Source organism: Gordonia sp. SID5947, assembly GCF_009862785.1.
Lineage (GTDB): Bacteria > Actinomycetota > Actinomycetes > Mycobacteriales > Mycobacteriaceae > Gordonia.
This window is the reverse complement of the sequence record NZ_WWHU01000001.1, coordinates 633,289-690,959: the sequence shown is the minus strand read 5'-3', so window position 1 is coordinate 690,959 and position 57,671 is coordinate 633,289. Positions and strand designations below refer to the sequence as shown.

Sequence of the window (57,671 nt, the reverse complement as noted above, 5' to 3'; positions counted from 1 at the left end):
GAGAGGACTCGTTCATGGCAGCAACCGTGGCTGACAACATCATCGAATCGCTGAAGACATCGGGGATCAGCCGCGTCTACGGCATCCCGGGAGATTCACTCAACGGCTTCACCGACGCCCTGCGTCGCGACGGCACGATCGCCTGGAAGCATGTCCGCCACGAGGAGGGTGCGGCCTTCGCGGCGGCGGCCGAGGCCGCGTTGACCGGCGAGCTGGCGGTATGTGCGGGCAGTTGCGGCCCCGGCAATCTCCATCTCATCAACGGGCTGTTCGACGCACACCGCAGCCGGGTGCCGGTGCTCGCGATCGCGGCACACATCCCCGCGCCGGAGATCGGTAGCACGTACTTTCAGGAAACCCATCCCGAGCGTCTGTTCGTCGAGTGCAGCGCGTTCTGCGAGATGGTCAGCACCCCGGAGCAGCTGCCGCGCCTGCTCGACGTCGCACTGCGGACGGCCGTCGAGACCAGCGACGTCGCCGTGCTGGTGATCCCTGGTGAGATCTTCCTGTCCAAGGGCGCGAATCGCCGGACAGGAGCACCGATCCGTCGCGCCGACCGCGTCGTGACGCCGACCGACGACGGATTATCTGCTGCCGCAGACATTCTCAACAGGGCCGAAGCCGTCACCATCCTCGCCGGAGCCGGCGTCGCCGGTGCGCACGACGAGGTGGTGGAGCTGGCAGGTGCGCTGCAGGCGCCGATTGTCCACGCGCTGCGGGGCAAGGAGTTCATCGAATACGACAATCCGTACGACGTCGGTATGACGGGCCTGCTGGGGTTCTCTTCGGGTTACCGGGCCATCGAGAAGTGCGATGCGCTGCTGATGCTGGGCACCGATTTCCCATACCAGCAGTTCTATCCGTCGAAGGCCACCGTCATCCAGGTCGACATCCGCGGTGAACAGATCGGCCGGCGTACGCCGGTCGACCTCGGGCTGGTGGGCAGCGTCGCCGACACCGTCCCCCGGCTGGCACCGTTGATCGACCGAGACCGCAGCTCGGACCACCTCCGTTCCGCGCGTCGGCATTATGTGAAAGCTCGCGAAGGACTCGACGAGCTCGCCGACAACGACCGCAATCGGCGGCCGATCCATCCGCAGTATCTGGCCCGTCTGATCAGTGACCTGGCGAGCGACGACGCAGTGTTCATCCCCGACGTCGGATCGCCGGTGGTGTGGGCGGCCAGATACCTGAGGATGAACGGTCGGCGTCGACTCATCGGCTCCTTCTCTCATGGGAGCATGGCCAACGCGGTGTCGCAGGCGGTCGGCGCGCAGTGCGCCTGTCCGGGGCGGCAGGTGATCGCGTTGGCCGGCGACGGCGGGCTCGCGATGCTGTTCGGCGAGCTGCTCACCATCACACAAAACTCGTTGCCCGTGAAGATCGTGGTCTTCGACAACTCATCGCTCAACTTCGTCGAGGTGGAGATGAAGGCCGCCGGTTTCGTGAACTACGCGACACAGCTGGACAACCCGGACTTCGCCGAAGTCGCCTCCTCGGTGGGCATCTTCGGGCGGCGGGTGGAGCAGCCGGACGACCTCACGAGCGCGATCCGCGCATTCCTCGAACACGATGGTCCGGCCCTGCTGGATGTCGTCACCGCCCGGCAGGAACTGTCGATACCGCCGACGGTCACGGCCGCGCAGGCCAAGGGGTTCACCCTCTACGCGTTGCGCACCGTGATGTCCGGTCGCGGAGATGAACTCGTCGATCTGGCGGAGACCAACGTGTTCCGACGTCTGTTCGACTGACCACCGGCGGTCACGAGTTTCAGCGGTACGTCTGCACGAGCGGGCAGGTGAACGGATCACGCTCACCGAGGCCTGCCTGATTGAGATAGCGGACCACGATCGCGTAGGAAGCCACGAGTGATGTCTCCGTGTAGGTCACTCCGAGACGTGCACAGTGGGCCCGGACCAGTGGCTGCACCTTCACCAGGTTCGGCCGGGGCATGCTGGGGAAGAGATGGTGCTCGATCTGGTAGTTGAGGCCACCCATCATGAAATCCGTGAAGCGGCCACCCCGGATGTTGCGCGACATCAGTACCTGACGACGGAGGAAGTCCACCCGCATGTCCTTGGGCACCAACGGCATTCCCTTGTGGTTGGGCGCAAACGAGCCGCCGAGCAACAGTCCGAACAACGCCAGGTGGACGACGATGAACGCTGCCGCGATCGGCAACGGCATCAGCACCAACGGCAGGATCATCCCGAACAGCAACCGGCCCACGATCAAAGCGAGTTCCAAGACCCGATGCGCCACCGGCGCGCGCCCGAGGAGACCCTGAATGCTCGAGATGTGCAGGGCGACACCCTCGAGCGTCACCAACGGAAAGAAGAGCCAGCCCTGGTGGCGGGTGAACCAGCCGTAGAAACCATTTCGCTGGTCCGCATCGGCGGGAACAAAGGCGAGCGGCCAGGGTTCTATGTCGGGGTCGACGCCGATCTGATTGGGCGCCTTGTGATGTCGGTTGTGTTTGGCTCGCCACCAGTGCAGCGACAGACCGGCGAAGGCGCCCGCGACGATCCTAGCGGTCCACTCGTTGGCAGAGGCCGACGCGAACATCTGCCGGTGGGCGCCGTCATGGCCGAGGAAGCCGAACTGCGTACTGATCACCGCCAGCGCCGCCGCCAGTGCGAGCTGCCACCACGAATCCCCTAGCATCACCACACCCACCCACACCGCGACAAACGCGGCGATGGTGGCGGCGATCCGAACCACGTAATAGGTGCGACGCCGTTCGAGGAGTCCGGTGTCGCGAACCTCGGCCACGAGGTCCGAGTAGGAACTGACGAATCGGTTGCGGGGCAGGGTGGAACTGTTCGAGTTCGACACGAATGCGCCTCGTTGCTTTCTGCTCGGAGCCTTGGCGCCACGGAGGGTCGGTCCGTGAAGGGGCGCGCTACGGGACCACGACCAGCTAGAAGCAATGCATCACGTCGGCACCCCCAAGTGTGCCAGACAATCGGACCTCACGTCGTCGGCGAACTCGACGCCACCGGCCCAGCCCACGGCGTTGCGCGGCTCAGTCCGAGCGGGAGAACTCCGACGCTCGCGCCACCTGCTCGCGGGTGAGCGTGACCCCGGTGTACCGCTCGAACTGGCGCGCGGCCTGAAGTGCGATCACCTCGGCACCGCTGATGACGCGCTTGCCCGCGTCCCGCGCCGTTCGGATCAATGGCGTGTCCGCCGGAAATGCGACCACATCGAACACCACGTCGGCGGCCGCTATCTGCTCCCGGTCGAACGACAGCGAGTGCTCATCGGCACCATGCATTCCCAGCGGCGTCACATTCACCAGCACAGACGTGCCCGAGGCGGGTTCATCCGCCGTGTATGCGTAGCCGTATCTGTTCGCGAGCGCCGCACCAGCGGTCGCATTGCGGGCGATCACCGTGAGATCGTCGAAGCCCGCCCCGCGAAACGCTGCCACCACAGCCCTGGCCATGCCGCCGGAACCGCGGACCGCGACCGTGGCGTCGGAGTCGAGAGCGTGTTCGTCGACGAGCGTCGCCACCGCCTCGTAGTCGGTGTTCGACGCCGTGAGTCTGCCGCCGTCGTTGACGATGGTGTTGACCGATTCGATGGCCGCCGCGGATTCCTCCATGACGTCGACCAGGGGGATGACAGCCTCCTTGAAGGGCATCGACACCGAGCAGCCACGGATGCCGAGCGCCCGGACGCCCCGGATGGCGCCCTCGATGTCGTCGGTGGTGAACGCCTTGTAGATGAAGTCGAGACCCAGTTCGTCATAGAGGTAGTTGTGGAATCGCGTCCCGATGTTCGACGGGCGGCCGGCAAGTGAGATGCACACCGACATGTCCTTGTTCAGGATGGGCATGAAGCCCACAGTAATCCGGCGTTATGCTCTCACCCATGCCCGAGATGCGCAGTCGGCACCTGTCGGTCGTCATGCCGGTGTCGGCGAGCGAGGTCTATGCGTTTGCCGCCGACCCGGAGAACCTTCCCCACTGGGCAGCCGGCCTGGCCTCCGGAGTCCGCCGCAACGGCGACGAACTGGTCGTCGCATCACCGATGGGTGAGGTCGTCGTGCGGTTTGCCCCGCCGAATCAGTACGGAATCCTCGACCACGAGGTCACCCTCCCGGACGGCACCGTGGTCGCCAATCCGCTGCGGATCATCGACCATCCCGACGGTTCCGAGGCGGTGTTCACGATTCGGCAGCGTGATCTCACCGATGCCCAGTTCGAGAACGACTGTGCCGCCGTCGAACGGGATCTCGCCGCCCTCCGTGCGGCCGTCACCGACAGAGTGTGATCTCCGGGTCGGTTCGCGAGGCGATATTCGATCGTGACCAGCTCGTGCCTCGCTTTTGAGTCACATACGCCACAATTGCCTCATTGGTCACAACTGTGACCCAGTGCCAGTTCTGGAGGTAAAAGTGCGGCGACGCGTCACGCAAGGCTTTCGGATTGCGCTCGTCGGCGCCCTGGCCGCCTCTGCCTCGGTGCTGGCGATGACACACGGCGCCGGTCCCGCGGACGCCGCACCGTGTGGGAACGGCGGATTCGGCTCCAGCCTCCTCGACACCGGCTCTCTCGGTTCGAGCGGTTCCCTGGGGTCGAGCGGTTCCCTGGGATCGAGTGGGTCCAGCGGGTCTTCGGGGAGTTCGGACATCCCCAACATCGGCCCGCAGGGACCGCTGGTCCCATTCGTCGGGGCCAACACCCGCACGATCGGATGGGTCACCGGCCCCCTCAGCAGCAATCGGACCTTCAGTCGCTTCGGCATCAGTGGCACCGATCTCGGCATCAGTTGGGACAACGGGCGCGGCCAGACGCTGATGGCATTCGGTGACACCTTCGGCAACTGCAACGCCTCCGGCCAGCAGTGGCGTCACAACGTGCTCCTGCGTACCGATGACAACCGCCTGACCGACGGAATCCGCGTCCCCGACGGGGTCGCGGGCGATGTGACCTCAGGATCTGTCATCGCACCCGGTCAACCGAATTTCGCGCAGCAACTCATTCCGGCGTTGGGCGTGGGCAACGTCGAGGTCACCACCATCCCCACCGCCGCGATCGCATTGCCGCGCGCAGGCGGGTTCCGCCAGTACATCAACTACATGTCGGTGCGCTCCTGGGGAACTGCGGGCAACTGGGTCACGAACTTCTCCGCGGTCGCCTACTCAGACGACAACGGGCAGACCTGGACCACCGATCAGAGCACCATCCTGGTCAATGCACCGGTCTCGCTCGCGTTACCCGGGAACCTCGCACCCGTGGAGTACAACAACGGCAAGTTCCAGCAGGGCGCCTACGTCCGAGGCAGGCCGGACTCGACCGATGAGAACGGGTACGTCTATCAGTTCGGCACGCCCAACGGCAGGTTCGGTGCCGCCTTCCTCGCCAGGTTCGCACCGGCCGACATCCTCTCCCTCGACCGCTACCAGTATTGGGCCGGTCCCGAACGCAAGTGGGTGGACGACATCGCCCAGATCCCCGACGACGGGTCGGCGATCGTGGTGCCGGCGCCTGTGACCGAACTGTCGGTGGCCTGGAGTCCCTACCTCGACAAGTACGTGATGCTCGACGGCGACAACGCGATTCGCCTCCGCACAGCCGACCACCCCGAGGGCCCGTGGAGTGCGCCGCGCACCCTCGTCCCATCAGGCGCCGTCGTTTTGTACGGCCCGATGATGCTGCCCGACTCCCCGCATTACAGGGCACTTCGCCGGATCTGTACTTCAACGCATCGCGATGGAGTGACTACAACGTGATGCTGCTGAAGACGAATCTCAGCCGGGTGTCAGGCGCGCGCCCCTGACACCCGGGCGGTTCGTCAGCGACCGAATCCTGCGTCCCGCAGCGCCTGCGCCATGGATCCGCTCGGTTGGGCTCGTTGTCCACGGCCGGAATTGTCACGGCGACCGTTCTTCTGCGCCCGGTTTCCGCGCTGACCGGCCTCTTGTCCGCGGTTCGGCTTCCGCTCGCCTCCCCCGACTTGGCCTGCTGGGCGCGACCGCTTCCTCCGCGGGGCTCATCGTCGAGCCGCAGGCTCAGGCCGATGCGCTGCCGATCCACGTCGACCTCGATGACCTTGACCCGCACCACTTGTCCGGAGCGGACCACCTCGTGCGGATCCGACACGAACCGGTCCGACATCGCCGAGACGTGGACGAGTCCGTCCTGGTGGACACCGACGTCGACGAAGGCCCCGAATGCCGCGACGTTGGTGACGACGCCTTCGAGCACCATCCCCGGTTCGAGGTGCGCGACCTTCTCCACACCTGCGGCGAAGGTCGCGGTGGCGAATGCGGGTCGCGGATCACGACCCGGCTTCTCGAGTTCCGCGAGAATGTCCGTCACGGTCGGGATGCCGAAGCGCTCGTCGGCGAAATCGTCCGGACGCAGACCCCGCAACGCACGCTCGTCGCCGATCAGTTCGGCGATCGCGAGGCCCGAGCGATCGAGGATGCGCCGGACCACGGGATACGCCTCCGGATGGACACCGGATGAATCCAACGGATCGTCACCGTCGCGGATCCGGAGGAACCCGGCACACTGTTCGAATGCCTTGGGGCCCAGGCGCGGTACATCCAGCAATCCCGCACGACTGCGGAACGGACCGATGTTGTCGCGGTGCGCCACGATGGCCGCGGCCAGCGTCGGGGTGACACCCGATACCCGGGACAGCAACGGCACCGAAGCTGTGTTCAGGTCGACGCCCACCGCATTCACCGCATCTTCCACCACGGCGTCGAGGCTGCGCGCCAGGGTGCCCGGTGTGACGTCGTGCTGATACTGGCCCACCCCGATGGACTTCGGATCGATCTTCACCAACTCGGCCAGCGGATCCTGCAGACGACGTGCGATGGACACGGCGCCACGCAGTGACACGTCGAGTTGAGGTAGCTCGTGCGACGCATACTCCGACGCCGAGTAGACCGACGCACCTGCCTCGCTGACGATCGCCTTGGCCGGGGCCCGCGCACCGGCTTTTCGGATGTCGTCGATGACTTCGATTGCCAGCGCGTCTGTTTCGCGCGACGCGGTGCCGTTGCCGATCGCCACGAGCTCGACATCGTGCCGCGCGATCAGAGCGGCGAGAGCGGCTTTGGACTGATCCCATTGTTTCTGCGGCTGATGTGGGTAGATGGCGCAGGTGTCGAGCACCTTGCCTGTGCCGTCGACCACGGCGACCTTGACCCCGGTGCGGAAGCCGGGATCAAGACCGAGTGTCGGCCGCGTGCCCGCCGGGGCGGCCAGCAGCAGATCTTTCAGGTTGGTGGCGAAGACCGTGACGGCGTCGGCCTCGGCGCGCTGCCGCAACCTGACCCGTGCCTCGATCGACGCCGACACCATCAGCTTGGTGCGCCACGCCCATCGGGCGGTGGCCACCAGCCACGGGGTCGCCGGACCGGGATCAGATGCGTCGATCCCCAGCGTGGCTGCCACCATGGCCTCGTAGGCGCCGTCCTCACCACCGTCGAGGGCCAGCGTCAACGCATCTTCTTTCTCGCCCCGCAAGACAGCCAGCACGCGGTGCGAAGGCATCGATTCCAGCGGCTCGGCGAAGTCGAAGTAGTCCCGGAACTTCTGAGCGGCAGGCGAAGTCGCAGCCGACTCGGAGCGTGCCGAAGTACGCACCGAACCGTCGGACCAGAACCGCTCACGGACCGCGCCGACGAGTTCGGCGTCTTCGGATACGCGCTCCACCAAGATCTGACGCGCGCCGTCGAGCGCAGCTGCCGGATCCGCGACACCGTCTGTCACGAACTCCGCTGCCACTTCCTCTGGGTTGATCGAAGGATCGGCCAGGAGTCGATCGGCGAGGGGTTCGAGTCCTGCCTCGCGCGCGATCTGTGCCTTCGTCCGGCGCTTCGGCTTGTAGGGCAGATAGATGTCCTCCACGCGGGCCTTGGTCTCGGCGCTGCGCAGCGCCGATCGGAGGTCGTCGGTCAGCTTGCCCTGTTCATCGATCGACGCGAGGACGGCGTCTCGTCGCTCGTCGAGTTCTCGCAGGTAGCGGAGTCGTTCGTCGAGCGTCCGCAACTGGGCGTCGTCGAGGCTACCGGTGACCTCCTTGCGATAGCGGGCGATGAACGGGACCGTCGAGCCGTCGTCGAGCAGCCGCACAGCGGCGGCGACCTGGCCCTCCCCGACCGACAATTCCTCGGCGAGGCGTGTGTTCACGGACTTCACAGCTGAGCTCGGATTCACTCGCAGGACCCTACCGAAGTCTCCGGACAAGAATCCGCGGGCGCCTCCGGCGTGGCCGCAGAATTCCGGAGATGAGCCACTACGCGCGGCCACGGGTGCCGTTCGGGCGATGATCGGATATGTCGCCGCGGGTCCGGCCTCCGACGGTGCAGCGTTGACCGATCGGCTCGGTCTGACATCCCGCCGATCCGCCGCAGGCTCAGCTGAGAGCGATCGCTCCTCCGGTCGGACGAGATGACGTCGATGAACCACCACCGATGTCGCGTCCGATCCAGACGCCCTCGGTGAGCTGCCGGTACTCGTGGATGCTGATCGGCATCCCGGCGAAGTCACGGGAGAAGTCCGCTGTCCACACCGGCTTACGGTCCAGGCGTGACAGGCCTGAGGTGAGCGGACCGCCGGCGTCTCGTCCCCAGATGTAGTCCTTGTAGGCCCAGGGGGCGCCGCCGGGCCCATCCGTGAACGTGAGCGTGTCGCCGAGTTTGTTCTGCAGGGTGGTCATCGTGCGGGCGGCGCCGTAGGGCAGGAGCCGTCCGCCGACCTGGAACGCGGGCAACAGCGCGATCGCCTTACGGCCTGACGGGGCGTCGCCGACCGGGGCCTTGGCGAACAGGTCGAGTATCTGCCGGCTTGTGCACCGATGCTGCAGAGACTCGACAGTGGCCTGCGGATCGTCGTCGTCGACAACGCACTTCCCATCGGGTGCGGACAGCCTGGGAGTCAACGGGTTCGACGGAGCAGCAGTGGCGGGAGCGGCAGCGAAGGCGGAGCCGAGCAGGCCGGCCAGCACGGCCGCGGCCACGACTCCCCGAAGTCGGGTCATGATCACCCCTGCAGTGAACCCGGGTGCGGACGGGATCGCAAACCGGCCATCGGGCCACCACGAGCCCCCAGGTGACGACACTTCTGTCACTCGGGTGACACCGGAAACCCCACACCGGATCTGTTCTCTTGCAACACTGGAGATGTCAACGAGCCGACGACCACAGGACTGCTGATGACGAATGGACGCGCGTCGACACCCACGCCGGCGGCCGGAGAGCTCGATCAACGCAAGATCTGGTCGATCTTCGGCGGGCTCATGCTCGCGATGCTGCTCGCGGCCCTGGATCAGACAATCGTCTCGACCGCACTTCCGACGATCGTCAACGATCTGGGCGGCGCCGAACACCTGACCTGGGTCGTCACGGCATACATGCTGGCGACCACCGCGACGACCCCTCTGTGGGGCAAGCTCGGCGACCTCTACGGCCGACGCTATCTCTTCATCGGGTGCGTCGTGCTCTTCCTCATCGGCTCCGCGCTGTGCGGTACCGCGACGTCCATGGGTGAACTGATCGGCTACCGCGCGCTGCAGGGCGTCGGGGCCGGCGGGCTCATGGTGTTGGCGCAGGCGATCATCGGCGACGTCGTCCCGCCCCGAGAGCGTGGGCGGTATCAAGGCTTCTTCGGCGCCGTGTTCGGCCTGGCCAGCGTCGCAGGTCCGCTGCTCGGCGGCTTCTTCGTCGACAACCTCAGCTGGCGGTGGGTGTTCTACATCAACCTTCCCATCGGCATCGTGGCGCTGATCGCGGTGATCCTCGTCCTGCCATCCACGTCGGCGAATGCGAAGGCCAAGATCGATTACCTGGGAATCTTCCTGCTCGCCCTCATCGCGACCTGCATCGTGCTCGCCACGAGCTTCGGCTCGCTCTGGGGTTGGAGCTCCCCCAAGATCCTCGGTCTCGTCGTCGTGGCGGTCGTCTCGGTCGGCGCTTTCGTCGTCGTCGAGAAGCGCGCTCCGGAACCGGTACTCCCTGTCCGGCTGCTCACCAACCGGGTGTTCGTGATCGCGTCGTCGATCGGGTTCGTGGTCGGTTTCGCGATGTTCGGTGCGATCACCTTCCTCCCGCTGTTCCTGCAGTCGGTGCAGGGCGCGACAGCCACATCGTCGGGGCTACGGATGATCCCGATGATGGCAGGCCTGTTGATCACGTCGATCGCCAGCGGGCAGCTGATCAGCCGCAACGGTCGCTACAAGATCTACCCGATCGTCGGGTGTGCGATCTTCACCGTTGCCCTCTACCTGTTGTCGACCATGGATCGGTCCACGTCCGAACTGCTCACCAGTGTCTATCTGTTCATCCTCGGGGTCGGACTCGGCCTGGTGATGCAGGTTCTGGTGTTGGCCGTGCAGAACGCGGTCGAGTACCGCGACCTCGGAACGGGCACCAGTGGTGCCACCTTCTTCCGCACCATCGGGGCCTCGGTCGGCGTCGCCGTCTTCGGGGCGGTGTTCAACAGCCAACTCGACTCACATCTGACCAGTGGTACCCCACCCGGGGCGTCGGGACGGTGTTCGGCCGAGGTGCTGGAAACATCGACGCTCACGCTGCCGTCGTGTCCGCCTGCCGTGCAGTCGTGGTTCCTGGACGGGTTCACCGATGCCTTCCAGATCGTCTTCCTCGTCGCGGTACCGATCGGCATCCTCGCCTTTGCCCTCTCGTGGTTGTTGCCCGAGGTGGAGCTGCGGACCGTCACGCGCACACCCGAACCCAGCGAGTCGTTCGGCATGCCGTCGGCGCGAACATCTCTGGAGGAACTCCGGCTGCAGGTGTGGCGCACACTGGCACGCGAGGATCGGCTCCGGATCTGGGAGCTCGTCGTGGAGACCGCCGGGAGTCCGTTGTCGCGCGGCGAAGCGTGGATGGTCAGCCGGGTTGCCGAGGAGACCTCCCGCGATTTCTCGGCGATGGTCGAGGCCTCGGACACCCCCCTTCCCCTCGTGAAGCAGACCGCCGAGGACCTGGCGAAGCGCGGCATGGTGACGATCGACCACGAGACGGTGACGATCACACCTGCCGGAACCGCCGAGGCGGATCGACTTCTCGAGGCCCAGCGGGAACGGCTACGTACCTTCGTGGCGGATTATCCGGGCAGCGACGAGGCGGACGTCAACGAGATGCTCGACGAGATCGCCACCCAGGTGCATGATGAAGCGCCGGAGAAGGGTCTGACCGCCCAGGCCGGACACTGACCAAGAAGCCGGTACACAGGCCCCCCACAGACGGCCTGACGCGGCGCAACGCTCACCAGAAACAAGAAGTCCCGGAAACCCTTTGGGTTTCCGGGACCATCAAGTCGGGCTGACAGGATTTGAACCTGCGACCACTTGACCCCCAGTCAAGTGCGCTACCAAACTGCGCCACAGCCCGTTGCCCCGCGAAACGGGGCGTTGATGAGCGTAGCCGACGAGCGTCGGTTCGATCCAATCGCCTGGTCAGGCGCGTCGGACCGATTGCCGCCGGCCGAGTGCTCAGTTCGCGGGCGACCGCTTTTTGTACCAGATCCAGCCGCCGGTCACGATGAGCGCACCGACGATGGAACCGATGATGCCGCTCGCACGGAAGTCGAGGCCGTCACCGGAGAGCAGGCTGATCAGCAGTCCACCGATGAACGAGCCGACCACACCGGCGACGATCGCGAGACCCCAGTCGATACTCCACATGTTCTTGCCGCCGATGATCAGCTGAGCAAGTGCGCCGATGACCATTCCGAACACGATGATTCCCAAGATGAGCACGAGTGGAAGTATGGCATGACTCGTCGGTGAGGCCACACATGGTCACCCGCGTGCCGCGGGACCGTCGTGGTCCCTGTCAACGCTTGCGGCGCTGCTCCCGCTTGTCGCGAACGCGAACGTTCACCCGCACCGGCGACCCGTCGAAGTTGAACTCCTCACGCAGGCGCCGCTCCAGGAACCGGCGGTATCCGGCCTCCAGGAACCCAGTCGTGAACAGGACGAATGTCGGCGGCCGCGTGGCCGCCTGGGTGGCGAACATGACGCGCGGCTGCCGGCCCCGCGCAACGGGGGCGGAGTGGCGGCGATGACCTCTTTCAGCCAGTTGTTGAGGCGGCCGGTGCCGACCCGCTTGTCCCACGACTCGAGCGCTCCCTCGATCGCGGGCACCAGCTTCTGAACCGAACGGCCGGTGCTCGCGGAGATGTTGACGCGGCGCGCCCAGGGCACCCGGGCGAGTTCGCGGTCGATCTCCTTGTCGAGCTGGTAGCGCCGGTCCTCGTCGACGAGATCCCACTTGTTGAAGGCGATGACCAGGGCACGACCACTCTCGATGATCATCGAGAGCACCCGGAGGTCCTGTTCGGTGATCGGTTCGGAGGAATCGATGAGCAGGATCGCGACCTCGGCGGCGTCGAGCGCGGCGCGCGTGCGCAACGATGCGTAGTACTCGTGGCCGCTGGCCGTCCGTACCTTGCGCCGCAGACCGGCCGTATCCACGAACTGCCACGTGGTGCCGTCGATCTCGATCAGTTCGTCGACCGGGTCGACGGTCGTCCCGGCGACGTTGTCGACCACCGACCGATGCGTGCCGGCGAGCTTGTTCAGCAGAGAGCTCTTCCCGACGTTGGGTTTGCCCACGAGTGCGACGCGACGCGGGCCGCCGAGTGCCGGCGCCTCACGAGGGGTCTCCGGGAGCACCTCGAGGATGACGTCGAGGAGATCTCCGGCGCCGCGACCGTGCGCGGCCGAGACCGGGTACGGCTCCCCGAGTCCCAGGGACCACAGCGTGGCCGTCTCGGCCTCGGCCCGCTCGCTGTCGACCTTGTTGGCGGCCAGGATGACCGGCGTCTTGGAACGACGCAGCACCCGCGCGACGGCCTCGTCGGTGGTGGTCGCCCCCACGGTCGCGTCCACCACGAGGACGATCGCGTCGGCGGTGCGCATGGCCTGTTCCGCCTGCGCGGCCACCGCCTGCTGCAAGCCTTTCGCGTCGGGTTCCCAGCCGCCGGTGTCCACCACCGTGAACCGTCGGCCCGACCAGCTCGCGCCATACGAGACGCGGTCGCGGGTGACCCCGGGGATGTCCTCGACCACTGCCTCGCGACGCCCGAGAATGCGGTTGACGAGCGTCGACTTCCCCACGTTCGGACGACCCACGATGGCCAGCACGGGCATCGGGGTGGCGTCGACGGGCTCCCCGTCGAGGTCGAAATCGGCGAGCTGCCAATCGGCTTCGTCCGACCATGTGCCGTCACCCGGCAAGGCCAGTTCATCGCCTGCGCTGATGTTCTGCTCACTCACGACTGCACTCCGATCCGGTCGCGGACCAGGGCGCCGAGTGCGTCGACGACCTGGTCGCGGGTCAGGTCACTGGTGTCGACGATCACCGCGTCGTCGGCGGGCCGCAACGGCGACACCGCGCGGGTGGAGTCGAGGTGGTCACGACGGTTGACGCCGGCCAGCACCTCGGCGAGGTCACTGGGGCGTCCGGCCGCAAGGTTCTGCTGGTGCCGCCGGGCCGCTCGCGCCTCGGGCGTGGCGGTGAGGAAGACCTTGAGGTCGGCGTCCGGGAACACGACGGTCCCGATGTCGCGTCCTTCCACGACGACGAAGGACCCCTGGGCCGCACGGCGTTGGACCGCAACGAGTTTGGTGCGTACCGCCGGTACCGCAGAGACCGCCGACACCGCATCGGTCACCACATCGGTGCGAATCGCGGCCGTCACGTCGGCGCCGTCGAGAAGAGTGGTCGAACCGTCCGCGAGGACGTCCAGACCGATGTCGGCACTGCCGACCACCTCACCGATCGCCTCCGGATCGTCAAGCGCGACACCGGCATTCAGCACAGCGAGAGTTGCAGCCCGATACATCGCACCGGTGTCGAGAAAGTGGGCGCCGACGCGGTCGGCGAGAATTCGCGACACCGTCGACTTGCCGGTGCCGGCAGGACCATCGATGGCGATCACGTGTGTGCCCACGGCATCGTCGTGACTCACAATCCCACCGCCTTGTACAACGCGCCGATCTCGTTCTTCCCGAGCACGCGTAGGCTCCCCGGCCGCTGCTCACCGAGCGCGACCGCGCCGATGTTGGTCCGAACCAGGCTGGTGACCGGGAATCCGACCTCTTCCATCATGCGACGGACGATCCGGTTCCGGCCCTCGTGCAACGTGATGCGCACCAGCGACTGACCCTCGTGTACACCCACCACGGTGAAGCCGTCGACCGCCACCGGGCCGTCCTCGAGCTCGATCCCGTCCTTGAGGGTGCGCCCGAGCGACCGGGGCACCTCCCCGCGGAGTTCGGCCATGTAGGTCTTGGGGACCTCGAACGACGGATGCATGAGCCGGTGGGCGAGCTCGCCGTCGTTGGTCAGCAGCAGCAGGCCTTCGGTGTCGGCGTCGAGCCTGCCCACATGGAAGAGTCGCTGCCCGGCCATCACGCGTTCGGCGACGATGTCGCCGATGCAGGGCCGGCCCTGGTCGTCGGCCATGGTCGACTGCCAACCCTTGGGCTTGTTGAGGGCGAGGTACTGGCGGGTCTCGTCGATGACGACTCGCGCACCATCCACCCGGATCACCGCGGTGTCCGGATTGATCCGCATCCCCTGCTCGGTGACGATCTCTCCGTCGACGTCGACGCGACCGGCAGCGATGAGTTCCTCGGCCCCACGGCGCGATGCCACCCCGGCCGAGGCGAGCACCTTCTGCAACCGCACACCGTCGGCGACGTAGGTGGCGCCCGTTTCTCCCGAATCGTGCGTCGGCGTCTGGTGGCGGGCTGGTTTCGCGTTGTTCAGACGCACCTTGCCCGACGTCACATCTGGCTTCGACGAGCCCTTGCGGTGGGTCTTCTTCGTCGACCGGCCATCGCTCACGGCACTCGCGCCACCGTGCCCTTTGCCGCCCGTCTTGGGTGAGTTCTTGCCTGTTTTCTGGGCGCGCGTGGTCTTCTTGCGCGGGCCCGGTGTGCCGTCTCGGCTAGCGGATGCCATGTCATCAGTCCTGGTCGTCGGGGTTTCGGACGGGCGTCGGAGAGTCCTCCGCGTCCGTTCCGGGTAATTCGTTCTCTATCGAGTCTGACCGGTGACCACCGAGTTTGGCGAATCGTGGGTCCGCCGAGATCTCCTCGTCGAGGTCGTCGATCACGTCGACGTCGGGCAACAGCGGCGCAAGATCGGGCAATTCGGTCAGCGATGCCAGGCCGAGCCGCTCCAGGAACAACTCGGTGGTCGCATAGGTGATGGCCGAGGTCTGGGGGTCGGTGCCGACCTCGTTGATCAGGCCGCGGGCCACCAGGGTGCGGATCACGCCGTCGACGTTGACGCCGCGGATGGCGCTCACCCGCGCGCGCGTGACCGGCTGCCGGTAAGCGATCACCGCGAGGGTTTCGAGCGCGGCACGCGTCAGCTTCGACCGCGCGCCGTCGAGCAACAGGCGCTCGACGTACGGCGCGAACTCCGCACGCGTGTATAACCGCCAACCGTCGCCCGCGTAGCGCAGATCGATACCGCTGCCGGACTCGGTGAGTTCCTCAGCCATGCGCGTGAGCATCGTCCGTACCCGCGCCCGATCCTGATCGACCGCGGTGGCCAGTTCGTCCGTGGTCGCCGGGGTGTCGACCACCAGCAGCACCGCCTCCAGAGCCGACCGTAGCCGGTCGTCGTCGAGGACGATCTCCTCCTCGACCTCGGGTGCGGTCCGCCCGGCATCGAGAGCTGTCGGGGCATCCGGGGATTCCGCGGGTTCCGCCGCGAGATCCGGCTCGTCGGTCATCCGTAGTCCTCCGCCCTGTCGATGTTGACGTCGTCGACGTCACGGTCTCCGGTCCAGTTCACCCGCAACTCCCCCAACGCCTCGGGTTGTTCGAATGTGACCGCCTGCTCGCGGAAGAGTTCCAGCAGTCCGAGGAAACGGCCGATGACTTCGAGACCGGAATCGCAGTCGGCCACCAGCTCGCCGAAGCTCAGCCAGTCGCCCGGCCGCGTGGCGAGCATCTCGGCCAGGCGTCGGGCCTGTTCGGGGACCGACACCTGCGAGGAGTGGAGGTGGTCCAAGCCGACGGTCGGGGTCGGGCGCGGTGTCATCGCCGTCGCGGCGACCTGTGCGAATCCCCGGGCGTCGACTCCGAGCGTCACTTCGGGCAGCAGATCCTCGAATTGCTGTTCCAGCGACACGGCTCGCGGATACCGCTGCAGGGCGGCCGCTTCCAGCTCACCGAACAGCGCTGCGACCTGCTTGTAGGCGCGGTACTGCAGCAGTCGCGCAAACAACAGATCTCTGGCTTCGAGCAATGCCAGGTCGTCCGGATCGTCGATCTCGCCCGACGGCAAGAGGCGCGCGGCCTTGAGGTCGAGCAGCGTCGCCGCGACGACGAGGAACTCGGTGGTCTGCTCCAAGCCCATCTCGGGACCGAGGTCACGTGTGTAGGCGATGAAGTCGTCGGTCACCTCATGCAGCGCGACCTCGGTGACGTCGAGGCGATGCTGACTGATGAGGTTCAGCAGCAGGTCGAACGGCCCCTCGAAGTTCCGCAAGCGGACCTGGAAACCGGTCGGCTTCTCCTCCGGCGCTTCCGGAACCTCCGCCACCGGGATGTCGGACGCCGGGCTGTCGGACACCGTGTCGCCGTCGGTCATGCGTGATGGGAGTTGCGCGCGATGACCTCGCGCGCCAAGGCCCGATAGGCCTTGGCCCCCGCCGACTTCGGGGCCCACGAGGTGATCGGTTCACCCGCGACACTCGTTTCGGGGAACCGCACCGTCCGGCTGATCACGGTGTCGTAGACGGCGTCGCCGAACACTTCGACCACACGCGCCATGACCTCGCGCGAATGCAGCGTCCGCGCGTCGAACATGGTGACCAGGATGCCACCGAGATTCAGACGCGGGTTCAGACGGTCTCGGACCTTGTCGATGGTGTCGGTGAGCAGCGCGAGCCCGCGCAGACTGAAGTACTCGCATTCCATCGGGATGACGACCGTGTCCGAGCAGGCCAACGCGTTGACGGTGAGCAGCCCGAGGGACGGCTGACAGTCGATCAAGACGAAGTCGTACCGATCGAGCACCGGGTGCAGCGCGCGGGCCAGTGACTGCTCGCGACCCACCTCGGTAACCAGCTGTATCTCGGCGGCAGACAGATCGATGTTGCTGGGCAGCAGATCGAGACCGTCGACACGGGTACGCATCAGGACGTCGTCGGTGGCGGCCTGCGGCGGCACCAACAGGTTGTAGACGGTCTGGTCCAGATCGTGATGGGGAACGCCCAGCCCCGCCGACAACGCGCCCTGCGGGTCCAGGTCCACGAGCAGCACCCGCCGACCGTATTCCGCCAGGGCGGCACCGAGATTGATCGTCGACGTGGTCTTGCCCACGCCGCCCTTCTGGTTGCACACGGCCACCACGGTGGCCGGCCCGTGCCGGTCGAGCGCGACCGGTTCCGGGATGTCGCGATACGGCCGACCGGTCGGACCTATCTCGGTTTCGTGTTCGGTGTCCTCGTCGGTGTCGTGTGACGGCGCGACGGAGATCCGGTATTGGTCATCGGCAGCGGACCGCGGGGCCCCCGGGGTGCTCACGTGTCCGCCGCTCCCTTCTCTCGTCTCGACCTCGAACAGGACCCAGCCTAGTGGGTCACCTGGCCGATTCGGCGGAGCATCGCCGACAACCGACCCGGGACCGTTTCCGTGGGCGCTCACCGCGCCCGTGGATGGGCCGTGGCGTAGACCTCACGCATGGTGTTCACGGTCACCAGGGTGTACACCTGCGTGGTGGTCACCGATGCGTGGCCGAGGAGTTCCTGTACCACCCGGACGTCGGCACCACCGTCGAGCAGGTGCGTGGCAAAGCTGTGTCGCAGGGTGTGCGGCGACACCGCCTTGTCCAGCCCGGCTCGTGCAGCGGCGTCGGCCAATACCTGCCACGCGCTCTGCCGCGACAGTCGCCCGCCCCGCGCGTTGAGGAACAGCGCCGGATTCGCGCGACTCACGAGAGCAGGGCGACCGCGCACCAGGTATGCCTCGAGTGCGTCCATCGCCGGACCCCCGACCGGGACGACACGTTCCTTGCCGCCCTTGCCGCACAGTCGGACCGCCCGCGTCGTCGCGTCGACGTCGTCCACGTCGAGCGCGGTCGCCTCGGAGATCCGCGCACCACAGCTGTACAGCAGCTCGAGCAGGGCGCGGTCGCGCAGTGCCCGGGGATGATCGGCCGCGCCCGCCGACTCGAGGATCGCGAGGACCTCGTCGACGGGCAATGACTTCGGGAGACGTCTCGCCGGGCGCGGCGGCCGGACCGCGTGGGCCACATCCTCCGCGACCACACCTTCGGCCGCCGCGAACTTGTGAAAGCCCCGCACCGCCACGAGGGTCCGCGCGATCGAACTGTCGGCCAGGGGTGCCGACCCGGAGTCGGGATCTCCGCGTCGGAGTTGGACGAGGAACTCCCGCACGTCGTTCTCGGTCACCTCGGGGAGTGCACCTATCCCGCGTGATTCCAGGTAGCCCGCATATCGACCGAGGTCCCGACGGTAAGAGCTGACGGTGTTGGCAGCGGCGCCACGCTCGACGGTGAGGTGATCGAGGTAGCGGGTCACCTGCTCCGCCGCACTGTCGGCCGACACCACGGGACCGGTCACCGGCGGTTCCGACGCTCGCGCAGCGCCGTGGGTTCGTCGGTCCACGGGGCAGTCACCGACCTCAGCGAGGTCCCTCGCGCGTCGGCAGCGGCCACCGCGAGGATGCCCGCCACGCTGGTCGCGTTGACGATCTCTCCGGCCAGGGTCAGCGAGACGGCGTCCTCGAGCGCCACCCACTCCACCGACATGTCGGCCTCTTCGTCGTGCCGCTCGGCCGCGTCGAGTCGGTCGAGGCCCTCCGCGAGATAGAGCCGCAGTGCCTCGTCGGTGAAACCGGGCGACAGGTCGAGATCGACCAGAACCGCCCAGTTCTCGGCGGCGAGATCGACCTCCTCGGCGAGTTCGCGCTGTGCTGCCTCGAGCGGGGTCTCGCCGGGGCCGGCGTCGAGCAGGCCCGCCGGCAGCTCGAGCAGCCTCCGGCCGATCGGATGCCGATACTGCCGCACCATGGCAATCCGGCCCTGATCGTCACGTGCAACCACGGCGACCGCACCGAAATGCTCCACGACCTCGCGTTCGGCGACACGTCCGCCAGGCATCTCGACCTCGTCGACCCGTAGCGTGAGGATCGCGCCGTCGTAGACGGTGCGGGTCCCCGTGACGCTGAACGCATGCTGCGCGTCGGCCTCGTCGTCGCTCGGCCGCACGTCAGGGTCCGGCCCGCTCAAGCGCCGCGTTCCTCGGCGCCGTCCACGGGCTCGACCTCTGCCGCAGCAGGGCGGTCATAATCCCCGATGTCCACCGGAAGTCGTTCTGCCGCTTTATATTTCAATGCAGCATCGATGAACGATCGGAACAGCGGATGCGGGCGGGTCGGCCGGCTCTTCAGCTCCGGATGTGCCTGCGTGGCGACCAGGAACGGGTGCACCGACTGCGGATACTCGACGAATTCGACCAGGTGACCGTCGGGCGACGTCCCGGAGAAGACCAGCCCGGAGGCGGCGATCTTGTCCCGGTAGCCGTTGTTGACCTCGAAGCGGTGCCGGTGCCGCTCGGAGACATCGGTCGTCCCGTAGGCCGCCGCGACGACGCTGTCGGGTTTGAGGGTGGCGGGGTATGCACCGAGGCGCATGGTTCCGCCGAGATCTGCCTCGCCGGCCACCGCGTCGGCCTGGTCGGCCATCGTCGAGATGACCGGATAGGGCGTGTCCGGATCGAACTCGGTCGAACTCGCGTCGTCGAGACCGGCGGCACGCGCCGCCTCGATCACCACGCACTGGAGCCCGAGGCACAGTCCCAGTAGAGGGATCCCCCGTTTACGGGCGTAGGCGATCGCGCCGACCTTGCCCTCGATACCGCGAATTCCGAATCCGCCGGGGATCAGCACGGCGTGGACGTCGCCGAGTGCTGCCTGCGCGCCTTCGAGAGTGCCGCAGTCGTCCGACGGCACCCATTTGATCTCGGTGCGGGCCTTCCATGCGAAGCCGCCGGCGCGGATCGCCTCGGTCACCGACAGATACGCGTCGGGGAGGTCGACGTACTTCCCGACCAGAGCGACCGTCACCGTCTCACGCGGGTCGTGGACGCGCTTGAGGAGTTCACCCCATTCCGTCCAGTCCACGTCGCGGAACGGCAGCCCCAGTTTACGGACCACGTAGGCATCGAGCTGCTCGCGGTGCAGGACCTTCGGGATGTCGTAGATCGACGGGGCGTCGGGCGTGGAAATGACGCCTTCGAGCTCGACGTCACACATGAGGGCGATCTTCTTCTTGAGGCCCTCGGGAACCTCCCGATCGCATCGGAGGATGAGGGCGTCGGGCTGGATGCCGACGTTGCGCAGCGCGGCCACCGAGTGCTGGGTCGGCTTGGTCTTCAGCTCGCCGGATGGGGCGAGATACGGAACCAGCGAGACATGCAGGAAGAACACGTTGTCTCGGCCAACGTCGTGGCGGATCTGACGGGCTGCTTCGATGAAGGGCTGCGATTCGATGTCACCGACGGTGCCGCCGATCTCGGTGATCACCACGTCGGGTACCGCGCCGTCTTCTCCTGGCTCACGCATCGCGAGGACACGTGCCTTGAGTTCGTCGGTGATGTGCGGGATCACCTGAACCGTCTCGCCCAGGTACTCACCGCGGCGTTCCTTGGCGATCACCGTCGAATAGACCTGTCCGGTGGTCACATTGGCGGACTGCGAGAGGTTGCGATCCAGGAAGCGCTCGTAATGTCCGACGTCGAGATCGGTCTCGGCGCCGTCCTCGGTGACGAACACCTCTCCGTGCTGGAAGGGGTTCATGGTGCCGGGGTCGACATTGAGATAGGGATCGAGCTTCTGCATCGTGACGCGGAGGCCACGAGAGGTCAGAAGTTGTCCCAGGCTCGATGCGGTCAGTCCCTTGCCAAGGGACGACGCAACACCGCCCGTCACAAAGATGTGTTTGGTGTCGTGCACGTGGCGAAGTGGTCGCAATGCGTCTCCCGTCGGCCGATCCAGGCCAAAAAACCCTGTTTACCTACGGGACTCCAGGGTAACACCTCTGCGCCGGTTCGACGGACGCCACTCCGTGGGGCCCGAACCGCGTCAGGCGGCCGGACCGGACTCGGCACCCACCGTGATCGCCTTGGCACCCGGCCCGGTGCCGTAGGCCCCTGTTCGCCCGTCCGCCTCGTCGGCCAGGGCCAACACGGTGGTGATCCGGCCGGTCTGCTGATCGACGTTGTCGATCGTCGAGACCGCGTTGCCGAGGCCGGGGTCAGAACGCACCACCGCGATCGGTGAGCCACCGGTTGCGGACCCGGTTCGTCCGACCAGTGCACCACCCTGACCGCGCGCCGACATCGAGCCGGCCAGTCGTGCGGTCAGCTGCCCCTGCGCGCCGGCGTCGCTACCCAGTGGATCACCGGTGACCACCACGAGAAGGTCGGCGGGTGAGACCCCGCCGTCGGCGTAGTTGATGAATCCGCCCTCGCGCAGCGCCTGCAGGCCGAGCCGGGTGTCCGCGCCCGACGCCGAGGATTGACCGTCCCGGTGCAGCGTCAGCGCACCGAGCAGGTCGCCCACTCGGCCCCCCGAGTCGGTGAGCTCGGTGCGGAGTGTGGCGCCCGGTGGGATCGTCTGATCGACGATCGTGCGTACCTGCTCCGCATTCTGGTCGCGCACCAGCGAATCGGTCAGCGCGATCTGGCCCGACACCCGGCCGCCGGCCGAAGCGATGGATTCCTTCACGGCGTCCACGTCCGTGTCCGCCGCCGTCGGGGCACTGACGACCAGCACCGATTGCCCCTTCAGGGCCCCGGCAATCAGCCGCGGTCCCATCGCGGCGTCAAAACTGTTGGCCGCGTTGACCTGTTCGTTGAGTTGGTCGCGCTCCTTCTCGAGGTCACCGATGCGATCACGCGAGGTGCCGGTGGCCGAGTTCACCCGGTCCCCGATGAAGCCGGACCCGAGGAACAGACCGACAGCGAGCGCCAGGAAGACCGCGACAAGCGAGATCGCGTGCTGCCTAAGGGAGATCATGAATCACCTGTTCCAAACGTCTCGCGCCCACTCGACAGCATTGTGGTACTGCGCGACGGCCCAATCGCTCACCTCGGGCCCCATGTTCGACAGCATGATCGCTGCGATGACCGCGATCAGCGCGGCGAGGACCACACAGGCGATCGCGGCGCCCGAGACCCGGCTCCGATACAGCGTTGCGACGGCCTTGGCGTCCACCAGTTTCGGGCCCACCTTGAGGCGGGTGAGGAAGGTCGACGGATTGCTCTCGCGACGCGAGCGATCGAAGAAATCATCGAGGGTACCGCCGTAGCCGACCGTCACGATGAGGTCCGCACCGTGGTAGTCGGCGAGCAGCAGCGCGAGGTCGGCCGCAGCTCCGGCCGCGGGGAAGGTCGTCGCGCCTACCCGAGGTCCTGGATCCGTGCGAGACCCTGGGCGTGGCCGTCCGTGTCCGCCGGAAGCACCAGCTGTGCACCGCATTTGAGAGTCGCCGCCTTCATGTCGTCGGGGTCGCCGACGATCACCGCGGGCTTGTAGCCGGCTTTCATCAACGTGTCCGCGCCGGCACCGACGCCGATGAGGACCGGCGAGTACTCCTTGATGAAGGGTTTCAGGGCTCGGAGGTCCGCGCCGCGATCCGCCCCGTCCGCGACGATCACCACGTGCCGAGCCGCCAGGTCGGCGTCGATCTCAGGCACCCCGACCCCGTCGATCAGCAGCGGGGACTCGCTCCGGATGAACTCGATCGTGTTGCCGGAGAAGGCTTCCAGATGGTCGACCAGCCCGGTCTTCGCCTCGATCATCAAGTCCGCGATATCGCGTTCCTCGAGTTGCTGCCCCAACGCGAGACGTCGTTCTCCGACATATAGACGATCGTTGTCGACGCGCAGCTTCGCGCCGTCCTTGACCCGCTTGAAGACTTCGTCGCCGACATCGTCGAGCAGGACGATGCCCGACGCGACGAGCACTTCGGGACCGAGGTTGGGGTACCGGCCGGAGATCGACCTGGACGCGTTGACCACCGCGACGACGTTGGCCTGCACCAGCGCGTCCGCGGTCATCCTGTCCAGGTCGACCTCGTCGAGGATGGCGATGTCGCCTGGGCCCACTCGATCGAGCAACCGGCGAGTGTTCTTGTCGATCCTGGCTATTCCGGAGACACCAGGGAGTTCATCGGTCGTACGGGCAAGCAGGGCAGGCATCTTCATGACGCCCATGATCACCATGACGTCGCGACGGCACGGGGAGGCGCGCCGTAACAACTGCAACTTTTGTCACACGAGTAACAGCAATCGATCGAGTTCTAGGCAGTGTCCCGAGCGGTCTTCTCGCCTTCCGCGGTGGCCAGGAGTTCCTCTGCATGCGCTCGCCCGGTATCCGAATCGCCCAGTCCGGCAAGCATCCGCGCGAGCTCCGCGACGCGTTCGTCCCGGTCGAGCGTGCGGACCGAGCTCGTGTGCTGGCGGCGGCCACGCCCGCCTCCCGAGTTCTTGCCGATCACCAGATGGTTGTCGGCAAACGCGGCCACCTGCGGCAGATGGGTCACGACGATCACCTGATGTGCCCGTGCCAGTCCGGCCAGACGCCGCCCGATCTCGACCGCGGCACGTCCGCCCACACCGGCGTCGACCTCATCGAAGACCATGATCGACCCGCTGGTCGGCTCGGCGAGGACCACCTCGAGCGCCAGCATCACCCGCGACAGTTCACCGCCCGAGGCCGACCGCGCGATCGGCAGCGGAGTCGCGCCCTTGTGCGCCAGCAACGCGAACTCCACCCGATCCGCGCCGGCGCTGCCCGCATGTGCCCGCTGTCCGTCGAGCTCGATCGCCAGCCGATCGTCGTCGGCGGCCGAGTCGACAGAGACGTCCACCGCGAGCATGGTGTCACCCATCGCCAGTCCACCGAGTTCCGCCGACACCTTCGACGACATGGACTTCGCCGCTGCCTTGCGGCGACGGTGAAGGGTTGCGGCGGCGTCGGACACCTTCTGCTCGGCTGCCGCAGCGGCGTTCTCGAGTTCGGTGATGGACTGCTGCGGGTCGTCGATCTCGGCCAGTCGACTCTCGGCCGTGGTCCGCCAGGCGATGACCCCGTCGATGTCGGGTGCGTACTTGCGCACCAGCGCCTTCAGCTCGGCCTGTCGGGTGAGTAGCTTGTCGAGTTCGTCGGCGTCCGCCGGGAGATCTGCCAAAAACGAGGTCAGCTCCTCTCCGACATCGGTGATCACGGTCAGTGCCTCGGAGACCCGCGGCAACAGATCGCGCAGCGACTCATCGGCTGCCGTCTCGAGGATGGTGCGCACCTGCCCGAGTCCCTCGATCACGGACCCGGAGTCACCGGCGACGATCTCGCGCGACTCGGCCCCGGCGGCACGGATGGTCTCCAGATCGGAGAGTCGTCGGATCGTCGCCGCCAACTCGACGTCCTCGCCGGGCTGCGGGTCGACCGCCGCGATCTCATCGACACCGAAGCGCAGACGATCGGCTTCTTGGGCCAGTTCCCGATGGTTGGTCCGACGCGCGTCGAGTTCGTCGAGCACCTCGATCCAGGACTCCCGGGCCGCACGGTAGGTGTCGGTCGCACCTGCGACCGTGGCCCCGGCAAAGGTGTCGAGTGCGGCGCGCTGGTGTTCGGGTTTCAGCAACCGGAGCTGGTCGTTCTGTCCGTGAATGGCCAACAGCTGGTTGGTCAGGCGGCCCATCACACCAACCGGTACCGATCGGCCGCCGAGATGCGCCCGGGACCGCCCGTCGGCGTTGACCGAGCGCACGGCGATCACCGTGCCGTCCTCGTCGACGTCGGCGCCGGACGCCTCCAGGATCTCCTCGACCACCGGGTCGGCGCCCGGCCCCGAGCTCGAGGAATCCCCGTCGACCAATCGGAAGCGTCCCTCGACGGTCGCCTTGCTGTCACCCGAGCGAACCCGCGTGGCATCTGCCCGGGCACCGGAGAGCAGATGCAGGCTCGTGACGATCATCGTCTTTCCCGCGCCGGTCTCACCGGTCAGCACGGTGAATCCGGGGTGAAATCGAGCAGAGGCCCGCTCGATGACCCCAAGGCTTTCGATCGACAGTTCTTCCAGCACGTCTAGGTCTGCCTCCCCCGCCAGCCCGTCACCGGTAGATCGAATTTCGTCACCAATCTGTCGGTGAAGGGATCCGAGTCGATACGTACCCACAGCACCGATCGGTCACTACGAACCACTTCCATACGCGCCCCGGCCGGGACGTCGATACGTCTTCGCCCGTCACACAATGCCACGGCCGACCGCCCACCCTTGTCGATCTCGACCGCGATCCGTGACCGCGGGCTGGTGACCAGCGGGCGCGCGAAAAGTGCATGTGCGTTGCTCGGCACCACCAGCATGGCCTCCAGATCGGGCCACATCACCGGCCCGCCGGCGGAGAACGCGTAGGCGGTGGAACCCGTCGGTGTGGAGACCAGGACGCCGTCGGCGCCGAATGCCGACACCGGACGGCCGTCGACCTCGGTGATGAGCTCGAGCACACCGTTGTTCGTCTTGTTCAGGATGGCGACCTCGTTGAGCGCCCAGCTTCGCACCGGCGGTGTCCCGGGCTGTGCCGGATCGATCACCGTGACGTCGAGGGTCATCCGCGGCTCGACGCGGTAGTCCCGATCGATCAGCTGGCGCATGACCTCGTCGATGCGGTTGGCCTCTGCTTCGGCGAGGAATCCGATACGGCCCAGGTTGATGCCGAGGACGGGGACCTGCGCCGGGTAGGCGAGTTCGGCGGCCCGCAGGAACGTGCCGTCGCCACCGAGGACGATCACCACCTCGCATCCCTCCGCCGAGGCCGGCACCGCCGACGTCACCTCGACGGCGGCCCCGATTCGACGGAGATGATCAGGGTCGACCGGGTGGCTCTCGGGCGCGCTCTGTTCGATGGCCACGTCGATCACGTCGACCGGCTGTTCACGCGCCTTGGTGTCGTGATCGACCACCCGCAGTCTCACCCCGGCCGCTGCGCAATGGCGCGCAATGGCGTCCATCGTCTGCGTGACGACTTCCCGCCCGGTGTGGGCGACCACCAAAAATTCTCGATGACCCGCCCCGTCGGCGGCCGCGTCGATGGCCACAATGGTCCCTTCGTATGTCAGCGAGGCCCGTTCTCGACGGCCCGGGTGATCATCTCGATGAGCTCCGGATCGTCGGACGTCCCCGGGACGGGAGCGGCACTCTCGGCCGCACCACCCGTCGGGTCCGTTCGGTCTCCGAGCCTATCCGGCGGCGACGGCTCCCCGCCGGGCTGGGCGCTCTCGGCACCATCGCGGTCGAGTGGTGGCGGGCCATCGACCTTGTGCAACCACAAGAAGTACTCGACGTTGCCCGAGGGCCCCGGCAACGGACTCGCCACCACGCCTCGCGTCTCGAGGCCGAACTGCCGCGCACGCCGGGCCACGGCCGTCACCGCATCGATCCGCTGAGCTGGATCACGGACCACTCCGCCCGAACCGACACGATCCTTGCCCACCTCGAACTGGGGCTTCACCATCGGCAGGAGGTCGCCGCCGATTCTGGTGCAGGCGGACAACGCCGACAGCACCAGCGACAACGATATGAAGGACAGATCCGCGACCACGAGATCGACAGGGCCGCCGATCTGCTCGGGGGTGAGGCGCCGCACATTCGTCCGATCGTGCACGGTGACCCGCGGATCGTTCTGAAGCCGCCAGACCAGCTGGCCGTAGCCGACGTCGACGGCGACCACCTGCGCCACCTCACGGCGCAGCAGCACGTCGGTGAATCCGCCCGTCGATGCGCCGGCGTCGAGGCATCGTCGCCCGCCGATCACCAGCCCCTGGGGCTCGAACTCGTCCAGAGCGCCGAGCAGCTTGTGGGCGCCGCGCGACGCCCAGTCGTCGGACACACTCTCCAGCAGGACGATCGGGGTGTCGCGGCCCACGTTGGTGGCGGGTTTCACCGCCACCACGCCATTGACCTTGACCAGGCCGTCGGCGATCAGCGACCGTGCGTGTTCGCGCGACCGGGCAAGGCCCCGACGGACCAGTTCGGCGTCGAGGCGCGCTCGAGGGGCCACCCGTCAGCAGCCCGTCATCGAGGATCGACGTCTTCCAACGCGGTGGTCAACGCCTCGTGTGCACTCTCGAGCAATTCGGTTTGCCGGGCCAAGGCATCCAGGTCGAAAGTGTCGCCGGCGGCCTGCCGCACCGAATCCACTTCGGAGAGCAGTCTCGAGACCGTGTCGGTGACCGTACCGGGATCGACGCCCTCGGCAGGTTCGGCGTCGCCGGGAACCGGCGACGCTTGCCCGCCCGACGACCGCGGCATCAGATGCGGTCCCGGCCGCGGAGGGCCGGGGACCGGCCCGGTGGACGTCGAGGCGCCGGGCCGGGAACCGTTCGGTTCGTGTTCGTCGCGTACTGGCTCGCCCGGTTCGGTCATGGTGGAACCAACGCTAGCGCACTCGACCGACGCCGACGGACTCCAGGACATCGCGAGCTTCGGTGTCGGAACTGGTCACCGACAACTCTGACGGGTCGAGGGCACCTTCGTCGATCGCGAACCAGACCGCTGCGGCGAGAGCCGGGATGAGGCTTTCGGGCTGCGCAGTGCTGACCCGACGCACCGTCGCAGTCGGGCCATCGAGTTCGACCTGCCAGCCTTCGTGGTCGCCGGCGCGTACCGCGTCCGCATCGTGGTAGAGACCGGTGAGGTCCGAGATCACGTAGGTGGGTCGTTGTTCCGGCGGGGCGACCAGCAGATCCGTCACCGAACTCACCCCTGTCAGAACGAGCACGCTGTCGACACCCACCGAATGCGCGCCCTCGATGTCGGTATCGAGGCGGTCGCCGACCACCAGCGGTCGTGAGGCACGACTACGAGCAATGGCGTCCGCCATCAGCGGCGCGGCCGGTTTGCCCGCGACCAACGGTTGCTGACCGGTGGCATGGGCCACCGCCGCCACCATCGATCCGTTTCCGACCAGTTTTCCGCGTTCCGACGGCAACGTCGCGTCAGTGTTGCAGGCGATCCACAACGCGCCGGCGTTGATCGCCAGTGCGGCCTCGGAGAGTTGAGCCCAGCCGGTGTCGGGTGAGTGTCCCTGGATGACCGCTGCAGGACGGTCATCGGCGCTGCGCGTGACGCCGATTCCCACTTCCCGAACCTCCTGCGCAAGCCCGTCCGTTCCGACCACCAACGCGCGAGAACCCGGTTCGAGATGCTCCGAGAGCAGCCGCGCGGCGGACTGCGCACTGGTGACGACTTGTTCCTCCGTGGCCACAAAGCCGAGGTCGATGAGGTGGGAAACCACCTCCGACGGTCGTCTGCTCGCGTTGTTCGTCACGAAGTACCGTGCTGTCCCGATACTTTCGAGCGTCTCCCGAGCACCGGGCAGAGCCCGCTGACCCGCGAAGACCGTCCCGTCGAGGTCGAGCAGCAACGCGTCATAGCGCGACGCAAGCGAGATGTCGTGGGTGGTGGACTCAACTGCGTCCCCATCCGCGGGAGTTGACACGACGGCCGTCTCCGGCACCTGGTCGGAGACCGGTCCCGGCACCACCGAATCACGACTCGACGGAAAGTCGTCGGGTACGACTCGCTCGGCACTCGGGGAAACCACGTGTCCGTGGTCGACGGCAGCGGACTCCGAGATGACGTCCCCCGCGTCCCGGACCGCGGAGTCAACGGGCGCGTCGACAAGTCCCTCACCGGGCAGGGCCGCGTCGTCGGCGGATACCGGATCGTCGTCGGCGACGTCGTCGGACGTCAGCTCCACGAGACGCAGCTCAGCATCCGTGACGTCGTCGACATCGGCGGACGCCGCATTCATGAACCACGTGATCGACTCGTCGGTGCGGCCGGCAGCATGCAGAGCGGACGCGTACGCGTAATAGAGCCGAGCAGGACCGGTGCCGGATCGGCCGGGCGACAGATCCTCGGATTGCAGGGTGACGACGGCCTTCCCTGCCTCACCGAGGTCGATGCGCGCGCCGGATTCGACGATCCGCATCTCGGTGGCCTCTTCGCCGGTGAGCGCGCGGCCGTCTTCGCTGCGGGCGATCTCCACCGCACGTGCGGGGCGACCGAGGCCGCGCTCGGCGTCGGCGATGAGCGGGAGCAGTGCAGTGTTGCCCGTTATCCGGCGAGCGGCACGCAGTTCGGACAGCGCTTCCTGCCACTCTCCTGCGTTGTACGCGGCGATACCCATGGTCTCTCTGACGAGTCCCACACGGCCGGCCCGTCGCCGCGCCGCCCGGGCGTGTTCGAGCGCGAGCACCGGATCCTCGTCCAGCAGCCGGGTCACCATCACCAGATGACGAGCCACATTCTCGGCGTTCGCCTTGTCGAGGGTCAGCAGATCCCGACGTACCTCGGTGTCGAGGTCAGACGCTGCCACGTCGACCGGTAGCGCCGGTTCGTCGGGCCGGCCGGCCGAACCGGTACCCCTCGTGGGCCGATGGGGGCGCCCTGGTCCCGCATCGCGTCGGCGGGGGCGGTCACGATCACTCATAGCAGCCAATCTATGCCTCGAAGCCAGAAGTTCGGAATCGAATGGTCCTCACGCGCCGATCCAGAAACAGGATAACGACGTCTTACGGTAGACATGGCAACGGCCCCGTATTCAATTCTTTCGAATGAATACGGGGCCGTTACTCGAGTTGTGTTCGGCGGTGTCCTACTCTCCCACACTGATTAGGGTGCAGTACCATTGGCGCTGGAGGGCTTAGCTTCCGGGTTCGGAATGGGACCGGGCGTTTCCCCTCCGCTATGGCCGCCGTAACTTTATGAAACCCACACACAACACTGCTCGGGTTTGTTTAACCACATTTTGTTGTGTGTTGTTTCAGAAGTGTCATAGTGGATGCGAACTCAATTCAAGATGAATGAGTGTTGTTAGTAAGTCCTCGGCCGATTAGTACCAGTCACCTGCATACATTGCTGTACTTCCAGTTCTGGCCTATCAACCCCATGGTCTGTGGGGGGCCTTACCCCTCTAAGGGGGTGAGAAACCTCATCTTGGAACAGGCTTCCCGCTTAGATGCTTTCAGCGGTTATCCCTTCCGAACGTAGCTAACCAGCGGTGCCCTTGGTAGGACAACTGGCACACCAGAGGTTCGTCCGTCCCGGTCCTCTCGTACTAGGGACAGGTTTCCTCAAGTTTCTGACGCGCGCGGCGGATAGAGACCGAACTGTCTCACGACGTTCTAAACCCAGCTCGCGTGCCGCTTTAATGGGCGAACAGCCCAACCCTTGGGACCTACTCCAGCCCCAGGATGCGACGAGCCGACATCGAGGTGCCAAACCATCCCGTCGATATGGACTCTTGGGGAAGATCAGCCTGTTATCCCCGGGGTACCTTTTATCCGTTGAGCGACACCGCTTCCACTTGCCGGTGCCGGATCACTAGTCCCGACTTTCGTCCCTGCTCGACATGTACGTCTCACAGTCAAGCTCCCTTGTGCACTTACACTCAACACCTGATTGCCAACCAGGCTGAGGGAACCTTTGGGCGCCTCCGTTACATTTTGGGAGGCAACCGCCCCAGTTAAACTACCCACCAGGCACTGTCCCTGAACCCGATCAGGGTCCGAGGTTAGAAGTCCAATACGATCAGAGTGGTATTTCAACAACGACTCCACCCACACTAGCGTGCGGGTTTCACAGTCTCCCACCTATCCTACACAAACCGAACCGAACACCAATACCAAGCTATAGTGAAGGTCCCGGGGTCTTTTCGTCCTGCCGCGCGTAACGAGCATCTTTACTCGTACTGCAATTTCGCCGAGTCTGTGGTTGAGACAGCAGAGAAGTCGTTACGCCATTCGTGCAGGTCGGAACTTACCCGACAAGGAATTTCGCTACCTTAGGATGGTTATAGTTACCACCGCCGTTTACTGGGGCTTAAATTCTCAGCTTCGCACCCCGAAGGGCACTAACCGGTCCTCTTAACCTTCCAGCACCGGGCAGGCGTCAGTCCGTATACATCGTCTTACGACTTCGCACGGACCTGTGTTTTTAGTAAACAGTCGCTTCTCTCTGGTCTCTGCGACCACACCCAGCTCACAGAGTAAATCTGATCACCAGACATGGTCCCCCTTCTCCCGAAGTTACGGGGGCATTTTGCCGAGTTCCTTAACCACAGTTCTCTCGATCGCCTTAGTATTCTCTACCTGACCACCTGTGTTGGTTTGGGGTACGGGCCGTGTACCAACTCGCTAGAGGCTTTTCTCGGCAGCATAGGATCATGGAATTCGCCTCAACGGCTACGCATCACCTCTCAGACACATGCTGTGCGGATTTACCTACACAACGTCCTACAGGCTTACACCAGTATTACCACTGACTGGCCCCACTACCTTCCTGCGTCACCCCATCGCTTGCCTACTACCAGCCAAGGTCCCATGCAGCCGGCTCACGTTTCCCGAAGGAAATCGATCACCATTTGGATGGTTAGTACAGCTGATTCAGCATGGACGCGGATACACGGGTACGGGAATATCAACCCGTTGTCCATCGACTACGCCTGTCGGCCTCGCCTTAGGTCCCGACTCACCCTGGGCGGATTAGCCTGGCCCAGGAACCCTTGGTCATCCGGCGGCAGAGTTTCTCACTCTGCTTTCGCTACTCATGCCTGCATTCTCACTCCCACACCCTCCACACCTAGCTCACGCCGGTGCTTCCAGGGATGCAGGACGCTCCCCTACCCACCCCACCCACTACACAACCCTCCGTAGAAGATTGCGGATGTCATGGTGGAGTGCCGCGGCTTCGGCGGTGTACTTGAGCCCCGCTACATTGTCGGCGCAGGATCACTTGACCAGTGAGCTATTACGCACTCTTTCAAGGGTGGCTGCTTCTAAGCCAACCTCCTGGTTGTCTCTGCGATCCCACATCCTTTTCCACTTAGTACACGCTTAGGGGCCTTAGCCGGCGATCTGGGCTGTTTCCCTCTCGACTACGAACCTTATCGCCCGCAGTCTCACTGCCACACTCTCACTTACCGGCATTCGGAGTTTGGCTGACGTCAGTAACCTGATAGGGCCCATCGGCCATCCAGTAGCTCTACCTCCGGTAAGAAACATGCAACGCTGCACCTAAATGCATTTCGGGGAGAACCAGCTATCACGGAGTTTGATTGGCCTTTCACCCCTACCCACAGCTCATCCCCTCAGTTTTCAACCTAAGTGGGTTCGGGCCTCCACGACGTCTTACCGACGCTTCACCCTGGCCATGGGTAGATCACTCCGCTTCGGGTCTAGACCCGGCGACTCCACGCCCTATTCAGACTCGCTTTCGCTACGGCTACCCCACACGGGTTAACCTTGCCACCGAGCACTAACTCGCAGGCTCATTCTTCAAAAGGCACGCCATCACCCACCCACCGAAATGGCGCAGGCTTTGACGGATTGTAAGCGTCCGGTTTCAGGTACTATTTCACTCCCCTCCCGGGGTACTTTTCACCTTTCCCTCACGGTACTTGTCCGCTATCGGTCACCAGGAAGTATTCAGGCTTACCGGGTGGTCCCGGCAGATTCACAGCAGATTCCACGAGCCCGCTGCTACTTGGGCATCCATCAAGCAAGACCACATGTTTTCAGCTACCGGACTCTCACCGTCTACGGCAGACCATTCCAGGCCACTTCACCTAACACGCAGTTTTATCACTCACCCCCAGCACGGCAGCACTGAGAAGATGAACCCCACAACCCCACACACACAACCCCTGCCAGGTATCACATGCGCATGGTTTAGCCTCCTCCGCTTTCGCTCGCCACTACTCACGGAATCACAATTGTTTTCTCTTCCTATGGGTACTGAGATGTTTCACTTCCCCACGTTCCCTCCACACCCGCTATACATTCACAGGTGGGTAACACGACATCACTCGTGCTGGGTTTCCCCATTCGGACACCCTCGGATCACAGCTCGTTTGACAACTCCCCGAGGACTATCGCGGCCTACCACGTCCTTCATCGGCTCCTGGTGCCAAGGCATCCACCGAACGCCCTTAAACACTTACAACAACACCTACAAACCACCCCCACACCACCAACCCACCCCACAAGGGCAGACCAGCCAGCGAGGATCGAATGTAGACATCACCTCAAAAATCTCACATTCAACCACAAACACCGAAGTGTTCATGACAAATAAAGATGCTCGCATCCACTATGCACTTCTCAAACAACACACACCCACACCCGGCCACCCCTCCAGCCCCCACCACAGGAACCATCAACAGAACAACCCGCAACATGAGCAGAGACAACACCATGTGTTCCCTCAGAACCCCGATAGTGTGCTGATAACACGCCGACCTCACGACCGACGACCACCCAACAACCAACCACAACGGCCGGCCACCAAGCTGTCTGATGTTTCACCCTCGAACACACACACGCCGCAGAACAGACGCCCACGAAACATGTGATGTTGTGTGCTCCTTAGAAAGGAGGTGATCCAGCCGCACCTTCCGGTACGGCTACCTTGTTACGACTTCGTCCCAATCGCCGATCCCACCTTCGACGGCTCCCTCCACAAGGGTTAGGCCACCGGCTTCGGGTGTTACCGACTTTCATGACGTGACGGGCGGTGTGTACAAGGCCCGGGAACGTATTCACCGCAGCGTTGCTGATCTGCGATTACTAGCGACTCCGACTTCATGGGGTCGAGTTGCAGACCCCAATCCGAACTGAGACTGGCTTTAAGGGATTCGCTCCACCTCACGGTCTCGCAGCCCTCTGTACCAGCCATTGTAGCATGTGTGAAGCCCTGGACATAAGGGGCATGATGACTTGACGTCATCCCCACCTTCCTCCGAGTTGACCCCGGCAGTCTCCTGCAAGTCCCCGGCATAACCCGCTGGCAATACAGGACAAGGGTTGCGCTCGTTGCGGGACTTAACCCAACATCTCACGACACGAGCTGACGACAGCCATGCACCACCTGTACACCAACCACAAGGGAACGACTATCTCTAGCCGCGTCTGGTGTATGTCAAACCCAGGTAAGGTTCTTCGCGTTGCATCGAATTAATCCACATGCTCCGCCGCTTGTGCGGGCCCCCGTCAATTCCTTTGAGTTTTAGCCTTGCGGCCGTACTCCCCAGGCGGGGTACTTAATGCGTTAGCTACGGCACGGATCCCGTGAAAAGGAACCCACACCTAGTACCCACCGTTTACGGCGTGGACTACCAGGGTATCTAATCCTGTTCGCTACCCACGCTTTCGCTCCTCAGCGTCAGTTACTACCCAGAGACCCGCCTTCGCCACCGGTGTTCCTCCTGATATCTGCGCATTTCACCGCTACACCAGGAATTCCAGTCTCCCCTGTAGTACTCAAGTCTGCCCGTATCGCCTGCACGCCTACAATTGAGTTGCAGAATTTCACAGACGACGCGACAAACCGCCTACGAGCTCTTTACGCCCAGTAATTCCGGACAACGCTCGCACCCTACGTATTACCGCGGCTGCTGGCACGTAGTTGGCCGGTGCTTCTTCTCCAGGTACCGTCACTCACGCTTCGTCCCTGGTGAAAGAGGTTTACAACCCGAAGGCCGTCATCCCTCACGCGGCGTCGCTGCATCAGGCTTCCGCCCATTGTGCAATATTCCCCACTGCTGCCTCCCGTAGGAGTCTGGGCCGTGTCTCAGTCCCAGTGTGGCCGATCACCCTCTCAGGTCGGCTACCCGTCGTCGCCTTGGTAGGCCATTACCCCACCAACAAGCTGATAGGCCGCGGGCCCATCCCCAACCGCAAAAGCTTTCCACCAGAAGTCATGCAACAACTGGTCATATCCGGTATTAGACCCAGTTTCCCAGGCTTATCCCAAAGTTGGGGGCAGATCACCCACGTGTTACTCACCCGTTCGCCACTCGAGTACCCCCGAAGGGGCCTTTCCGTTCGACTTGCATGTGTTAAGCACGCCGCCAGCGTTCGTCCTGAGCCAGGATCAAACTCTCCATGAAAACCTATCGAAAAACCGGAAACCGGCAATTCAACACAATCTCAGCCAGAGAGACAAAAACCTGACCAAACAAAAACTAGCAACACCCACCCCACAGGGCAGATGCCACAAAAAAAATACATCTCATATCCACAAACATGGACACACGATGCCAAACAAATGGCATCAGACAATTCATCAACACACTATCGAGTTCTCAAAGAACACACACCCACCAGACGCATCCGTTTCCAGATCCGGCTCCGATGAGCCTCCCCAGAGCGCAGCGAACCGCACTCTATGTCCTTGGGAGTGGCCCCGCACAGGTGGCCCGAACCAGTGGCTCGGGCACTTCAGTTTCCCCGGTCCTTGCTGGCCCCGGGGGTCTTGCTCTCTGCGGTGCATCGATTAAGTTACACAGGCGAGAACACAGCGTCAAATCGCCTGGTCAGAGCGATATTCTTGCGCCGGCAAAGCTCTTCTTCCCGCGACGGATGACCAGCCAGGCCCCGTGGAGCAGATCCGAGGGCTCCGGACGCCACTGCGGATCGGTGATCTTCTCGTTGTTCACGTAGGCACCGCCCTCTGCAATGGCACGACGCGCAGCCTTGTTGCTCTCCGACAGTGCGGTGTCGACGAGCAGTTCCACGAGGGTCGGCTGTGTGCCGGCGTAATCGGCCACCTTCGTCTCCCCGACCGCGGCGGCGAGGGTGCCTTCGTCGAGGCCGCCCAGCTCGGCGCGACCGAACAGGGCCTGACTGGCCAGTTCGGCGGCCTCGGTGTGCTGCGCACCGTGGATCAACGTGGTCATCTCGGCGGCCAGTCGCTTCTGCGCCTTCCGCAGGTGCGGGGTCTCCTCGGTGGCACGCTCGAGTTCGGCGATCTCGTCGCGTCCCAGGAAGGTGAACCACTTCAGGTACCGCACGACGTCGGCGTCCGCGGTGTTCACGAAGTACTGGTACCAGGCATAAGGGCTGGTCAGTTCAGGATCCAGCCAGAGACTGCCGCCACCGGTCGACTTGCCGAACTTCTTGCCGTCCGACGACGTGACCAGGGGAACGGTCATCGCGTGCAGACTGGTGCCGTCGACACGTCGGGCCAGGTCGACGCCGCCGACGATGTTCCCCCACTGGTCGGAACCACCGATCTGCAGAGTGCAGCCATGGCGTCGGTGCAACTCGAGGAAGTCGTTCGACTGCAGCAACAGGTAGCTGAACTCGGTGTAACTGATGCCGTCGGCCTCCAGCCGGCGGCGCACTGTCTCCCTGGCCAGCATGACGTTTACCGAAAAATGCTTGCCGACGTCGCGCAGGAACTCGATGGCCGACAGTTCGGCCGTCCAGTCCATGTTGTTGACCGTGAGTGCACCGTTCGGGGAGTCGTCGATCCGCACGAAACGGCGGAGCTGCGCATCGATCCGACCGGCCCACTCCGCGACGGTGTTCGCCGTGTTCATCGTTCGTTCGCCCACGTCACGTGGGTCGCCGATCAACCCGGTCGCACCACCCGCGAGCACGATCGGTCGATGTCCGGCCTGCTGGAATCGGCTCAACGTCAGCAGCGGTACGAGGTGTCCGGCGTGCAGACTCGACGCCGTGGGGTCGAATCCCGCATACAGCGTGAGAGGACCGCGGGCCAGTTCCGCGCGGAGCTCATCGAGGTCGGTTGACTGGGCGATCAGCCCACGCCACTCGAGTTCTTCGAGAATGTCGGTGGTCGGGCGGTCAGACGTCTCGGTGGTCACCCTTCGATCTTGTCATCCAGGGTCGAGATGGTGTCGCCCACCTGCGGGGAGAGCTACTCGGGGCGCGGCTCCGACGCGGTGAACGCGGTGTGTTCTGCTTCGTCGACTTCGCGGGCCTCGTCGGCCAGCATCACCGGGATGCCATCGGAATCGATCCGGTAGGCCACCCTCAATCGCGGGTTGTAGAGCTCGTCACCGGCATCGAGCAACGGCCCATGATCTTGCGGGCACACCAGCCGCTCACGCGTGATCGGGTCGATGGCTTCCGCACGTGAGGTCACGTCTGCTCCCACTTTCTCTGTCTCCTGCCGGACCCGAAGGGTTCGACCTGCCACTCTAGCCTCTTCACATGCTGGCTGCGGGCCGGTCCCAGAAGGTCGGGCAACGCCGCAGGATCACGCCCAATTGGCTTCTTCTGCAACGTTTCTGGTGTACCGCCGATAACGACCGTCGGTGTCGCGGTACCAGACCCGCGCACCGGGCCGGGGCAAGCCCATACTCTCCAGCCGGGCGGCGAGCGGCCGACACGAATCGGATACCGCGATCTCGTCGACCACCCAGATCAGATGGGGGCGTTGCTCGGCCGGCAGACCGCCGAGACCGATGCGCAGAGCCGAGACGGTCAGGGATTCGGGCTTGTCCCCGCGACGACGCGTGGTGACCGCAGCGACCGCGATCTCGCGACCCGGTTCGCCGATGCCGTACACGACAACCTGGTCGACACCGCGGACCTGCGACAACGCGAACTCGATGGGCGGAATGTAGATCGGTCCCGCGGCGCTCCGGATAACCGATTCGACCGATCCGAAGAACCAGAGATCGCCGTTGGCATCCCGCTGGAACAGATGACCCGACACCTCCCAGCGGTCGCGCTCGGCGAACACATCACGCAGCACCGTCGACGACGTCTCGAACCGCTGACGCGCCTTGGCCATCAACAACCCGACCTCGCCGACTGCGGCCTTCTCGACAAACCCGGACTCGTCGATCACGAGCCGTCCGCTGGTGACGTCGAACGCCGCGACCTCGACGGGATTCGTCTCCGGGAGCGCCTGCCCCATGGATCCCACCTTGTCCCCGGACACGTTTGCCAAGATGGCGGACCCGTCGGCGGTCGCGAAGAACTCGAGCACCCGCGCTCGGGGAAACATTCGAGTACCTCCGCCCAGAGACCCGACGGCATACCCGACCCCATGAACAGGCGGATCGGGTTGTACTGGTTGATCTGGAAACCCTCCGACCGGACCACCTGTCGCAGCATCGACCACGTGTACGAAACGACGGTGACACCGTAGCGATGCACTTCGGCCGCAAACGTCTCGGCGTCGACCCGGTCCGACAGCGCGATACGGGACCTGCCGACGACGGTGGCGCCCAGCGTTGTCAGCAGGCCGGATGCGTGGTGAAGCGGCGGCAGGCAGTAGACGGTGTCTCGGTCGGTCAGTCCTGCGGCCGAGGCGGCACCGAAGGCCGACATCGCGAAACGGTGATTGGTGACCGGCCACGGGGCAAGCTTGCCGCCCGCGCGGGTGAAAAGGATGAACGCGAGATCGCCGGCCAACCCGGGATCGCGTCGATACCAGGTCGGTATCGCCACGTCGTCAGGATTGATCTGCTCCATGTCGATGATTGTCCGGCCGTCGGCGGAGTTGATCGCACGCGCGTCGGCACTGCCGCCACCGAGCACCAGCACGCGATCGGTGTGCTTGGCCGCGGCGTCGAGGTGAGTCGGGTCGGTGATCACGATCGAGCATTCGCTGAGGCGGAGCATCTCGGAGATGTCGCCGTCGGCGGCCAGCAGAACCGCGACCGCGCCCAGTCGCGACAGTGCCGCGACCACGACGAGGGCACTCGGTCGAGTGTCCATGAGCACGCCGACGTGCACACCTGGCCGGACACCGCAGTCGATCAGGCCGGCGACCACGTTGTCGATGCGCGTGTTGACCTGGGCGTGAGTCAGGACGCGATTCTCGAACAGGAACAACTCGCTCGCAGCCGAACGCTTGCAGTTCTCCGACATCAACTTGCCCAGCGATATCCGCGTGCCCGACTGGATCTGTCCCAGCCGCAACAGCCGGGGAACGGTGCGGACCGATTCCTGCGCCACCGCCCGTGAGGTCCGCTGCAGGGAGTTCGCGAATGCCATCAACTCGCGGGAGACGCCCGCGCCCGCGTCGGTGACCGAACCGAGTCCATGGGTGATCCGGGACGAGATGCTGACCCCGGTGCCGTTCGGGTCGAAGTTCTCGGACATCTCCTCGACCAGCGGCGGACGATCACCCTTGCCGGACTGCCACAACACCCACTCCGATGTGGTCGGCCAGGTGTGCCCCCCGGCTTTGCTGCCGACCACCAGCCCGAAATGCCCTACCGGGACGCGAGATTCGTACACATCGGCCACCGGCGCGGCACGGGCGATCCCCCGAACGGCGAGCGGTTGGCCGATGTCGTCGGCCTCGCCGATGAAAGCCAGTATCGGACAAGTGATCTCGGTCAATGTGACGAGGTCACCGTTGATCACGAAGCCACCGGACATCATCCGGTTGTGCACCACGAACTGGCGCAGGAGCTCGGCGACGGCCGGGCCGGACCAGGCCACCCATCCCTCCGCCTCGATGAACCGCCGCTGGTCTTCGCGCGGCAGCAGCGCGTCCCTGTCATGGAGTTTGCGCAGAAAGTCCACCCGACTGCGTGCGGTCTTCACCGGGTCGACGAGTTGGAAGCCCGCACGCGCCATCCACCCCGGCACCCACAATCGGTTGAACACCTTGTCGGCGAGCAATTCCGCACCCGGAACCACGAGGTTTGCCGGGAGTCCGAGAGGAAGCGCGGCCAGCACGTCGACCGGGCTGCCGAAGGTGATCAGGCTCGCGATTCCGGCGGACCGCCGGTAGGCGGCGGTCTGATAGGCGAACATCCCGCCCTGCGAATAACCGGCGAGATGGACATCTCGTCCGGTTCCCTCGATGATCAGATCGATCGCCCTGCTGACCGCCACCACGTGATCGGCCAGGTTGCGCTCCATCCCGCCTTCTTCGGAATCGGGCGACCCGAAATCGATGACCCAGGGGGTTATCCCGTTTCGATGCAGGATGGACACCGCGCCGTTCAGGTCGGTGACGTCATAGACGTTCGCCGACACCATCATCGGCGGGACGAGAACGATCTGTGGACCATCCATGGGGGTACCCGGGAAGTAGCGGCGCAGCCGGAACATCTTCTCGGTCTCCACCACGGCATACGGCGCAGGCTCGGTACCGGTGTCGAAACCGCCGAATCGCAGCACCTCGAGGCCGTTCTGGGCGGTCGCGAGGACCCGGTCGACCGCCGCCCCGATCTCGGGCAACGCAGGCAGACCCACCATCGCGACATCCCTCCCATCCGTCGAGTGATACAAGATCAGGTGATGCGTGTCACTGTACCGACGTCCCCGCGCGCGGTGTCATGAGCGCGCCGGTGCGCCGCCGGAACTCAGTCCGACCAGCGGTCCCGCTGTCTGCGCACCTGTGCCTGTAGGTCAGAGAGCTGACGGTCGACGGCGACCGACGCGGTCCCGCCGTGCGCACTGCGCGACTCGATCGACCCTCGCACCGTCAGCACGTCGCGCACCTCGGGGCGCAGGTCCGGGCTGATCGATGCCAGCGTCTCGTCGTCGAGTTCGGCGAGCCCCACGCCGCGCTCTTCGGCCGCACGCACGCTCGCGCCTGCCACCTCATGCGCCACCCGAAATGGAACTCCTTGACGGACAAGCCATTCCGCGATATCTGTGGCAAGCGTGAACCCGGCCGGCGCCAGTTCCGCCATGCGGTCCTCATGGAACTCGAGTGTGGCGATGAGTCCGGTGATCGCGGGCAACAGCAATTCCAGTTGCGCCACCGAGTCGAAGACCGGCTCCTTGTCCTCCTGCAGATCGCGGTTGTACGCGAGCGGTTGCGCTTTGAGAGTCGCCATCAACCCCGTCAGGTTGCCGATCAGACGCCCCGACTTGCCGCGCATCAGTTCGGCGACATCGGGGTTCTTCTTCTGCGGCATGATCGAACTCCCTGTCGACCAGGCGTCGGCCAGGGTCACGTAGCCGTACTCCGGCGTGCTCCAGAGGATGATCTCCTCGGAGAGGCGCGAGAGGTCGACGCCGATCATGGCAAGGACAAATGCTCCTTCGGCCGCGAAATCGCGTGCCGACGTCGCATCTATCGAGTTCTCGGCCGGACGGTCGAATCCCAGATCGGCGGCGATCGCGGCCGGATCCAAACCCAGCGACGATCCGGCAAGCGCGCCGGAGCCGTACGGCGACACCGCCGTACGACGATCGGCGTCGGCGAGGCGGTCGACATCGCGCATCAGCGGGTGCGCATGCGCGAGGAGGTGATGGGCGAGCAGCACCGGCTGTGCGGCCTGCAGGTGCGTCTTGCCCGGCATCACCGCGTCCGGATGCGCCTGCGCCTGCCCGATGAGCGCATCGACGACATCGAGGAGTCCCGCGGCCACGCGACCCATGGCCGCGCGCAACCACATCCGGAACAGGGTGGCGACCTGATCGTTGCGCGACCGTCCGGCCCGGAGCCGCCCCCCGAGTTCCGGTCCCACGCGCTCGATCAGACCGCGTTCGAGTGCACCGTGGACATCTTCGTCGGAGTCGGCAGGACCGAACGAACCGTCCGCCACATCCGCGGACAGCTGCGACAGACCGTCGAGCATGGCCACGAGATCGTCGTCGGTGAGCAACCCCGCACGATTGAGCACCCGAGCATGCGCCTTCGACGCCTCGACGTCGAAAGGTGCCAGGGCCCAGTCAAAATGCGTCGATTTGCTCAGCGCGGCCATGGCCTCGGCCGGACCGCCGGCAAAACGTCCGCCCCAGAGCGATCCCTCGTTGGTGCCGCCGGAGGCGGGCCGATCAGCGCCGTTGCTCACAGATCGAGATCCCGCTTCGCCGCGATCTTCGACGACAGCCCGTGCAGCTCGACGAATCCGCGCGCGGCGGACTGATCGAAACTGTCGCCCTCGTCGTAGGTCGCGAGGTTGAAGTCATAGAGCGACTCCGGACTGCGGCGGCCGGTGACCGCGATGTGCCCGCCGTGCAGGACCAGGCGGATGTCGCCGGTCACGTGGTCCTGGGTCGACTCGACGAACGCCTCGAGCGAGCGCCGCAGCGGCGAGAACCACAATCCGTCGTAGACCTGCTCGGCCCACTTCTGGTCGGTGAGCCGCTTGTACCGGCCGAGTTCACGTTCGAGTGTCACGTGCTCGAGTTCCTCGTGTGCGCGGATGAGCACCATCGCGCCGGGGGCCTCGTAGACCTCGCGGCTCTTGATGCCGACCAGCCGGTCCTCGACGACGTCGAGCCGGCCGACGCCCTGCGCACCGGCGCGCCGGTTCAGTTCCACGATCGCCTCGAGGACGCTCACCGGTCGGCCGTCGATGGCGATCGGGCGTCCCTTGTCGAAGGAGATGATGACCTCGTCGGGCGACTGCCAGTTGATCGTCGGATCCTCGGTGTAGCTGTAGACGTCCTTGGTCGGCGCGTTCCACAGATCCTCGAGGAACCCCGTCTCCACGGCGCGGCCCCACACATTCTGATCGATGGAGAACGGCGACTTCTTGGTGACGTTGATCGGGATGTCGTTCTCCTCGGCGAACCTGATCGCCTTCTCTCGCGTCCACGCGTAATCGCGGACCGGCGCCAGAACCTCGAGATCTGGTGCGAGCGAGGCGAAACCGACCTCGAACCGCACCTGGTCGTTGCCCTTACCGGTGCAGCCGTGCGCGACGACGGTGCCGCCGTGGTCGCGAGCGGCGGTCACCAGATGTTTGGCGATCAACGGCCGCGAGATCGCCGACACCAGCGGATACCGGTCCATGTAGAGCGCGTTGGAGGTGATCGCGGGGAGGCAGTACTCGTCCGCGAACTCGTCGCGGGCGTCGACCACCACGGCCTCCACCGCCCCGCAGTCCAGCGCTCGCTGGCGCACCACGTCCATGTCCTCGCCGCCTTGGCCGAGGTCGAGGGCGACGGCAACCACCTCCTTGCCGGTCTCCTTGCCGATCCAGCTGATCGCAACCGAGGTGTCCAGTCCGCCCGAGTACGCGAGTACGACGCGTTCCGCCATGATTCTCTCCTGTAGTTCCTGCGCACCCGCGGCGCATTCGCGTGCCGACTGCGGTGCCTTGTGATTGATTGTGTCTGAAAGGCCGAGCTGTGGGGCCACGTGGTGTTACACGAGGCCCTCGATTCGTCGGGACAACTCGGCGCCGTCGATCGGTTCACGCGCGACCACGAAGATGGTGTCGTCGCCTGCGATGGTGCCGACCACGTCCGGGAGACTGGCCCGATCCATGGCGCTGGCCAGGTAGTGGGCCGCGCCCGGCGGCGTCCGCAGGACGGCCAGGTTGCCACTGCTGTCGGTCGAGACCAGCAGTTCCGAGAGCAGTCGCGAGAGACGGTCGGTGCCGCCGAACACACCGCGGACGGGCGAACCGTCTTCGGGCACCACGTACACACCGGCCCCGCCGTCTGCCGCTCGTAGCTTCACCGCACCGAGTTCGTCGAGGTCGCGCGACAACGTCGCCTGTGTCGCGTCGATCCCCGCGTCGGCGAGAAGGTGCTGCAACCCCGACTGGCTGCGCACCTGATGAGTCGACAGGATGTCGATGATGCGCGCGTGCCGGCCCGCCTTGGTGGCGGCGAGCCTTGTCTCGCCTTCCCCGGAGGCCGGTGGGGTGGATCTACCGGTGGCGGTCATTGCTGCTCCAACAACCAGATGAGCAGTGCCTTCTGCGCGTGCAGGCGGTTCTCGGCTTCGTCGAGAACCACACTGGCGGGGCCGTCGAGCACGTCGTCGGTGATTTCCTCGCCGCGGTGCGCGGGCAGGCAATGCAGCACGATGGCCGCCGGGTCCGCGTGCCCGAGCAACCCGTCGTTGATCTGATACGGGACGAACGGCGCGTGCCGATCCTTGCCGTCGCTCTCCTGCCCCATCGAGGTCCACGTGTCGGTGACCAGGACATCGGCGCCGGTCACCGCCTCGACCGGGTCGGTCACGATCCGCACCGATCCGCCGGTGAGTGCCGCGCGCCGTGTCGCCGCCGCGACGACGCCGGCGTCCGGTTCGAAGCCGGCGGGGGCACTGATGGTGACATGCATGCCCGCTGTGACACCGCCGAGCGCGAGTGAATGTGCCATGTTGTTCGCACCGTCGCCGAGGTAGGTCATCGACAACCCCGCCGTCGTCCCCTTGTGTTCGATGATCGTCTGCAGATCTGCGAGCACCTGGCACGGGTGGAAGGTGTCGGACAAGGCGTTCACGACCGGGATGGTTGCCGAGGACGTCATCGCCTCGAGACGATCCTGACCGAAGGTTCGCCAGACCACTGCGTCGACGAACCGCGACAGCACGCGACCGGTGTCCTCGATGGTCTCGTCGCGGCCGAGCTGTGTGGTGGTGCCGTCGACGACGACCGCGTGCCCGCCCATCTGTGCGATACCCATCTCGAAGGAGAACCTCGTGCGGGTCGAGTTCTTGTCGAAGATGACCCCGACGCCGCGCGGGCCCTCGAGCGGACGGCGTGTGAACGGCTCGGCCTTGACCTCGGCCGCGAGCGCCAACACCTGGGCCTGCTCGTCGGGCGTGAGATCGTCGTCGCGTAAGAAATGACGGGTCATGCGGTCTTCCCCTGCGAATCGTCGGACGGTTGAGACTGTTCGGCGGCCTTGTCGAGGATCGCCGGCAGCGCGGCGACGAAGGCGGCGCCCTGTTCCTCGGTGAGGATCAACGGGGGCGCCAGCCGCAGCACGTCGGGGCCCGGCGCATTGATGAGGAACCCCGCCGCTCGTGCTGCGAGTTCTGTCTTGGCCGCGATGGGACGGTTCAGCACCACGCCGAGCAAGAGGCCGGACCCACGCACGTGCGACACCTCGGGATGTCCGAGGTCCTCGATCCCGGACGCAATCGACTTGCCCAGGGACGCAACGTGGTCGACGAGTCCCTCCTCATCGATCACACGCAGCACGGCCAGAGCCGCCGCGGTGCAGGTCGGATTGCCACCGAATGTGGTGCCGTGCTGACCGGGTTCGAAGAGATCGGCCGCCGGACCCGAAGCGATGCATGCACCGATCGGCAGACCGCCGCCGAGCCCCTTCGCCAAGGTCATCACATCGGGCACGACCCCGGCTGCCTGGTGCGCGAAAAACGAGCCGGTACGGGCGATCCCGGTCTGGACCTCGTCGAAGATCAGCAATGCGCCGCGGTCGGAGGTGATCCGCCGGGCCGCCGCCAGGTATCCGTTCGGCGGCACGACGACACCGCTCTCGCCGAGGATCGGCTCCAGGATGACCGCCGCGGTGTTCTCGGTCACCGCGGCCTCGAGCTCGTCGACGTCGCCGTACGGGACGAAGCGCACACCCGGCGGCATCGGCTCGAAGGGCGCCCGTTTGGCGGGCTGGCCCGTCATCGCGAGCGCACCCATGGTCCGTCCGTGAAACGCGCGCTCGGTGGCGACGATCTCCGGACGTCCGGTACGGCGGGCGAGTTTGAAGGCGGCCTCGTTCGCCTCGGTACCCGAGTTGCAGAAGAACACCCGGCCGGGGTGACCGAACTTGTCCAGCAGTTGCTCGGCGAGTTCGACTGCGGGCGCGCTGATGTAGAGGTTGGAAACATGCCCCAGCGTCTGGAGCTGGGTGGTCACCGCGTCGACGATCGCCGGATGCGCGTGCCCCAGCGAGTTCACCGCGATGCCGCCCAGGAGGTCGAGATATTCCTTGCCGTCCGCGTCGCGGACGACGGCCCCCGACCCACTGGTCAACGCGATCGCCGGCGTGCCGTAATTGTTCATCAATGCGGCCGACCACCGCTGTTGCAATGGCTCGGTCATGATGCGTCCCCTGGGTTGTCGGAGTCGGCGACGACAGTCGTCCCGGTAGAGCTCTCGGTCAGTAGTTGGGCGAGCACCGAATGCGGCACCCGCCCGTCGATCACATGGGCTTGGCGCACACTGCCGTTCACGGCTCGCAGACACGCCTCCATCTTCGGAACCATGCCCGCGTCGAGCGATCCGAGCAGGGCATCGACCTCCGACGTGCTGATCTTCTCGACCAGCGAGGTGCGATCCGGCCAGTCGGTGTAGAGACCTTCCACGTCGGTGAGCATCACCAGGCGCGACGCACCCAGGGCATCGGCGAGTGCACCCGCGGCCGTGTCGGCGTTGATGTTGTGCACCACCCCGTCGCGGTCAGGGGCGATGGTCGAGACCACCGGGATGCGTCCGGCCGCCACCAGGTCGACCACCGCAGAGGTGTTCACCGACGTGATGTCGCCCACCAGGCCGATGTCCGTGGCCACGCCATCGACGAGAACCGTTCTGCGAGAAGCGGTGAAGAGATGTGCGTCCTCGCCGGTGATACCCACCGCGTAGGGCCCGTGGGCATTGATCAGGCCGACCAGTTCCCGCCCGACCTGCCCGAACAGCACCATTCGTGCCACGTCCATCACCTCTGGGGTGGTGACGCGGAACCCGCTCCGGAACTCGCCTTCGAGGCCGAGTCGCTTCAGCATCGCGGAGATCTGCGGACCTCCACCGTGCACGACCACCGGGTGGATCCCGCACGCGCGCAGGAACACCATGTCCGTGGCGAAGGCGCGCTTGAGTTCGTCGTCGATCATCGCGTTGCCGCCGTACTTGACCACCACCGTCGCACCGTGCAGCGACTGCAGCGCCGGAAGTGATTCGGCCAGCACCATTGCCTTGTCGATGGCACTCAGGGACCCGTCTCCCCCGCTGACCGACATCACGACGAGTACGCCGAGTTCTCTTCGACGTACCCGTGCGAGAGATCCGTCGTGCGGATACCGGCAGTGGCCTCGCCGAGCCCGAGATCGATCTGGACGGCGATGTCGGCGCCGGAGAGATCGACGTCACGCGCGCCAGGTGCGCCGCAGCCGTTGACACACACCGAGTTTCCGTTGAACGAGACGGTGATCCGGTCCGGATCGATGGTGACCGGCGCGATACCGACAGCGGCGAGTACACGGCCCCAGTTGGGATCCGAGCCGAAGAGAGCGGTCTTGACGAGCGAATCACGCGCCACGGTCCGGGCGACGGTCACGGCGTCGTCCTCGGTGACCGCGCCACTCACGGTGATCATCACCCTCTTGGTGACGCCCTCGGCGTCGGCCATCAACTGGGCGGCGAGATCGTCACACACGGCGAACACCGCTGCATCGAGGTCATCCTGGTCGACCGGTATCTGGCTGGCTCCCGAGCTCATCAGGAGGACGGTGTCGTTTGTCGAACTCGATCCGTCCACGTCGAGGCGGTCAAGGGTGCGGGCGGTGGCCTTACGCAGCGCCGCGTCGAGCTGCGCCGAGGTGGCCTTGGCGTCGGTGGTCAGGACCACGAGCATCGTCGCCAGAGATGGCGCGAGCATGCCTGCACCCTTGGCCATCGCACCGATGTTCCATCCCTGGGATGGTGTAGTGCAACCTGTTTCGGCACCGTGTCGGTGGTCATGATCGCGTGCGCGGCGTCGGTGCCCCCGGTGAGGCCACCACCCATCTCGTGCACGATCTCGGTCACGCCGGTGAGCACCTTGTCCATGGGCAGCCGATCACCGATTAACCCGGTCGAGCAGACTGCGACCTCGACCGCGCCGGTTTCGGTGCCCCAGTTGCTCAGCGCCTCGGCGACCGCCTCGGCAGTGGCGTGCGTGTCCTGGAAGCCCTCCGGTCCGGTGCACGCGTTGGCGCCACCCGAGTTCAGGATCACCGCGCGCAGGCGGCCGGTGGAGAGGACCTGCCGGCTCCACAGCACTGGCGCGGCCTTGACCTGATTTCGGGTGAAGACGCCTGCGGCCGCGTAGTCGGGTCCCTCGTTGAAGACGAGCGCGAGATCTGCAGCGCCCGATGCCTTGATACCTGCGGCGATTCCCGCGGCGCGGAACCCTAACGGCGCGGTCACGCCCTGATCGCGGACCAATCGCGGCGCGTCCAGCGGCGCACCCGGGGTGATCCGATCGTCGGCCGACGCACTTGATTCCGGTGATGTCGTCACGGTGCCACCCCCACGGTGCTCAAGCCCTCGGCCTCGTCCCAGCCGAGCGCGAGGTTCATCGATTGCACGGCAGCTCCGCCGGTGCCCTTGGTCAGATTGTCGATCGCCGCGACCGCGACCATCGTGCCGGCACGTTCGTCGACGGTCACCGCGATCTGAACGGCGTTGCTGCCGATGACCGATCCGGTGGTCGGGAGCACTCCTTCCGGGAGCACGTGGATGAAGGTCTCGTCGCCGTATGCCTTCTCGTACACAGCCCGGATCTCGTCCGCCGTAGCACTCGTACGCGCCGTGCACGTGGCGAGGATCCCACGCGCCATCGGCACGAGGACGGGCGTGAAGGAGACGGAGACGGGAAGGTCTGCGGCTGCCGACAGCGCCTGAGCGATCTCCGGCGTGTGACGATGCGCGCCACCGATCCCGTACGCGCGCGCCGAACCGATCACCTCGGACGCCAACAGATCGACCCGGGGCGAGCGGCCTGCACCGGACGCTCCGCTCACCGCGACGACGGTCACCTGCGGTTCCACGAGGCCTGCGGCAACCGCGGGCCGCAGGGCGAGGACCGACACCGTCGGGTAGCAACCGGGAACCGCGATCCGGCTCGCATCCCGGAGGGTCTCCCGATTGCCCGGCAACTCGGGAAGACCGTACGGCCAGGTCCCGGCGTGCTCACTGCCGTAATAGTCGAGCCAGTCCTGCGCGTTCTCCAGCCGATGATCTGCGCCGCAGTCGATGATCAGTGTGGTCGGCGGCAGGGCGTCGGCGATCTCGCCGGACCTGCCGTGCGGCAGACCGAGAAAGACCACGTCGTGGCCCGCGAGGACCTCGGCGGTGGTCTCGTCGAGTTCCCGATCCGCGAGAGGCAGAAGATGCGGATGCAGCGATCCGAGGGTGCTGCCTGCATTGCCGCCCGCGGTCAACGCACCGATCTCCAGGTCTCCCGATCGAAGGCGCGGATGTCCGCACAGGAGTCGAAGTATCTCTCCGCCCGCGTAGCCGCTCGCACCGGCGACTGCCACCTTGATCGTCATGCGATCATTATGCATGTCCATGCAAATAGATTCACAGCCGGGTATGGCCCGCGCTCGTCGCCCCTCAGCTCACCGCACATCGTCCGGACGCCGTCGTCAACGCAGTCGTGCGCCCACCTGCTCACCCGCGTGCGCGACGGCGGCGAGCTTCGCCTCGTTGGCCTCCTCCTCGGTGAGTGTCCGGTCGGACGCTCGGAACCGCAGAGCGAAGGTGAGCGACTTGCTGCCGTCACCCACCTGATCGCCGGTGAACACGTCGAAGAGGTCGATGGCCTCGAGCAGGTCGCCCGCACCGGCTCGCAGCGCAGCCGCCACGTCTGCGGATGCGACCGTGTCCCCGACCACGACCGCGACGTCCTGCAGAACCGCCGGGAACGGCGACACACGCGGCGCCGGGAGGCGATCGACGAGTGGCAGCGCATCGACATCGATCTCGACCGCGCACAAGCGTTTGGGCAGACCTGCCCGTTCGAGAACCGCCGGATGCAACTCTCCGGCGTACCCGACAGTCTCACCGTCGACACTGAGGCGGGCGCAACGGCCGGGATGCCACGGCCGTTCGTCGGCTGCCGACAACACCATCTCGACACCAGCTGCCCGACCGATGGTCCTGGCCGCCTCGAAGGCATCGACGTGGTCGGCGGCGCGCCCCGGCCCCCATGGGCCCGCGGGGTCACGGAGCCCGGTCAGGACAACTGCGACATGTAGTGGCTGATCCGGCAGCGACGCATCGAGCGCCGCGATCTGTTCGTCAGTGGGGCGCGTGGTGACGTCGAGCGTATCCACCGCCGCGACGTGATCGCCCGCCATCACCACCTGGCCGATGGTGAACAACGACAGATCCCGCTGTCCCCTGGCGATGTTGCGGGCAGTCATCTCGAGCAAACCGGGAAGCAGGGTGGTGTTGAGTTCCGGGCGATCGGACTCGAGCGGGTTGAGCACCTTGACGGTGCGCCTGCGCTCGTCGTCGGCGGGCAGATCCCAGATGTCGAAGACCCCGGCAGGCATGAACGGGTACGGCAGCACCTCGACGTACCCGTCGAGCGCAAGCGTCCGGCCGATGCCGCGACGCCGACGCTGCGCCGCACTCAGGCCGGTGCCTGCCGGCGCACGCGGCACCACCGCCGGGATGTCCTCGAGACCTTCGAGGCGCAACACCTCCTCGACGAGGTCGGCTCGTTCGCGCAGATCGGGACGCCACGACGGTGGGGCCACCGACAGCGGATCCGTACCCGCGACCGTGCAGCCGACCTCCGCCAGACGCGCCGCGGTGGTCCCGGCGGGATATGCGATCCCGGCTGTGCGATCTGGCTCGTCGGCGGCGATCGTGATCGAGGGCATGGGATTCGTGACGACCCTCGCCTCGCTCAGCGGCGACGCGATTGTGCCACCGGCGATCTCGACGATCAGTCGCGCCGCCCGGTCCGACGCCACCGAGGTGACCTCCGGGTCCACGGTGCGCTCGAATCGTTTACTGGCCTCCGAGGTCAGCTTGTGCCGTTTACCGGTACGGAACACACGCACTGGATCAAAGGTCGCCGCCTCGAGCAGGACGGTCGTCGTGGAGGCGGTGACCTCGGTGGACGCTCCACCCATCACGCCGGCCAGCGCAACTGGACCGTTGTCGTCGGCGATCACCACGTCCTCGGGATCGAGGACCCGAACCACATCGTCGAGAGTGGTCAGCTTCTCCCCCGCCTGCGCGGGGCGCACGGTGACGGCCCCCGCGAGTTTCTCGGCGTCGAAGGCATGCAACGGTTGCCCGAGCTCGATCATCACGTAGTTGGTGATGTCGACGATCGCGGAGATCGGACGGATTCCGGCGACCAGCAGTCGCTTCTGCATCCACCACGGCGAGGTGGCGGTGGCGTCGACACCGGCGATCACCCGCGCGGTGTACCGAGTCGCCGACGACTCCTCGTCGATCGCCACCGGCCATGCATCGCCTTCGGCAGTCGCCAGCGCCTCGGCACCGACTCCCGGGTCGACGAACGGCACGCCGAAACTGCCGGCGAGTTCGCGGCCGAGTCCACGTACCGAGAATGCATAGCCGCGGTCGGGGGTGACGTTGATGTCGATGGCGGTGTCGTCGAGTCCGAGCACCTCCCGCGCGTCGGCGCCCGGCTCGCCCGTGCCCGGCGCCAGCACCAGGATGCCACTGTGGTCGCTGCCGATCCCCAGCTCGGACACCGAGCAGATCATGCCGTCGGAGACACGGCCGTAGGTCTTGCGCGAGGCGATCTCGAAGGGCCCCGGCAACACGGCGCCGGGCAGCGCAGCCACTATGAGGTCACCGACGGCGAAATTGCGTGCACCACAGACGATGCCGCGTGGCTGTTCCTCGCCCACCTCGACCGTGCAGAACCGGATCGGTTTCTTGAACTCCGTGAGCTCCTCGATGGTCTCCACCCGGCCGATCACCAGCGGGCCCGTGGTCGCCGGAAAGGTCTCGACATCCTCGATCTCGAAACCGACGCGGACGAATCCCTGGTCGATCTCTGCGGCCGTCGCCGACCACTGGGGGTCTCCCCGGCGGAGCACCTCGGTGAACCAGGACTGTGGGGCACGCACGTCAACCAACTACTTTCATCGCTCGGGCTTGTCGCGGGTATGGAGTTGCCGGTGGTCGGGATCGGTGGCGATCGATCAGACCGCCGGGCCGAACGGGACGGTGAATCGGACGTCCCCTTCGACCATGTCACGCATGTCGGAGATGTCGTTGCGGAACTGCAGGGTTCGTTCGAGACCCATCCCGAATGCGAACCCCGAATAGACATCGGGATCGATTCCGCTGGCGCGCAACACATTCGGATTGACCATGCCGCAACCGCCCCATTCCACCCAGCCGGCGCCGCCCTTCTTGGCGGGGAACCAGACGTCGACCTCGGCCGACGGCTCGGTGAACGGGAAGTAGCTGGGCCGCATCCGGGTGGTGGTCTCCGGACCGAACAGGGCCCGCGCAAAGACCTCGAGGGTGCCACGCAGATTCGCCAGGGTGAGGTCCTTGTCAACGGCCAGCCCCTCGATCTGGTGGAAGACCGGGGTGTGGGTGGCGTCGAGTTCGTCGGTGCGGAACGTCCGTCCGGGACACGCGACGTAGATCGGGACGTCGCGGCTCAGCATCGACCGGACCTGAACCGGGGAGGTGTGCGTTCGCAGCACCTGCCGCGAGCCCTCGGGAGCGATGTAGAAGGTGTCCTGCATCGAACGCGCCGGATGGTCGGGCAAAAAGTTCAGCGCATCGAAGTTGTGGTGCTCGGTCTCGACCTCCGGGCCCTCCGCGACCTCCCAGCCCATCCCGATGAAGACGTCGGCGACCTGTTCGGCGATCACCGTGATCGGGTGCCGTGCGCCGACACGTCGTCGGCCGCTGGGCAACGTGACGTCGACGGCTTCGGCAACCAGGACGGCAGCGTCCCGTTCGGCCTGCAGGGTCGTCGTCCGGACGTCGAAGGCCGCGGTGACCCGTCCGCGGACCTCGTTGACGGTCTTGCCCGCAGCCGAACGCTCCTCCTTCGGGAGCGACCCCAGAGCCCGTCGGGCGAGTGCGATCGGCGAACGGTCGCCGAGGTGCGCGGTCTTGGCGTGTGCGAGGTCGTCGAGGTCTGCGGCGGCCTCGAACGCGGCGACGGCCGCCGCGGCGGCGGCGTCGAGTTCGTGCGGTTCCGGAAACCGCATCTCTGGGGCGTCGTCGGCAGGGCTGGCCACGGTCGGCGATCTCCTCGGTCTCGAAAAAGTCGGAAGTCGGGTGACCACGGTCCACCCGCACACCCGAGCCACCAGCCTAGACGACCGGTCGATCGTGCTGAGGCGCAGGTGGGCGCTGCTATCGCGTCCCTCGCTGCGTGGTGCCCGAGGTCAGTGTCACCGGGCGTCGCGGGCCGGGCCCGACGCTCGGACACGCGCGCTCGCGTACAGGCAGATGGCTGCTGCCGCCGCCAGATTCAAACTCTCGGCTCGGCCATGGATCGGTATCGACACCCGGTGATCTGCACGTCTGGCCACGGCGTCGTCAAGGCCATGGGCCTCATTGCCGAAGAGCCATGCACAGCGTGCGCCGAGTACCGCGTCGGCGTCGTCGAGGGACAGTTCGCCGTCGGCCGCGGTCGCCAGCACGCTGATGCCGGCAGCACCGATCGATGTCAGGCCCGCCTCGACGTCCCGCTCGCGCACGATCGGCACGTGGAACACACTCCCGGCCGAGGACCGCACGCATTTCCCGTTGTGCGGATCCACCGAGTCGCCGAGTACGACCACCGCGTCGGCGCCCATCGCATCGGCGCATCGCACCAAGGTGCCGAGGTTCCCCGGCTCGCGCGGCTCCACCGCGACGGCCAGCAGGCCCGGCGACGCGTCGAGCACCGCCGACAGCGGCCGATCGAGCAGCGGGCAGATCGCGAACACACCCGGAGCGGTGGTGGCCTCCGTCAGTTTGGCGACCGCCCGCTCGGAGAGGACCTCTACCGAGAGGCCGTTCGCGAGCGCGGAGTCGACGAGGACGGCGAATCGATCGACGTCGCCTTCGCGCACCAGTATTCGCTCGGCCCGTCCGGTGGCGAGCGCCGATTCGACAGAGTTCGCACCCTCGACGAGGAATCGACCCTCCGCGCGACGCACCGAGGCGCGATGCAGTTTTGCATACGCCACGACCCGTGATGATCGTTCGGAGAGAACTTCCATCACGGGTCGTGGGATGTCGTGGGACGCGCCGGTGTCAGGCAGCGGGTGCGTTCACGTCGGCCGGCAGCGACTTGCGCGCGACCTCGACGAGACCGGTGAAGGCCTCCGGGTCGGCGACGGCGATGTCGGCGAGCACCTTGCGGTCCACCTCGACACCAGCGGCCTTGAGGCCCTGGATGAAGCGGTTGTAGGTGATGTCGTTGGCGCGGGCCGCCGCGTTGATACGCGCGATCCACAGCTTGCGGAACTCACCCTTGCGGGCGCGACGGTCCCGGTAGGCGTAAGTCATCGAGTGGAGCTGCTGCTCCTTCGCCTTGCGGTACAGGCGCGAACGCTGTCCGCGGTAACCCTTGGAAGCCTCCAGGGTCGAACGACGCTTCTTCTGGGCGTTCACAGCCCTTTTCACGCGTGCCATGTGTCAATCCTCTTCGTTCGTCAGGTGTCGGTGTGTGCCGTCACCGGGCGTGGCCCGGAGTCGGTCAGCGGTTCAGCAGTCGCTTGATGCGCGGGGTGTCGTTCTCGCTCACCACGGCGATGCCGTCGAGACGGCGGGTGCGACGCGACGACTTGTGCTCCAACAGGTGGCGACGGTTGGCCTTCTGGCGAACGATCTTGCCGCTGCCGGTCACCTTGAAACGCTTTGCGGTGCCCTTGTGGGTCTTGCTCTTCGGCATGTTCTTCCTTCATTCGGGCGAGCGAGATCGCACCCGTGATGACACGGGCGCGGAATCTCGCGCGCTGTGGTCAGTTCCCTCGGTCGGGCTCGACACCCGACCGGCGACTACTGGCTGGCGTTGTCGTCGCCTGCGGCCGCAGGTTTCCGCCCGCGCTCGCGGGTCTCCTGCGCCTTCTGGCGGGTCTTCGCACCCTTGTGCGGCGCCAACACCATGGTCATGTTGCGCCCGTCCTGCTTGGCCGAGGTCTCGATGAACCCGTAGTCGGCGACATCGTTTCCGAGGCGCTGCAGCAGGCGGAAGCCCAGTTCGGGGCGCGACTGCTCGCGGCCGCGGAACATGATGGTGACCTTGACCTTCGACCCGGCTTCGAGGAAGCGGACGACGTGCCCCTTCTTGGTCTCGTAGTCGTGGTCGTCGATCTTCGGGCGGAGCTTCTGCTCCTTGACGACGGTCATCTGCTGGTTACGACGCGATTCGCGCTGCTTCTGGGCCGCTTCGTACTTGAACTTCCCGTAGTCCATGATCTTGCACACGGGTGGCCGGGCGTCGGGTGCGACCTCGACCAGGTCCAGGTCGGCCTCGATGGCCAAGCGAAGCGCATCTTCAACACGCACGATGCCCACCTGCTCCGAGTTCGGTCCGACGAGTCGGACCTCAGGGACGCGGATGCGCTCGTTGATGCGGGTCTCAGTGCTGATGGGGCCTCCTTGATCAGTTCTTCTCTGGTAACCGCGGCCCAGGATCACTGGGCTGCACAAGCAGGCGGCTCTCCAGCAGAAGAGCCCCGGGATGCTGATCGCATCCGCAGGGCTCCGTTACCGACCGATTCTCCGACGCATTTGTCGGACCGACAGGTCTGCGCTGCTCAGGGCGGCGAGACGTCGGCGTGAACCGGACCGTACAACTGCGGTGAAACCGCGTCGTGACGGTGGGAGCGGAACTCCACTTGCGACCCCGGCGCAAACCGGGGCGGTCGTGCTATGGGAGTCTAACAGCCATGACCGAGAACTCCTATTCGTCACCTGCACAGATGCCCGGTGAGGGCGACGCTGACAGTGACAGTGGCGAGGGGATCGCCGGTCTGGATCAGACCGATATCGACAACGTCCGGGACCTGGCCGATATTCCGGCGATCGAAGTGGTCACCAAGGCGATCGTGCTGCTGATGAGCGCTGCCGCGGAGAAATTGGGGCTCGCCGAAGGTGCCGACGAGGACTCCGTCGATCTCGATGAGGCGCGGAGGCTGATCACCTCGCTGGCGGGTCTCGTGCAGGCCTCCACCGAGTATCTGGGCATCCACGCGGCCCCGATCCGGGACGGCCTGAAGGGTCTGCAGCTGGCGTTCCGCGAGGCGAGCGCGCATCCCGACGAGCCCGGTGAAGGCCCCGGCGAGAAGTACACCGGTCCCGTCCGCGCTCCGCGCAGATAGACCTTCCCACCCCGCGCACGACGTAGGCTGGTGGGGTGAATCCGGACAAGCGCGACGAGCCCCGACCCGACGTCGTCGACGCCGAGGTGGTCCTGCCCGAAACGGCACAGCCCACGTCGGTTCCACCGTCGCCGGGATTCGGCACGACGCTCCCCGACCCGGGTTACGACGAGTCGGGCGTGCCGACCTTCGATTTCGTCCGCGACAAGATCGAGCACCGGATCGCCACGGCGATCGGCTCCGAGGAGCTCGCCGAGGCCTCCCCCGAGGGGCAGCAGGTCGACGAGATGATGCGCAAACGCGACGAGGCCGCCAAGAAGAAGCTCGACGAGATCCGCAAGTCGATGGGCCAATGATGTTTTCGTAGCTTCAATCCGCGGCTGCCGCGGATTGAAGCTACGGATTCGGAGGTCAGCCCGCCGACGCCACCGTCTCGTCGAGTTCGAGGATGTCGGCGAGGAACTTGCCGGTGTGGCTCTCCGGGACCGCCGCGATGTCCTCCGGCGTTCCCTCGGCCACCACCATGCCGCCGCCGGTACCGCCCTCGGGCCCCATGTCGATGACCCAGTCTGCAGTCTTGATGACGTCGAGGTTGTGCTCGATGACGATCACGGTGTTGCCCTTGTCGACCAGTCCGCTGATCACACCCAGCAACTTCTTGATGTCCTCGAAATGCAGACCGGTGGTCGGCTCGTCGAGGATGTAGGCCGTCCGGCCGGTCGATCGCTTCTGGAGTTCCGCGGCCAGCTTCACTCGCTGAGCCTCACCGCCGGACAGTGTCGGCGCGGGCTGACCGAGACGCACGTACCCGAGCCCCACGTCGACGAGCGTCTTCAGGTACCGATGGATGGAGGTGACGGGTTCGAAGAACTCGGAGGCCTCCTCGATCGGCATGTCGAGGACCTCGGAGATGGTCTTTCCCTTGTAATGCACCTCGAGCGTCTCCCGGTTGTAGCGCGCGCCGTGACACACCTCGCAGGGCACATAGACGTCCGGGAGGAAGTTCATCTCGATCTTGATGGTGCCCTCGCCCGTACAGGCCTCGCAGCGCCCGCCCTTCACGTTGAACGAGAAGCGGCCCGGTTGATAACCACGCACCTTTGCCTCGGTGGTCGCGGCGAACAACGTCCGGATCTTGTCGAAGACGCCGGTATAGGTGGCCGGATTCGAGCGCGGGGTGCGGCCGATCGGTGACTGATCGACCTGGACGAGCTTGTCGAGATGATCGAGACCCTTCACCCGGGTATGCCGACCGGGCACCTGGCGCGCGCCGTTGAGTTTGTTGGCGAGCACGGTCGCGAGGATGTCGTTGACAAGAGTCGACTTCCCCGAGCCCGAGACACCGGTGATCGCGGTGAGGACGCCGAGCGGGAAGGGTACGTCGATGCCGCGCAGGTTGTGTTCACGCGCACCGACGACGGTGAGTTGCTTCCGCCGGGAGATCGGTCGTCGGATCGCCGGCACCGGCAACGTGTCGCGCCCCGACAAGTAGGCGCCCGTCAGCGACCGGCGGTTGCGCAGCAGGTCCTTGTAGCTTCCGCTGTGCACCACTTCGCCACCGTGCTCACCTGCCCGCGGACCGATGTCGACGATCCAGTCCGCAGAGCGGATGGTGTCCTCGTCGTGTTCGACGACGATCAGCGTGTTGCCGAGATCCCTGAGCCGCGTGAGGGTCTCGATGAGACGACGATTGTCCCGCTGATGTAGTCCGATGGACGGCTCGTCGAGAACGTAGAGCACGCCTGCAAGTCCGGAGCCGATCTGGGTGGCCAGCCGGATACGCTGCGCCTCGCCGCCCGACAGCGAGCCGGCGGCCCGCGACAGCGACAGGTACTCGAGCCCGACGTCGAGCAGGAACGTGATGCGCGCCTGGACCTCTTTGAGAACGCGTCCGGCGATGGCCTGCTGACGCGCGTCGAGTTCCAGGCCGTTGAGATAGTCGGCGCACTCCGACACCGACAGCGCGCACACCTCGGCGATGGACTTGGGTCCGAAGGTCGGATGATCGAGGGTGACCGAGAGGATCTCCGGCCTCAGACGCGCACCCTGGCACGCCGGGCACGGCACGTCGCGCATGTACCCCTCGTAC

The 57,671-nt window shown here is 65.8% G+C and carries 39 protein-coding genes, 1 tRNA gene, 3 rRNA genes and 6 pseudogenes (1 of these 49 running past the window's edge); 6 read left to right on the top strand and 43 right to left on the bottom strand.

Annotated features, from left to right (window positions below):
- The first annotated feature begins 14 nt into the window (after positions 1–14).
- On the top strand, positions 15–1,751 hold the full coding sequence (poxB, locus tag GTV32_RS03220) for a ubiquinone-dependent pyruvate dehydrogenase (RefSeq protein ID WP_161058911.1): 1,737 nt from the start codon (positions 15–17) through the stop codon (positions 1,749–1,751).
- 19 nt (positions 1,752–1,770) lie between these two features.
- Here the strand turns inward: poxB and GTV32_RS03215 are convergent, their stop codons facing one another.
- Positions 1,771–2,835: an acyl-CoA desaturase gene (locus GTV32_RS03215; RefSeq protein WP_161058910.1), complete on the bottom strand. Its 1,065-nt coding sequence runs from the start codon at positions 2,833–2,835 to the stop codon at positions 1,771–1,773.
- A gap of 190 nt (positions 2,836–3,025) precedes the next feature.
- Positions 3,026–3,841 carry a shikimate 5-dehydrogenase gene (locus tag GTV32_RS03210; protein WP_161058909.1) on the bottom strand — a complete coding sequence of 272 codons (816 nt, stop codon included), beginning with the start codon at positions 3,839–3,841 and terminating at the stop codon, positions 3,026–3,028.
- A gap of 35 nt (positions 3,842–3,876) precedes the next feature.
- Between GTV32_RS03210 and GTV32_RS03205 the strand changes: the two genes are divergently transcribed.
- Both GTV32_RS03205 and GTV32_RS03200 read left to right on the top strand, forming a co-directional pair.
- Positions 3,877–4,278: an SRPBCC family protein gene (locus GTV32_RS03205; protein ID WP_161058908.1), complete on the top strand. Its 402-nt coding sequence runs from the start codon at positions 3,877–3,879 to the stop codon at positions 4,276–4,278.
- Between the two features lie 124 nt (positions 4,279–4,402).
- Positions 4,403–5,787 (top strand): annotated as a pseudogene (locus tag GTV32_RS03200) (DUF4185 domain-containing protein).
- 15 nt (positions 5,788–5,802) lie between these two features.
- Here the strand turns inward: GTV32_RS03200 and GTV32_RS03195 are convergent.
- A pseudogene (locus GTV32_RS03195) lies at positions 5,803–8,183 on the bottom strand (Tex family protein).
- 199 nt (positions 8,184–8,382) lie between these two features.
- On the bottom strand, positions 8,383–9,006 hold the full coding sequence (locus GTV32_RS03190; protein ID WP_237421471.1) for a hypothetical protein: 624 nt from the start codon (positions 9,004–9,006) through the stop codon (positions 8,383–8,385).
- 174 nt (positions 9,007–9,180) lie between these two features.
- On the opposite strand from GTV32_RS03190, the gene GTV32_RS03185 reads away from it, so the two are divergent.
- On the top strand, positions 9,181–11,199 hold the full coding sequence (locus tag GTV32_RS03185; protein WP_161058907.1) for a DHA2 family efflux MFS transporter permease subunit: 2,019 nt from the start codon (positions 9,181–9,183) through the stop codon (positions 11,197–11,199).
- A gap of 104 nt (positions 11,200–11,303) precedes the next feature.
- Here GTV32_RS03185 and GTV32_RS03180 read toward each other — a convergent pair.
- The 38 genes and pseudogenes from GTV32_RS03180 to infC all read right to left on the bottom strand — a co-directional run bounded on the left by GTV32_RS03180 (position 11,304) and on the right by infC (position 54,896).
- Positions 11,304–11,377 (bottom strand) — tRNA-Pro (locus GTV32_RS03180).
- A gap of 101 nt (positions 11,378–11,478) precedes the next feature.
- Complete coding sequence (locus GTV32_RS03175; protein ID WP_161058906.1) at positions 11,479–11,745, bottom strand: hypothetical protein; 267 nt, start codon at positions 11,743–11,745, stop codon at positions 11,479–11,481.
- Between the two features lie 76 nt (positions 11,746–11,821).
- Positions 11,822–13,266: pseudogene (gene der, locus GTV32_RS03170) on the bottom strand (ribosome biogenesis GTPase Der).
- Positions 13,263–13,943, bottom strand: a complete 681-nt coding sequence (gene cmk / locus GTV32_RS03165; protein ID WP_161062306.1) for a (d)CMP kinase — start codon at positions 13,941–13,943, stop codon at positions 13,263–13,265. The pseudogene der and the gene cmk overlap by 4 nt, the downstream one beginning before the upstream one ends.
- A 14-nt stretch (positions 13,944–13,957) precedes the next feature.
- The gene (locus GTV32_RS03160) at positions 13,958–14,959 is read right to left on the bottom strand and encodes a pseudouridine synthase (protein WP_161058905.1); all 1,002 of its coding nucleotides are present in this window, start codon (positions 14,957–14,959) and stop codon (positions 13,958–13,960) included.
- Between the two features lie 4 nt (positions 14,960–14,963).
- The gene (gene scpB / locus GTV32_RS03155; RefSeq protein ID WP_161058904.1) at positions 14,964–15,740 is read right to left on the bottom strand and encodes an SMC-Scp complex subunit ScpB; all 777 of its coding nucleotides are present in this window, start codon (positions 15,738–15,740) and stop codon (positions 14,964–14,966) included.
- A complete protein-coding gene (locus GTV32_RS03150; RefSeq protein ID WP_161058903.1) occupies positions 15,737–16,603 on the bottom strand; it encodes a segregation/condensation protein A in 867 nt (288 codons plus the stop codon). The genes scpB and GTV32_RS03150 overlap by 4 nt, the downstream gene beginning before the upstream one ends.
- Positions 16,600–17,541 carry a ParA family protein gene (locus GTV32_RS03145; RefSeq protein ID WP_161058902.1) on the bottom strand — a complete coding sequence of 314 codons (942 nt, stop codon included), beginning with the start codon at positions 17,539–17,541 and terminating at the stop codon, positions 16,600–16,602. Before GTV32_RS03145 ends, GTV32_RS03150 begins: the two co-directional genes overlap by 4 nt.
- Positions 17,542–17,657: 116 nt before the next feature.
- A complete protein-coding gene (xerD, locus tag GTV32_RS03140; RefSeq protein WP_202421583.1) occupies positions 17,658–18,599 on the bottom strand; it encodes a site-specific tyrosine recombinase XerD in 942 nt (313 codons plus the stop codon).
- Positions 18,596–19,246 (bottom strand): NUDIX hydrolase, encoded by a 651-nt coding sequence (locus GTV32_RS03135; RefSeq protein WP_343287428.1) that lies wholly within the window; start codon positions 19,244–19,246, stop codon positions 18,596–18,598. Before GTV32_RS03135 ends, xerD begins: the two co-directional genes overlap by 4 nt.
- A gap of 17 nt (positions 19,247–19,263) precedes the next feature.
- Positions 19,264–21,009: a CTP synthase gene (locus tag GTV32_RS03130; RefSeq protein WP_161058901.1), complete on the bottom strand. Its 1,746-nt coding sequence runs from the start codon at positions 21,007–21,009 to the stop codon at positions 19,264–19,266.
- 111 nt (positions 21,010–21,120) lie between these two features.
- Positions 21,121–22,056, bottom strand: a complete 936-nt coding sequence (locus GTV32_RS03125; RefSeq protein ID WP_161058900.1) for a copper transporter — start codon at positions 22,054–22,056, stop codon at positions 21,121–21,123.
- 3 nt (positions 22,057–22,059) lie between these two features.
- Positions 22,060–23,246, bottom strand: a pseudogene (steA, locus tag GTV32_RS03120) (putative cytokinetic ring protein SteA).
- A 95-nt stretch (positions 23,247–23,341) separates the two neighbouring features.
- Positions 23,342–25,126, bottom strand: coding sequence for a DNA repair protein RecN (gene recN, locus GTV32_RS03115; protein WP_161058899.1), 1,785 nt, complete (start codon positions 25,124–25,126; stop codon positions 23,342–23,344).
- A 2-nt stretch (positions 25,127–25,128) separates the two neighbouring features.
- A complete protein-coding gene (locus GTV32_RS03110) occupies positions 25,129–26,139 on the bottom strand; it encodes an NAD kinase (protein WP_161058898.1) in 1,011 nt (336 codons plus the stop codon).
- Between the two features lie 17 nt (positions 26,140–26,156).
- A complete protein-coding gene (locus GTV32_RS03105; protein WP_161058897.1) occupies positions 26,157–27,101 on the bottom strand; it encodes a TlyA family RNA methyltransferase in 945 nt (314 codons plus the stop codon).
- A 14-nt stretch (positions 27,102–27,115) separates the two neighbouring features.
- Positions 27,116–27,466: a hypothetical protein gene (locus tag GTV32_RS03100; protein ID WP_343287193.1), complete on the bottom strand. Its 351-nt coding sequence runs from the start codon at positions 27,464–27,466 to the stop codon at positions 27,116–27,118.
- A gap of 13 nt (positions 27,467–27,479) precedes the next feature.
- Positions 27,480–29,537 carry an HAD-IIA family hydrolase gene (locus GTV32_RS03095; RefSeq protein ID WP_161058896.1) on the bottom strand — a complete coding sequence of 686 codons (2,058 nt, stop codon included), beginning with the start codon at positions 29,535–29,537 and terminating at the stop codon, positions 27,480–27,482.
- A 152-nt stretch (positions 29,538–29,689) separates the two neighbouring features.
- Positions 29,690–29,806 (bottom strand): 5S ribosomal RNA (gene rrf, locus GTV32_RS03090).
- Between the two features lie 113 nt (positions 29,807–29,919).
- Positions 29,920–33,049 (bottom strand): 23S ribosomal RNA (locus GTV32_RS03085).
- A gap of 426 nt (positions 33,050–33,475) precedes the next feature.
- Positions 33,476–34,994, bottom strand: a 16S ribosomal RNA gene (locus GTV32_RS03080).
- Together the 16S, 23S and 5S rRNA genes form the textbook arrangement of a ribosomal RNA operon.
- A 426-nt stretch (positions 34,995–35,420) precedes the next feature.
- Positions 35,421–36,716, bottom strand: a complete 1,296-nt coding sequence (gene tyrS / locus GTV32_RS03075) for a tyrosine--tRNA ligase (protein ID WP_161058895.1) — start codon at positions 36,714–36,716, stop codon at positions 35,421–35,423.
- Between the two features lie 53 nt (positions 36,717–36,769).
- Positions 36,770–36,997: a Trm112 family protein gene (locus GTV32_RS03070; RefSeq protein WP_161058894.1), complete on the bottom strand. Its 228-nt coding sequence runs from the start codon at positions 36,995–36,997 to the stop codon at positions 36,770–36,772.
- Positions 36,998–37,111: 114 nt separating this feature from the next.
- A pseudogene (locus GTV32_RS03065) lies at positions 37,112–40,080 on the bottom strand (alpha/beta fold hydrolase).
- Positions 40,081–40,187: 107 nt separating this feature from the next.
- The gene (argH, locus tag GTV32_RS03060; protein ID WP_161058893.1) at positions 40,188–41,630 is read right to left on the bottom strand and encodes an argininosuccinate lyase; all 1,443 of its coding nucleotides are present in this window, start codon (positions 41,628–41,630) and stop codon (positions 40,188–40,190) included.
- The gene (locus GTV32_RS03055; RefSeq protein ID WP_161058892.1) at positions 41,627–42,826 is read right to left on the bottom strand and encodes an argininosuccinate synthase; all 1,200 of its coding nucleotides are present in this window, start codon (positions 42,824–42,826) and stop codon (positions 41,627–41,629) included. Before GTV32_RS03055 ends, argH begins: the two co-directional genes overlap by 4 nt.
- A gap of 105 nt (positions 42,827–42,931) precedes the next feature.
- A complete protein-coding gene (locus GTV32_RS03050; RefSeq protein WP_161058891.1) occupies positions 42,932–43,459 on the bottom strand; it encodes an arginine repressor in 528 nt (175 codons plus the stop codon).
- Positions 43,456–44,379 (bottom strand): ornithine carbamoyltransferase, encoded by a 924-nt coding sequence (argF, locus tag GTV32_RS03045; protein ID WP_161058890.1) that lies wholly within the window; start codon positions 44,377–44,379, stop codon positions 43,456–43,458. Before argF ends, GTV32_RS03050 begins: the two co-directional genes overlap by 4 nt.
- Positions 44,376–45,587 (bottom strand): acetylornithine transaminase, encoded by a 1,212-nt coding sequence (locus tag GTV32_RS03040; protein WP_161058889.1) that lies wholly within the window; start codon positions 45,585–45,587, stop codon positions 44,376–44,378. The genes argF and GTV32_RS03040 overlap by 4 nt, the downstream gene beginning before the upstream one ends.
- Complete coding sequence (gene argB, locus GTV32_RS03035) at positions 45,584–46,501, bottom strand: acetylglutamate kinase (protein WP_161058888.1); 918 nt, start codon at positions 46,499–46,501, stop codon at positions 45,584–45,586. Before argB ends, GTV32_RS03040 begins: the two co-directional genes overlap by 4 nt.
- Positions 46,501–47,702: pseudogene (gene argJ / locus GTV32_RS03030) on the bottom strand (bifunctional glutamate N-acetyltransferase/amino-acid acetyltransferase ArgJ). Before argJ ends, argB begins: the two are co-directional and overlap by 1 nt.
- A 56-nt stretch (positions 47,703–47,758) precedes the next feature.
- Entirely contained in the window at positions 47,759–48,796 is a 1,038-nt protein-coding gene (gene argC / locus GTV32_RS03025; RefSeq protein ID WP_161058887.1) for an N-acetyl-gamma-glutamyl-phosphate reductase, read from the bottom strand.
- Positions 48,797–48,892: 96 nt separating this feature from the next.
- Positions 48,893–51,367: a phenylalanine--tRNA ligase subunit beta gene (pheT, locus tag GTV32_RS03020; protein WP_161058886.1), complete on the bottom strand. Its 2,475-nt coding sequence runs from the start codon at positions 51,365–51,367 to the stop codon at positions 48,893–48,895.
- A 75-nt stretch (positions 51,368–51,442) separates the two neighbouring features.
- Positions 51,443–52,474 carry a phenylalanine--tRNA ligase subunit alpha gene (gene pheS / locus GTV32_RS03015; protein ID WP_161062302.1) on the bottom strand — a complete coding sequence of 344 codons (1,032 nt, stop codon included), beginning with the start codon at positions 52,472–52,474 and terminating at the stop codon, positions 51,443–51,445.
- Between the two features lie 186 nt (positions 52,475–52,660).
- On the bottom strand, positions 52,661–53,476 hold the full coding sequence (locus GTV32_RS03010; protein WP_202421579.1) for an RNA methyltransferase: 816 nt from the start codon (positions 53,474–53,476) through the stop codon (positions 52,661–52,663).
- Positions 53,477–53,510: 34 nt separating this feature from the next.
- Positions 53,511–53,891 (bottom strand): 50S ribosomal protein L20, encoded by a 381-nt coding sequence (gene rplT / locus GTV32_RS03005; protein ID WP_161058884.1) that lies wholly within the window; start codon positions 53,889–53,891, stop codon positions 53,511–53,513.
- A gap of 64 nt (positions 53,892–53,955) precedes the next feature.
- The gene (gene rpmI, locus GTV32_RS03000) at positions 53,956–54,150 is read right to left on the bottom strand and encodes a 50S ribosomal protein L35 (RefSeq protein WP_161058883.1); all 195 of its coding nucleotides are present in this window, start codon (positions 54,148–54,150) and stop codon (positions 53,956–53,958) included.
- Between the two features lie 107 nt (positions 54,151–54,257).
- Positions 54,258–54,896, bottom strand: a complete 639-nt coding sequence (gene infC, locus GTV32_RS02995; RefSeq protein WP_161062301.1) for a translation initiation factor IF-3 — start codon at positions 54,894–54,896, stop codon at positions 54,258–54,260.
- Positions 54,897–55,150: 254 nt separating this feature from the next.
- Here infC and GTV32_RS02990 point away from each other — a divergent pair, with 254 nt between their 5' ends.
- Both GTV32_RS02990 and GTV32_RS02985 read left to right on the top strand, forming a co-directional pair.
- Entirely contained in the window at positions 55,151–55,582 is a 432-nt protein-coding gene (locus GTV32_RS02990; RefSeq protein ID WP_161058882.1) for a DUF1844 domain-containing protein, read from the top strand.
- A gap of 92 nt (positions 55,583–55,674) precedes the next feature.
- Positions 55,675–55,938: a PspA domain-containing protein gene (locus GTV32_RS02985; RefSeq protein ID WP_202422056.1), complete on the top strand. Its 264-nt coding sequence runs from the start codon at positions 55,675–55,677 to the stop codon at positions 55,936–55,938.
- A gap of 55 nt (positions 55,939–55,993) precedes the next feature.
- On the opposite strand, the gene uvrA is transcribed toward GTV32_RS02985, so the two are convergent.
- A protein-coding gene (gene uvrA, locus GTV32_RS02980) for an excinuclease ABC subunit UvrA (RefSeq protein ID WP_161058880.1) crosses the window boundary here: on the bottom strand, positions 55,994–57,671 show its 3' portion. 1,205 nt of this gene lie beyond the right edge of the window; 1,678 of the gene's 2,883 nt are visible here — the last part of the coding sequence; the start codon falls outside the window, past its right edge; it ends in the stop codon at positions 55,994–55,996.

Coding starts and splice junctions, on each gene's coding strand:
- poxB (WP_161058911.1), top strand. CDS start 15: ATGGCAGCAACCGTGGCTGACAACATCATCGAATCGCTGAAGACATCG.
- GTV32_RS03210 (WP_161058909.1), bottom strand. CDS start 3,841: ATGCCCATCCTGAACAAGGACATGTCGGTGTGCATCTCACTTGCCGGC.
- GTV32_RS03205 (WP_161058908.1), top strand. CDS start 3,877: ATGCCCGAGATGCGCAGTCGGCACCTGTCGGTCGTCATGCCGGTGTCG.
- GTV32_RS03190 (WP_237421471.1), bottom strand. CDS start 9,006: ATGACCCGACTTCGGGGAGTCGTGGCCGCGGCCGTGCTGGCCGGCCTG.
- GTV32_RS03185 (WP_161058907.1), top strand. CDS start 9,181: ATGACGAATGGACGCGCGTCGACACCCACGCCGGCGGCCGGAGAGCTC.
- GTV32_RS03160 (WP_161058905.1), bottom strand. CDS start 14,959: ATGGCATCCGCTAGCCGAGACGGCACACCGGGCCCGCGCAAGAAGACC.
- scpB (WP_161058904.1), bottom strand. CDS start 15,740: ATGACCGACGAGCCGGATCTCGCGGCGGAACCCGCGGAATCCCCGGAT.
- GTV32_RS03150 (WP_161058903.1), bottom strand. CDS start 16,603: ATGACCGACGGCGACACGGTGTCCGACAGCCCGGCGTCCGACATCCCG.
- GTV32_RS03125 (WP_161058900.1), bottom strand. CDS start 22,056: ATGATCTCCCTTAGGCAGCACGCGATCTCGCTTGTCGCGGTCTTCCTG.
- GTV32_RS03100 (WP_343287193.1), bottom strand. CDS start 27,466: ATGACCGAACCGGGCGAGCCAGTACGCGACGAACACGAACCGAACGGT.
- GTV32_RS03095 (WP_161058896.1), bottom strand. CDS start 29,537: ATGAGTGATCGTGACCGCCCCCGCCGACGCGATGCGGGACCAGGGCGC.
- GTV32_RS03055 (WP_161058892.1), bottom strand. CDS start 42,826: ATGGCGGAACGCGTCGTACTCGCGTACTCGGGCGGACTGGACACCTCG.
- GTV32_RS03050 (WP_161058891.1), bottom strand. CDS start 43,459: ATGACCGCCACCGGTAGATCCACCCCACCGGCCTCCGGGGAAGGCGAG.
- argF (WP_161058890.1), bottom strand. CDS start 44,379: ATGACCCGTCATTTCTTACGCGACGACGATCTCACGCCCGACGAGCAG.
- GTV32_RS03040 (WP_161058889.1), bottom strand. CDS start 45,587: ATGACCGAGCCATTGCAACAGCGGTGGTCGGCCGCATTGATGAACAAT.
- argB (WP_161058888.1), bottom strand. CDS start 46,501: ATGTCGGTCAGCGGGGGAGACGGGTCCCTGAGTGCCATCGACAAGGCA.
- argC (WP_161058887.1), bottom strand. CDS start 48,796: ATGACGATCAAGGTGGCAGTCGCCGGTGCGAGCGGCTACGCGGGCGGA.
- pheS (WP_161062302.1), bottom strand. CDS start 52,474: ATGCGGTTTCCGGAACCGCACGAACTCGACGCCGCCGCCGCGGCGGCC.
- GTV32_RS03010 (WP_202421579.1), bottom strand. CDS start 53,476: ATGGAAGTTCTCTCCGAACGATCATCACGGGTCGTGGCGTATGCAAAA.
- rplT (WP_161058884.1), bottom strand. CDS start 53,891: ATGGCACGCGTGAAAAGGGCTGTGAACGCCCAGAAGAAGCGTCGTTCG.
- rpmI (WP_161058883.1), bottom strand. CDS start 54,150: ATGCCGAAGAGCAAGACCCACAAGGGCACCGCAAAGCGTTTCAAGGTG.
- GTV32_RS02990 (WP_161058882.1), top strand. CDS start 55,151: ATGACCGAGAACTCCTATTCGTCACCTGCACAGATGCCCGGTGAGGGC.